General features: G+C 72.3%; 58 protein-coding genes (1 of these 58 cut by a window edge). 26 read left to right on the forward strand and 32 right to left on the reverse strand.

The annotated features are described in order from the left end of the window. Positions 1-106 precede the first annotated feature (106 nt). From ABZZ38_RS19970 to ABZZ38_RS19995, 6 genes are all read right to left on the reverse strand, one after another. On the reverse strand, positions 107-1,747 hold the full coding sequence (locus ABZZ38_RS19970; RefSeq protein ID WP_356741532.1) for a DoxX family protein: 1,641 nt from the start codon (positions 1,745-1,747) through the stop codon (positions 107-109). Positions 1,748-1,842: 95 nt separating this feature from the next. Continuing rightward, positions 1,843-2,793 (reverse strand): 23S rRNA (guanosine(2251)-2'-O)-methyltransferase RlmB, encoded by a 951-nt coding sequence (rlmB, locus tag ABZZ38_RS19975; protein ID WP_356741534.1) that lies wholly within the window; start codon positions 2,791-2,793, stop codon positions 1,843-1,845. 81 nt (positions 2,794-2,874) lie between these two features. Further along, positions 2,875-4,272 (reverse strand): cysteine--tRNA ligase, encoded by a 1,398-nt coding sequence (gene cysS, locus ABZZ38_RS19980; RefSeq protein ID WP_356741536.1) that lies wholly within the window; start codon positions 4,270-4,272, stop codon positions 2,875-2,877. A gap of 99 nt (positions 4,273-4,371) precedes the next feature. Continuing rightward, positions 4,372-4,869 carry a 2-C-methyl-D-erythritol 2,4-cyclodiphosphate synthase gene (ispF, locus tag ABZZ38_RS19985; RefSeq protein ID WP_356741538.1) on the reverse strand — a complete coding sequence of 166 codons (498 nt, stop codon included), beginning with the start codon at positions 4,867-4,869 and terminating at the stop codon, positions 4,372-4,374. Further along, entirely contained in the window at positions 4,859-5,617 is a 759-nt protein-coding gene (ispD, locus tag ABZZ38_RS19990; protein ID WP_356741540.1) for a 2-C-methyl-D-erythritol 4-phosphate cytidylyltransferase, read from the reverse strand. The genes ispF and ispD overlap by 11 nt, the downstream gene beginning before the upstream one ends. 328 nt (positions 5,618-5,945) lie before the next feature. Further along, a complete protein-coding gene (locus ABZZ38_RS19995) occupies positions 5,946-6,428 on the reverse strand; it encodes a CarD family transcriptional regulator (RefSeq protein WP_003953493.1) in 483 nt (160 codons plus the stop codon). A gap of 565 nt (positions 6,429-6,993) precedes the next feature. On the opposite strand from ABZZ38_RS19995, the gene ABZZ38_RS20000 reads away from it, so the two are divergent. Further along, complete coding sequence (locus tag ABZZ38_RS20000) at positions 6,994-7,644, forward strand: DUF461 domain-containing protein (RefSeq protein WP_356741542.1); 651 nt, start codon at positions 6,994-6,996, stop codon at positions 7,642-7,644. Between the two features lie 183 nt (positions 7,645-7,827). On the opposite strand, the gene ABZZ38_RS20005 is transcribed toward ABZZ38_RS20000, so the two are convergent. Both ABZZ38_RS20005 and ABZZ38_RS20010 read right to left on the reverse strand, forming a co-directional pair. Further along, positions 7,828-8,508: a response regulator transcription factor gene (locus ABZZ38_RS20005; RefSeq protein ID WP_064067557.1), complete on the reverse strand. Its 681-nt coding sequence runs from the start codon at positions 8,506-8,508 to the stop codon at positions 7,828-7,830. Further along, positions 8,505-9,746, reverse strand: a complete 1,242-nt coding sequence (locus tag ABZZ38_RS20010) for an ATP-binding protein (RefSeq protein WP_356741545.1) — start codon at positions 9,744-9,746, stop codon at positions 8,505-8,507. Before ABZZ38_RS20010 ends, ABZZ38_RS20005 begins: the two co-directional genes overlap by 4 nt. A 201-nt stretch (positions 9,747-9,947) precedes the next feature. Here ABZZ38_RS20010 and phoU point away from each other — a divergent pair, with 201 nt between their 5' ends. After that, positions 9,948-10,628, forward strand: coding sequence for a phosphate signaling complex protein PhoU (gene phoU / locus ABZZ38_RS20015; protein ID WP_356741549.1), 681 nt, complete (start codon positions 9,948-9,950; stop codon positions 10,626-10,628). A 118-nt stretch (positions 10,629-10,746) separates the two neighbouring features. Continuing rightward, complete coding sequence (locus tag ABZZ38_RS20020) at positions 10,747-10,899, forward strand: hypothetical protein (protein WP_356741552.1); 153 nt, start codon at positions 10,747-10,749, stop codon at positions 10,897-10,899. Between the two features lie 594 nt (positions 10,900-11,493). Here the strand turns inward: ABZZ38_RS20020 and ABZZ38_RS20025 are convergent. Together ABZZ38_RS20025 and ABZZ38_RS20030 are read right to left on the reverse strand one after the other, a co-directional pair. Then, entirely contained in the window at positions 11,494-12,000 is a 507-nt protein-coding gene (locus tag ABZZ38_RS20025; protein ID WP_356741555.1) for a DUF6584 family protein, read from the reverse strand. Positions 12,001-12,317: 317 nt separating this feature from the next. Then, entirely contained in the window at positions 12,318-13,079 is a 762-nt protein-coding gene (locus tag ABZZ38_RS20030) for a phosphoglyceromutase (protein ID WP_356741557.1), read from the reverse strand. Positions 13,080-13,200: 121 nt separating this feature from the next. Between ABZZ38_RS20030 and ABZZ38_RS20035 the strand changes: the two genes are divergently transcribed. Next, positions 13,201-14,469, forward strand: coding sequence for an MFS transporter (locus ABZZ38_RS20035; protein WP_356741560.1), 1,269 nt, complete (start codon positions 13,201-13,203; stop codon positions 14,467-14,469). Between the two features lie 347 nt (positions 14,470-14,816). On the opposite strand, the gene ABZZ38_RS20040 is transcribed toward ABZZ38_RS20035, so the two are convergent. Together ABZZ38_RS20040 and mshA are read right to left on the reverse strand one after the other, a co-directional pair. Further along, positions 14,817-15,311: a YbjN domain-containing protein gene (locus ABZZ38_RS20040; protein ID WP_356741562.1), complete on the reverse strand. Its 495-nt coding sequence runs from the start codon at positions 15,309-15,311 to the stop codon at positions 14,817-14,819. Beyond that, positions 15,304-16,650: a D-inositol-3-phosphate glycosyltransferase gene (gene mshA, locus ABZZ38_RS20045; protein ID WP_356741565.1), complete on the reverse strand. Its 1,347-nt coding sequence runs from the start codon at positions 16,648-16,650 to the stop codon at positions 15,304-15,306. The genes ABZZ38_RS20040 and mshA overlap by 8 nt, the downstream gene beginning before the upstream one ends. 126 nt (positions 16,651-16,776) lie before the next feature. Here mshA and ABZZ38_RS20050 point away from each other — a divergent pair, with 126 nt between their 5' ends. The 3 genes from ABZZ38_RS20050 to ABZZ38_RS20060 all read left to right on the forward strand — a co-directional run bounded on the left by ABZZ38_RS20050 (position 16,777) and on the right by ABZZ38_RS20060 (position 20,406). Next, a complete protein-coding gene (locus ABZZ38_RS20050; protein WP_356741567.1) occupies positions 16,777-17,574 on the forward strand; it encodes a class I SAM-dependent methyltransferase in 798 nt (265 codons plus the stop codon). 224 nt (positions 17,575-17,798) lie between these two features. After that, positions 17,799-18,875 (forward strand): NlpC/P60 family protein, encoded by a 1,077-nt coding sequence (locus ABZZ38_RS20055; RefSeq protein ID WP_356741569.1) that lies wholly within the window; start codon positions 17,799-17,801, stop codon positions 18,873-18,875. 250 nt (positions 18,876-19,125) lie between these two features. Then, a complete protein-coding gene (locus tag ABZZ38_RS20060) occupies positions 19,126-20,406 on the forward strand; it encodes a SpoIIE family protein phosphatase (protein ID WP_356741571.1) in 1,281 nt (426 codons plus the stop codon). Positions 20,407-20,426: 20 nt separating this feature from the next. On the opposite strand, the gene ABZZ38_RS20065 is transcribed toward ABZZ38_RS20060, so the two are convergent. From ABZZ38_RS20065 to ABZZ38_RS20075, 3 genes are all read right to left on the reverse strand, one after another. Beyond that, positions 20,427-20,762 (reverse strand): DUF2516 family protein, encoded by a 336-nt coding sequence (locus tag ABZZ38_RS20065; RefSeq protein WP_356741573.1) that lies wholly within the window; start codon positions 20,760-20,762, stop codon positions 20,427-20,429. A 261-nt stretch (positions 20,763-21,023) separates the two neighbouring features. Beyond that, complete coding sequence (locus ABZZ38_RS20070) at positions 21,024-21,584, reverse strand: hypothetical protein (RefSeq protein ID WP_356741575.1); 561 nt, start codon at positions 21,582-21,584, stop codon at positions 21,024-21,026. Positions 21,585-21,608: 24 nt separating this feature from the next. Further along, positions 21,609-22,013, reverse strand: coding sequence for a helix-turn-helix transcriptional regulator (locus ABZZ38_RS20075; RefSeq protein WP_356741577.1), 405 nt, complete (start codon positions 22,011-22,013; stop codon positions 21,609-21,611). A gap of 182 nt (positions 22,014-22,195) precedes the next feature. Here ABZZ38_RS20075 and ABZZ38_RS20080 point away from each other — a divergent pair, with 182 nt between their 5' ends. The 7 genes from ABZZ38_RS20080 to ABZZ38_RS20110 all read left to right on the forward strand — a co-directional run bounded on the left by ABZZ38_RS20080 (position 22,196) and on the right by ABZZ38_RS20110 (position 29,365). After that, entirely contained in the window at positions 22,196-22,648 is a 453-nt protein-coding gene (locus ABZZ38_RS20080) for a helix-turn-helix transcriptional regulator (protein ID WP_356741711.1), read from the forward strand. 10 nt (positions 22,649-22,658) lie between these two features. Then, a complete protein-coding gene (locus ABZZ38_RS20085) occupies positions 22,659-23,075 on the forward strand; it encodes a VOC family protein (protein ID WP_356741580.1) in 417 nt (138 codons plus the stop codon). 118 nt (positions 23,076-23,193) lie between these two features. Beyond that, positions 23,194-25,614: an excinuclease ABC subunit UvrA gene (locus tag ABZZ38_RS20090; RefSeq protein ID WP_356741584.1), complete on the forward strand. Its 2,421-nt coding sequence runs from the start codon at positions 23,194-23,196 to the stop codon at positions 25,612-25,614. A 739-nt stretch (positions 25,615-26,353) separates the two neighbouring features. Next, positions 26,354-26,761 (forward strand): PPOX class F420-dependent oxidoreductase, encoded by a 408-nt coding sequence (locus ABZZ38_RS20095; RefSeq protein ID WP_356741586.1) that lies wholly within the window; start codon positions 26,354-26,356, stop codon positions 26,759-26,761. A gap of 229 nt (positions 26,762-26,990) precedes the next feature. After that, the gene (locus ABZZ38_RS20100; protein ID WP_356741588.1) at positions 26,991-27,251 is read left to right on the forward strand and encodes a hypothetical protein; all 261 of its coding nucleotides are present in this window, start codon (positions 26,991-26,993) and stop codon (positions 27,249-27,251) included. Between the two features lie 169 nt (positions 27,252-27,420). Next, positions 27,421-28,179, forward strand: a complete 759-nt coding sequence (locus ABZZ38_RS20105) for a tRNA-dependent cyclodipeptide synthase (RefSeq protein WP_356741590.1) — start codon at positions 27,421-27,423, stop codon at positions 28,177-28,179. Further along, entirely contained in the window at positions 28,169-29,365 is a 1,197-nt protein-coding gene (locus ABZZ38_RS20110) for a cytochrome P450 (protein WP_356741592.1), read from the forward strand. Before ABZZ38_RS20105 ends, ABZZ38_RS20110 begins: the two co-directional genes overlap by 11 nt. Before the next feature lie 123 nt (positions 29,366-29,488). Here ABZZ38_RS20110 and ABZZ38_RS20115 read toward each other — a convergent pair whose 3' ends face one another. After that, positions 29,489-30,148, reverse strand: a complete 660-nt coding sequence (locus tag ABZZ38_RS20115) for a TetR family transcriptional regulator (RefSeq protein ID WP_356741595.1) — start codon at positions 30,146-30,148, stop codon at positions 29,489-29,491. A 152-nt stretch (positions 30,149-30,300) separates the two neighbouring features. Here ABZZ38_RS20115 and ABZZ38_RS20120 point away from each other — a divergent pair, with 152 nt between their 5' ends. Continuing rightward, positions 30,301-31,272 (forward strand): zinc-binding dehydrogenase, encoded by a 972-nt coding sequence (locus ABZZ38_RS20120; protein ID WP_356741598.1) that lies wholly within the window; start codon positions 30,301-30,303, stop codon positions 31,270-31,272. A gap of 18 nt (positions 31,273-31,290) precedes the next feature. Here ABZZ38_RS20120 and ABZZ38_RS20125 read toward each other — a convergent pair whose 3' ends face one another. The 3 genes from ABZZ38_RS20125 to ABZZ38_RS20135 all read right to left on the reverse strand — a co-directional run bounded on the left by ABZZ38_RS20125 (position 31,291) and on the right by ABZZ38_RS20135 (position 34,360). Further along, entirely contained in the window at positions 31,291-32,535 is a 1,245-nt protein-coding gene (locus ABZZ38_RS20125; protein WP_356741603.1) for a GNAT family N-acetyltransferase, read from the reverse strand. Between the two features lie 188 nt (positions 32,536-32,723). Next, positions 32,724-33,695 carry an asparaginase gene (locus ABZZ38_RS20130; RefSeq protein ID WP_356741605.1) on the reverse strand — a complete coding sequence of 324 codons (972 nt, stop codon included), beginning with the start codon at positions 33,693-33,695 and terminating at the stop codon, positions 32,724-32,726. A 62-nt stretch (positions 33,696-33,757) separates the two neighbouring features. Then, the gene (locus ABZZ38_RS20135) at positions 33,758-34,360 is read right to left on the reverse strand and encodes an ABC transporter substrate-binding protein (RefSeq protein ID WP_356741608.1); all 603 of its coding nucleotides are present in this window, start codon (positions 34,358-34,360) and stop codon (positions 33,758-33,760) included. 115 nt (positions 34,361-34,475) lie between these two features. Here ABZZ38_RS20135 and dtd point away from each other — a divergent pair, with 115 nt between their 5' ends. Further along, positions 34,476-34,901 (forward strand): D-aminoacyl-tRNA deacylase, encoded by a 426-nt coding sequence (dtd, locus tag ABZZ38_RS20140; RefSeq protein WP_356741611.1) that lies wholly within the window; start codon positions 34,476-34,478, stop codon positions 34,899-34,901. 112 nt (positions 34,902-35,013) lie between these two features. Here dtd and ABZZ38_RS20145 read toward each other — a convergent pair whose 3' ends face one another. The 3 genes from ABZZ38_RS20145 to ABZZ38_RS20155 form a co-directional block, all read right to left on the reverse strand. Then, a complete protein-coding gene (locus tag ABZZ38_RS20145; protein WP_356741613.1) occupies positions 35,014-35,979 on the reverse strand; it encodes a folate-binding protein in 966 nt (321 codons plus the stop codon). 10 nt (positions 35,980-35,989) lie between these two features. After that, the gene (locus tag ABZZ38_RS20150) at positions 35,990-36,427 is read right to left on the reverse strand and encodes a transcriptional repressor (RefSeq protein ID WP_356741615.1); all 438 of its coding nucleotides are present in this window, start codon (positions 36,425-36,427) and stop codon (positions 35,990-35,992) included. An 89-nt stretch (positions 36,428-36,516) separates the two neighbouring features. Next, positions 36,517-37,089, reverse strand: coding sequence for an FABP family protein (locus ABZZ38_RS20155; protein WP_356741617.1), 573 nt, complete (start codon positions 37,087-37,089; stop codon positions 36,517-36,519). 414 nt (positions 37,090-37,503) lie between these two features. On the opposite strand from ABZZ38_RS20155, the gene ABZZ38_RS20160 reads away from it, so the two are divergent. Next, on the forward strand, positions 37,504-37,866 hold the full coding sequence (locus tag ABZZ38_RS20160) for a DsrE family protein (protein ID WP_356741619.1): 363 nt from the start codon (positions 37,504-37,506) through the stop codon (positions 37,864-37,866). 38 nt (positions 37,867-37,904) lie between these two features. Here ABZZ38_RS20160 and ABZZ38_RS20165 read toward each other — a convergent pair whose 3' ends face one another. The 8 genes from ABZZ38_RS20165 to ABZZ38_RS20200 form a co-directional block, all read right to left on the reverse strand. Beyond that, positions 37,905-38,213 (reverse strand): DUF3099 domain-containing protein, encoded by a 309-nt coding sequence (locus ABZZ38_RS20165; protein ID WP_356741622.1) that lies wholly within the window; start codon positions 38,211-38,213, stop codon positions 37,905-37,907. Between the two features lie 102 nt (positions 38,214-38,315). Then, positions 38,316-38,603 (reverse strand): DUF1416 domain-containing protein, encoded by a 288-nt coding sequence (locus tag ABZZ38_RS20170; RefSeq protein WP_064067594.1) that lies wholly within the window; start codon positions 38,601-38,603, stop codon positions 38,316-38,318. 41 nt (positions 38,604-38,644) lie between these two features. Continuing rightward, positions 38,645-39,490, reverse strand: a complete 846-nt coding sequence (locus tag ABZZ38_RS20175; protein WP_356741627.1) for a sulfurtransferase — start codon at positions 39,488-39,490, stop codon at positions 38,645-38,647. Positions 39,491-39,652: 162 nt separating this feature from the next. After that, positions 39,653-39,733: an Ms5788A family Cys-rich leader peptide gene (locus ABZZ38_RS20180; RefSeq protein WP_352021666.1), complete on the reverse strand. Its 81-nt coding sequence runs from the start codon at positions 39,731-39,733 to the stop codon at positions 39,653-39,655. Positions 39,734-40,026: 293 nt separating this feature from the next. Further along, positions 40,027-40,719, reverse strand: coding sequence for a DUF2993 domain-containing protein (locus ABZZ38_RS20185; RefSeq protein ID WP_356741629.1), 693 nt, complete (start codon positions 40,717-40,719; stop codon positions 40,027-40,029). Between the two features lie 86 nt (positions 40,720-40,805). Further along, positions 40,806-42,155, reverse strand: coding sequence for a hypothetical protein (locus tag ABZZ38_RS20190; RefSeq protein WP_356741631.1), 1,350 nt, complete (start codon positions 42,153-42,155; stop codon positions 40,806-40,808). A gap of 10 nt (positions 42,156-42,165) precedes the next feature. After that, entirely contained in the window at positions 42,166-42,420 is a 255-nt protein-coding gene (locus tag ABZZ38_RS20195; RefSeq protein ID WP_356741633.1) for a MoaD/ThiS family protein, read from the reverse strand. Positions 42,421-43,059: 639 nt separating this feature from the next. Continuing rightward, a complete protein-coding gene (locus ABZZ38_RS20200) occupies positions 43,060-43,311 on the reverse strand; it encodes a hypothetical protein (RefSeq protein ID WP_356741635.1) in 252 nt (83 codons plus the stop codon). 236 nt (positions 43,312-43,547) lie between these two features. On the opposite strand from ABZZ38_RS20200, the gene ABZZ38_RS20205 reads away from it, so the two are divergent. From ABZZ38_RS20205 to ABZZ38_RS20225, 5 genes are all read left to right on the forward strand, one after another. Further along, on the forward strand, positions 43,548-44,342 hold the full coding sequence (locus tag ABZZ38_RS20205) for a response regulator transcription factor (protein WP_356741638.1): 795 nt from the start codon (positions 43,548-43,550) through the stop codon (positions 44,340-44,342). A 24-nt stretch (positions 44,343-44,366) separates the two neighbouring features. Further along, entirely contained in the window at positions 44,367-45,395 is a 1,029-nt protein-coding gene (locus ABZZ38_RS20210) for a LacI family DNA-binding transcriptional regulator (protein WP_356741640.1), read from the forward strand. Between the two features lie 132 nt (positions 45,396-45,527). Next, positions 45,528-46,478: a trypsin-like peptidase domain-containing protein gene (locus tag ABZZ38_RS20215; RefSeq protein WP_356741642.1), complete on the forward strand. Its 951-nt coding sequence runs from the start codon at positions 45,528-45,530 to the stop codon at positions 46,476-46,478. A gap of 19 nt (positions 46,479-46,497) precedes the next feature. Further along, positions 46,498-47,214 (forward strand): response regulator transcription factor, encoded by a 717-nt coding sequence (locus ABZZ38_RS20220; protein WP_356741644.1) that lies wholly within the window; start codon positions 46,498-46,500, stop codon positions 47,212-47,214. Beyond that, the gene (locus ABZZ38_RS20225) at positions 47,211-48,680 is read left to right on the forward strand and encodes a HAMP domain-containing sensor histidine kinase (RefSeq protein WP_356741645.1); all 1,470 of its coding nucleotides are present in this window, start codon (positions 47,211-47,213) and stop codon (positions 48,678-48,680) included. Before ABZZ38_RS20220 ends, ABZZ38_RS20225 begins: the two co-directional genes overlap by 4 nt. Here the strand turns inward: ABZZ38_RS20225 and ABZZ38_RS20230 are convergent. Beyond that, complete coding sequence (locus ABZZ38_RS20230) at positions 48,660-49,523, reverse strand: phosphatidylinositol-specific phospholipase C (protein WP_356741650.1); 864 nt, start codon at positions 49,521-49,523, stop codon at positions 48,660-48,662. The genes ABZZ38_RS20225 and ABZZ38_RS20230 overlap by 21 nt on opposite strands. A gap of 109 nt (positions 49,524-49,632) precedes the next feature. Beyond that, a complete protein-coding gene (locus ABZZ38_RS20235) occupies positions 49,633-51,441 on the reverse strand; it encodes a bifunctional metallophosphatase/5'-nucleotidase (protein ID WP_356741652.1) in 1,809 nt (602 codons plus the stop codon). Between the two features lie 135 nt (positions 51,442-51,576). Between ABZZ38_RS20235 and mshD the strand changes: the two genes are divergently transcribed. The 4 genes from mshD to ABZZ38_RS20255 all read left to right on the forward strand — a co-directional run. Then, positions 51,577-52,512: a mycothiol synthase gene (mshD, locus tag ABZZ38_RS20240; RefSeq protein WP_356741654.1), complete on the forward strand. Its 936-nt coding sequence runs from the start codon at positions 51,577-51,579 to the stop codon at positions 52,510-52,512. Positions 52,513-52,603: 91 nt separating this feature from the next. Beyond that, on the forward strand, positions 52,604-52,990 hold the full coding sequence (locus ABZZ38_RS20245) for a GntR family transcriptional regulator (RefSeq protein ID WP_356741713.1): 387 nt from the start codon (positions 52,604-52,606) through the stop codon (positions 52,988-52,990). Further along, positions 52,987-53,877: an ABC transporter ATP-binding protein gene (locus ABZZ38_RS20250; protein WP_356741656.1), complete on the forward strand. Its 891-nt coding sequence runs from the start codon at positions 52,987-52,989 to the stop codon at positions 53,875-53,877. The genes ABZZ38_RS20245 and ABZZ38_RS20250 overlap by 4 nt, the downstream gene beginning before the upstream one ends. Then, positions 53,874-53,908 carry the beginning of an ABC transporter permease gene (locus ABZZ38_RS20255; RefSeq protein WP_356741658.1) on the forward strand. Its footprint extends 931 nt past the window's final position, so 35 of the gene's 966 nt are visible here — the first part of the coding sequence; it begins with the start codon at positions 53,874-53,876; the stop codon falls past the right edge of the window. Before ABZZ38_RS20250 ends, ABZZ38_RS20255 begins: the two co-directional genes overlap by 4 nt.

Raw genomic sequence — 53,908 nt, forward strand, 5'->3', positions numbered from 1 at the left:
CATGGAAGGGGTGTAGAGAGGTGGCAACGCCCAAGCGCGCCCGACGGCGGGGGGGCCCCCCGCGCCCCCCGTCCCCCCGCCCCTTCGGGTGGGAGAGCGGTGCCGGTCAGCCGAGCAGGCCGCCGATCGGGTTCCGGTTGCCGCCGGAGCCGCCGTCACCGGAACCGCCCGAGCTGCCGGAGCCGCCGGAGCTCCCGGAGCCGCCCGAGCCGCCGCCGCCGTCGTCGGATCCTCCGCCGCTCGCGCTGCCGCTGGAGGACGGGCCCGCGCTGCTCGTCGGCGGACCCGGGTCGACGGGCTCGGACTGCTGCGGGGGTCGCTGCCCGGTGCCCTGGGTGGCGGTCGGCCGCTGGTCCTCGACACGCTCGCTCTCGCGGGCCTCCTCCTCCGGTGATGACGCGTCGGCCGTCGGGGGCTCGGAGGTGGACGCGGAGGGCTTGGGCTCCTGGGAGTTCTCGCCACGGGAGGACGGCGAGCGCTCGCCCGGCTCCTGCGGGAGGGGCCGGCCGGGCAGGTGGTTGGTCGGGTCGTCGTTGGGACCGGGCACGGTGACCATCTCGGTGGAGCGTACGGCTCCGCCGAGCACGGACCCGATGAGGAGCGTCAGGCCGACCACGAGGGCCGCCACGAGGGCGCCGCGCCGCATGACGCGGCGGCGGAGGTCCCACAGGGCGGAGCGGGGGCCGAGCGTGCGCCAGGCCTCGCCCGCGAGGCGGCCGTCGATCGAGTAGACGGGCGCGCCGGCGATGATCAGCGGCGACCAGGCGGCGAGGTAGACGATGTCGGGCGCGTCGTACACCGGTACGGTGCGCCAGCTGACGGTCAGGATCAGGGCGGCGGAGAGCAGCGCGCCGAAGACGGCGGCCACCCGCTGCCAGAGCCCGAGGACGGTGAGGACGCCCACGATGACCTGGGCGAAGGCGACGGAGAGGCCGGCGCCGACCGGGTGGGCGAGTGCGAAGTCGCGCAGCGGTTCCGCGGCGGGCCAGGGGTGCAGGGAGGTGAGCCACGCGACCATGGAGCCGCGTTCGCCGCCGTCGAAGTAGACGGGGTCGCAGAGCTTGCCCATGCCCGCGTAGATGGAGATGAAGCCGAGGAAGACGCGCAGGGGCAGGAGGACGACGCCGAGGTTCATGCGGCGCCCGGGGTAGTACGCGTGCCGCTGGGTGGCGGTGTCGGCGTCACGGCCCCGGTCACCGTGCCGGATGACGGCGGTGGCGCCGGTGCCGTTGGTGCCGGCCGTACGGGTGTCGGACCGGCCATGCCCGCGTCCGCGCCCTCGCCCGTACGCCTGCTCGTGCTCGGCGTGTGCGCGCGGGTCGTGGTGGTATTCGTCGTAGGCGCTCTCCGCGCGCCGCATGGGCGGCAGGAGCGGCGTCGGCATGGTGTCTTCGCTGACGTCGACGCGGGGGATGACCTGGGTGGAGCCCGCGTCGCGCGACGGGTCGAGGGTGTCCACGGCGGCGGAGTCGCGTACGGCCTGGAGCAGGCCGGTCGCTCCGGGGTCCCCGGGCGAGGACTTCCCGCTCCACACGACCGGCGCCCGCCGGCGTCCCGCCGTGGCACCCGCCCCCATGGCGGGTACACGGGTGGTTTCGGCGAACCGAGGCTTCTTCACCGGGGCGAGCTGCACCCGGAAACTGGCGTGGTTCACGATGACCTGCGCGGGATCGCAATCCACCTTGACCATGCTCAACGCAGGCTGATCGTCGAACCCGGGCCGGGGCGTTCTGGTGTCCACACTCATCTAACCGAGTGACGCGCGGTTAGGACACTGCCTTGACGGCGAGGAAATGTCCGAGGCCCGTCAAGATCATGGCGGGCCCCGGACGCGGGCGACCGTCAGGCGCGGCGGCGGGCCGCCTCGTAGAGGACGACACCGGCCGCGACGCCGGCGTTGAGGGACTCGGCGCCGCCCGGCATCGGGATGCGCACGAGGTGGTCGCACGTCTCGCCGACGAGGCGGGACAGGCCCTTGCCCTCGCTGCCGACGACGATGACGACCGGGCCGCCGAGCGCCTCCAGTTCGCCGACCTCGGTGTCGCCGTCGGCGGCGAGGCCGACGACCGTGATGCCGGCCTTCTGGTACGCCTCCAGGGCGCGGGTGAGGTTGGTGGCGCGGGCGACCGGGGTGCGGGCGGCGGTGCCCGCGGACGTCTTCCAGGCGCCGGCGGTCATGCCGGCCGCGCGGCGCTCGGGGACGACCACGCCGTGGCCGCCGAACGCGGAGACGGAGCGGACGACCGCGCCGAGGTTGCGCGGGTCGGTGACACCGTCGAGGGCGACGATCAGCGGGTCCTCGCCGTCGTCGAGGGCGGCCGCGGCGAGGTCCTCGGGGTGGGCGTACTCGTACGGCGGGACCTGGAGGACGAGGCCCTGGTGGTTGAGGCCGTTCGTCATGCGGTCGAGCTCGGCGCGCGGGGCCTCCATGAGGTGGATCCCGCCGCGGTCGGCCGCCAGCTTGAGCGCGTCGCGCACGCGCTCGTCGTTGTCGATGAACTGCTGGACGTACAGCGTGGTCGCCGGTACGCCGTCGCGCAGCGCCTCGAAGACCGGGTTGCGGCCGACGACCATCTCGGAGGAGCCCTTGCCGCCGCGGCGGGCGATGGGGCGGCGCTGGGCCTTCTTGGCCTGGGCGTTGGCGATCCGGTTCTTCTTGTGGCCCTTGCGCGCGGACGCGGGCGGCGTCGGGCCCTTGCCCTCCAGGCCCCGGCGTCGCTGGCCACCGCTGCCGACCGTCGCGCCCTTCTTGTTGGACGTGCGGCGGTTCCTGCGCTGGCTGTTCCCGGCCATGAGCTACCTACTTAGTGGATCCAGTGATGCGTACGTATATATGAAGTGTGCCGCGTCGACGTGCGCCGCGTCGGGTGGTGCTCAGCGCGCGCCGAGCGTCCAGCGCGGGCCGTCGGGGCTGTCCTCGATGACGAGCCCGGACTGCCCCAGCTGGTCGCGGAGCGCGTCCGCCGTCGCCCAGTCCTTGCGCGCCCGCGCCGCCTGGCGCTGGTCCAGGACCATGCGGACGAGGCTGTCGACGACGCCGTGGAGGTCCTCGCCGCGGTCGGTCTCGCCCGCCCAGCGCGGGTCGAGCGGGTCCAGGCCGAGGACGCCGAGCATGGCGCGGACCTCGGCGAGGCGGGCGACGGCGGCTTCCTTGTCGTCGGCGCCCAGTGCGCTGTTGCCCTGCCGGACGGTGGTGTGGATGACCGCCAGTGCCTGCGGGACGCCGAGGTCGTCGTCCATCGCGTCGGCGAAGGCGGACGGCACCTCGGCGGCGGGCTCGACCGGCCCGGCCTTCTCGACCACCCGCTGGATGAAGCCCTCGATGCGCCCGAAGGCGGCCTCGGCCTCGCGCAGGGCCTCCTCGCTGTACTCGATCATCGACCGGTAGTGCGGGGTGCCGAGGTAGTAGCGCAGGACGATCGGGCGCCACTGCTTGACCATCTCGGAGACGAGGACGGAGTTGCCGAGCGACTTCGACATCTTCTCGCCGCTCATGGTGACCCAGGCGTTGTGCACCCAGTACTGGGCGAAGTCGTCGCCGTACGCCTTGGCCTGCGCGATCTCGTTTTCGTGGTGCGGGAAGACGAGGTCCAGGCCGCCGCCGTGGATGTCGAAGGCGGAGCCGAGGTACTTGTGGGCCATGGCGGAGCACTCCAGGTGCCAGCCGGGCCGGCCGCGTCCCCAGGGCGTCTCCCAGTCGGGCTCGCCCGGCTTGGACGCCTTCCACATGGCGAAGTCACGCGGGTCGCGCTTGCCGGTGATGCCTTCCTCGGCGGGCTGGCGCAGGTCATCGATGTCCTGCCTGGACAGCGCGAGGTAGCCGGGGAAGGACCGCACGTCGAAGTACACGCTGCCGTCGGCCTCGTAGGCGTGGCCGCGCTCGATGAGGCCGCGCATCATCTCGACCATCTCGGTGATGTGGCCGGTGGCGCGCGGCTCGTAGGTGGGCGGGAGGCAGCCGAGGGCGGCGTAGCCGTCGTTGAAGGCGCACTCGTTCTCGTAGCCGATGGACCACCAGGGGCGTCCCTGGTCGGCCGACTTGGCGATGATCTTGTCGTCGATGTCGGTGACGTTGCGGATGAAGGTGACGTCGTAGCCGCGGTACTCGAACCAGCGGCGCATGATGTCGAAGTTCAGTCCGGACCTGATGTGCCCGATGTGCGGGGCGGCCTGCACGGTGGCACCACACAGGTAGATCGAGACGCAGCCCGGCGTGAGCGGGGTGAAGTCGCGAATCTGCCGGGCGCTGGTGTCGTACAGACGAATAGTCACCACTCCAGGGTAGTGGGCGCGTGCCAGTGCCCCGCGCCCGTCCACCGGACCCGCGCCCGCCCCCGCGTCCGTACCCCCGCCCGCGACCGCGCCCACGCGTCAGGCCGCGCGGATCAGGAGCGCGGTGGCGATGGCGGCCAGGCCCTCGGCGCGGCCGGTCAGCCCGAGGCCGTCCGTCGTCGTCCCGGACACCGACACGGGAGCCCCGGCCGCCGCGCCGAGCGCCTTCTGGGCCTCCTCGCGCCGCTTGCCGATCTTCGGGCGCACGCCGATGACCTGGACGGCGATGTTGCCGATCTCGAAGCCCTCGGCGCGCACGATGCGGGCGGCCTCCGCGAGCAGGGCGACGCCCGAGGCGCCGGACCACTCGGGGCGCGAGGTCCCGAAGTGGGCGCCGAGGTCACCGACGCCGGCAGCGGAGAACAGCGCGTCGCAGGCGGCGTGGGCGGCGACGTCACCGTCGGAGTGGCCGGCCAGGCCGTAGCCGTCGGAGTCCTCCCAGAGCAGGCCCGCGCACCACAGCTCGCGGCCCTTCTCGAAGGCGTGGACGTCCGTGCCGATGCCCACGAGGGGGATGCGCGGGGCGTCAGAAGCCATCGTTGGCCCTCCTGCGGGCGAGTACCGCCTCGGCGAGGACGAGGTCGAGGGGGCGCGTCACCTTGAACGCCTCCTCGTGGCCGGGGACGACCACGACCGGCTCGCCGAGCTGCTCGACCATGCTCGCGTCGTCGGTGACGTTGCCGGTGACCGTCGCGTGGGCGCGGACGAGCGTGTCGCGGGCGAAGCCCTGCGGGGTCTGCACGGCGCGGAGCCCGGCCCGGTCGGGGGTGGCGACGACCGGCTCGGGCTCGCCCTTCTCGCGCGGCTCGACCTGCTTGACGGTGTCGGCGAGCGGAAGGGCCGGTACGACGGCGACGGCGCCGTCACGTACGGCCTCGATGACCGCGTCGACGGTGTCGACGGGCACGAGCGGGCGGGCCGCGTCGTGGACGAGGACGGTGGTGACGTCGGCGGGCAGCGCGTCCAGGCCGAGGCGGACGGACTGCTGGCGGGACTCGCCCCCGGGCACGACGAGGTAGTCCGTGCGCTCGGGCAGCGCGTGCGCGTCGAGGAGGTTCTTCACCTCGGGCGCGCCGTCGGGCGGGGCGACCACGACGACGAGGGAGACCGCGCGGGAGGCCGCCATGGCGCGTACCGCGTGGATGAGCATGGGGGTGCCGCTCAGCTGGCGCAGCGCCTTGGGCGCGCCCGGGCCGAGCCGTACGCCCCGGCCGGCGGCCGGGATGACCACGGCGGTGCGGGTGGCGGGGCGTGGGGAGGGCGCGGGGGGTGCTTCGTCTGACATCGGGTGCACTCCGGCAGGTTTGTTGACTCGGCCGACATGGGTATGGCCTTGGGGGCACCCCCGGCCGAACAGTGGGGGAGCGCCGGGCGCGACGCCTTGACCGGGACCCTTCCGTGACACCGGTCGAGCGAGGAGACCGGTCGGGCGAGCGGGCCGCACCGCGGTCTCATGACCGACCGGGGCGGTCTTCGGGGTTCACCGGCGCCCGGTACGGGCAGGTACGCCTCGCACCCGCGCCGCGTACGACATGGATCGCAACATGCCGCAGCGCCCGGCGACGAAGCTGTGGATCACAGCTGGTCAGCGGGCACCGCGGCATCGCTTCGCGTCAGGACGCGAGGACCTCGTCGAGCAGGGCCTCGGCCTTGTCCTCGTTGGTGTTCTCGGCGAGAGCGAGCTCGCTCACCAGGATCTGGCGCGCCTTGGCGAGCATGCGCTTCTCTCCCGCGGAGAGACCGCGCTCACGCTCCCGGCGCCACAGGTCACGCACCACTTCGGCGACCTTGATGACGTCGCCGGAGGCGAGCTTCTCGAGATTTGCCTTGTAGCGACGGGACCAGTTCGTCGGCTCCTCGGCGTACGGCGCGCGCAGCACCTCGAAGACCCGGTCCAGCCCGTCCTGACCGACCACATCGCGCACGCCGACGAACTCCGCGTTGTCCGCTGGCACACGAACCGTCAAGTCGCCCTGGGCGACCTTGAGCACCAAGTAGGTCTTGTCCACGCCTTTGATCTGGCGAGTTTCGATGGCCTCGATCAGCGCGGCCCCGTGATGGGGATAGACCACGGTGTCGCCAACCTTGAACGTCATGTGACAGGTACCCCTTCCGTGGCTATCCAGGGTAACACGAGAACAGCTTCTTCTGAATGGCGTTTTCGCAGGTCAGGGCATATCTCGGGGCTTGACAACACGGACAGGAACGTGCTGCGGAGGGCTTGCGGAAGGGGGTATTCGCAGGTCGGAGCGGCTGCGCGGGCGGAGGGAAACGGGCCGGGTACACGCATCCGACGACGGCGCGGCGCGGCCGAAAGGCCCGTTTTGCCGGGTTCGAAACGGTGAAGTTCCCGTACTCCGTTCGGACGCCGGTCACCCGCTCGGACGCCGGCCCCGGCGTTTCCGGAAATGCTCCCGATGATCACCGGTCGCTTTTTCCGTAAGGAATGTGCGACGACCTGGAATTGATCAAGGCCGCTTATGTGAACGCGGAACGGACCCCGTGCGGGGATCCGGTGTACCGGTGCCGACATCTCCCCGGGGGCGGGTCGGGTGCGGGAGGGGGAGGAGGGGTCGGTAACCTGAGCCCGCTGACTGACCCTTGGCTCAGCCGTAGTCGTCCCGTCCGTCTTGTCCGTACGTCCTAGGAGTTGCCGCCGCCGTGAGCCGCAGCCTTCGACGCGGCGTCCTCGCCGCCTCCGCCATCGTGTTCTCGATCGCCTCGCTCTCCGCCTGCGGCGCCGGCAATGACGCCCAGACGCTCCAGATCCGGCCGGACAACGCCGCCACCACGGTCGGCGACATCCGGATCCAGAACGCCGCGGTGATCACCCAGGAAAAGCCCGGCGGCGAGGGGCCCGCGGTCGTCTCCGCGATGATCTTCAACAACGGGAACAAGGCCCAGACCCTCGAGGGCATCCAGCTGCCGGGCTCGGACGCCACGGTGAAGCTGAGCCCCGCCAAGGGCTCCGGGCCGATCACCGTCCCGGCGAACGGCTCGGTCCTCCTCGGCGGCGAGGGCAACCCCTCCGCGTTCATCGAGAAGGGCGCCGCCGCCGGCAACGGCGACGTCCGCGAGGTGGTCTTCCAGCTCAGCGAGACCGGCGACGTGAAGCTGGGCGCGCTCGTCCACCCGGCGAGCGGTTACTACGCCGGGTACGGCCCGAGCGTGGGCCCGGGCGCCACGAAGCCGTCCGCCACGCCGTCGCCGACCGTCGCGTCGCCGACGAACACCCCGACTCCCCCGGTGCAGGAGGAGACGACCGAGCCCGCGGCGCCGGGCGGCGAGCAGTCGCACGCCGAGGGCCACTGACCCGTACGCGCGTGTGAGGGCGCCCCGCCGGAGCGGTTCCGGCGGGGCGCCCTCATGTCGGCGTCGGGTTCGGGCGGCTGTCGGCGTCAGGCTCGGGTGGCCCATGGGGACACCGGTGTACGGCTCGAACGTGGCGCCCCTTTCTTTGCCGGGCTCCGTACGGCGGGCCCGGGCCGGGCCGGCCTACGGCTCGAACTTGTAGCCCAGGCCGCGCACCGTCACCAGGTAGCGCGGGGCGCCCGGGTCGGGCTCGATCTTGGCCCGCAGGCGCTTGACGTGGACGTCGAGGGTCTTGGTGTCGCCCACGTAGTCCGCGCCCCACACCCGGTCGATCAGCTGCATGCGGGTGAGCACGCGGCCCGCGTTGCGCAGGAGCATCTCCAGCAGGTCGAACTCCTTCAGCGGCAGGTCGACCTTGCCGCCCGCGACGGTGACGACGTGGCGGTCCACGTCCATCCGCACCGGACCGGCCTCCAGGGCCGCCGGGGCGACCTCCTCCGGCTCGCCGCGGCGGCGCAGCACCGCGCGGATGCGGGCGACCAGCTCCCGCGACGAGAAGGGCTTGGTGACGTAGTCGTCGGCTCCTATCTCCAGACCGACGACCTTGTCGATCTCGCTGTCCTTCGCGGTCACCATGATGACCGGGACGTTCGAACGGCCGCGCAGCTGACGGCAGACCTCCGTGCCGGGCAGGCCGGGCAGCATCAGGTCGAGCAGGACGAGGTCGGCGCCGTTGCGCTCGAACTCGTCGAGACCCTCGGGCCCGGTGGTCGCGACAGCGACCTCGAAGCCCTCCTTGCGGAGCATGTAGGACAGGGCGTCGCTGAAGGATTCCTCATCCTCGACGACAAGCACTCGGGTCACGGAAGGACCTCCGGGGCAGGGAGCGGTTCGTTCTCGGGGTGGTCGTGGGGGTGGTCGTGCTCGGGGCGGCCCGGGGACCGGTCCCGTACGGCGCCGGCTTCGGGCAGCCGGAGGGTGAACGTGGAGCCCTGACCCTCGGTGCTCCACACGGTGACCTCGCCGCCGTGCGAGGCGGCCACGTGCTTGACGATGGCCAGGCCCAGGCCCGTGCCGCCGGTGGCGCGGGAGCGGGCCGGGTCGACGCGGTAGAAGCGCTCGAAGATGCGCTCCTTGTCCTTGTCGGGGATGCCGATGCCCTGGTCGGTGACGGCTATCTCGATCAGATCGCCGCCGGGCGCGGCGACGCGGCGGGCGGCGATACCGACGCGGGTGTGGGCGGGTGAGTAGTTGACGGCGTTCTCGACGAGATTGCCGAGGGCGGCGGCGAGCTGGCCGCGGTGGCCCCAGACGTACAGGCCTCCGGTGCCTCCGGCGGCCATGGTGATCTGCTTGGTGGTGGCGGTGTGCCGGGAGCGGTCGATGGCCTCGGCGACGAGTTCGTCGACCCGTACGGGCTCGGCGTCGTCCAGCGGGTCGTCGTTCTGGACGCGGGAGAGGTCGATGAGCTCCTGGACGAGGTTGGTGAGCCGGGTCGCCTCGATCTGCATGCGGCCGGCGAAGCGCGTGACCGCCTCGGGGTCGTCGGAGGCGTCCATGACGGCTTCGGAGAGGAGGGAGAGCGCGCCGACGGGGGTCTTGAGCTCGTGGCTGACGTTGGCGACGAAGTCGCGTCGTACGGCCTCTATGCGGCGGGCCTCGGTGAGGTCCTCGACCAGGAGGAGGACGAGGCGGGAGCCGAGGGGGGCGACGCGGGCGGAGACGGCGAGGGCCTCGCCGCGGCCCGTGCCGCGCCGGGGCAGGTCCAGCTCGACCTGGCGTATCTCGCCGTCGCGGCGGGTGTCGCGGGCCATGTGGAGCATCGGCTCGACGGCCAGCTTGCCGCCGCGGACCAGCCCGAGGGCGTACGCCGCGGAGCTGGCCTTGACGACGGAGTCGCTCTCGTCGAGGACGACGGCGGAGGAGCGCAGCACGGACAGGACCGTGTCCACGCCGGGGGGCAGTACCGCGTCCGTGTGAAGGGAGCTGCGGGTGGGCCTGGCCTGGTCGCGCTCGCTCCAGCGGAACGCCAGCATGGCGATCACGCCGGTGCACACCCCGGCGATCGCGGCCACTGCGGCGACCGCCGCGTTCACGTCCATGCACCCAGGTTATGCGGGGCCACGGACACTCTCCCAGCCATCCGAGTGGGTGCTCGAACAGTCGTCGCCCAGAGTTCACCGTGGGGAAAGTGACGGTTCACTTGGGAGGGAGGCCCCGGACTTTTTGGACTCGGACCGTGGGAGCGTGGGGGTCCGAGCCCCACCCGGACCCCTGTAAGCCGTACTGAGAGAGGGACATCCATGCGGGACGCGTACCACGAGGAACTGGACTCGATCGGCGAGGGCCTGGTCGAAATGGCCCGGCTGGTCGGGTCGGCGGTCGGGCGCGCCACGACGGCGATGCTCGACGCGGACCTGAAGCTGGCGGAGGCCGTGATCGCGGCCGACCAGAAGGTCGACGACCTTCAGCACGACCTGGAGGCGCGGGCGATAGCCCTGCTGGCGCGCCAGCAGCCCGTCGCCACGGACCTGCGGATCGTGGTGACCTCGCTGCGGATGAGCGCGGACCTCGAGCGCTCCGGCGACCTGGCGCAGCACGTGGCGAAGCTGGCGCGGCTGCGGTTCCCGGACAGGGCGGTGCCGCGGGACCTGCACGCGACGATCCTGGAGATGGGGCAGCTCGCGCAGCGCCTGATGGCGAAGGCGGCGGAGGTCATCATCACCAAGGACGTGGATCTGGCGCTGCAGCTGGAGCACGACGACGACGAGATGGACCGGCTGCACCGGACGCTGTTCCAGCACCTGATGGACGACCGGTGGAAGCACGGCATCGAGACGGCGGTCGACGTGACGCTGCTGGGCCGCTACTACGAGCGGTTCGCCGACCACGCGGTGTCGGTGGCGAAGCGCGTGGTGTACCTGGTGACGGGTGAGCACGCCGATGAGCTCCAGCAGTCGGAGGCCCCGGTCGAGGGCGCGTAACGCCGGGGGTCGGTCCGCGGCCCGGACCTCCGTGCGCCGTTGATGCGCCCTGTCGGGTGGGCGTGCAATGGGGAGAGGTGACGTACGCCTCGCACGTACGCCTTTGAGGAGGAACCCCATGGCAGATTCCCCCGTGACCGGCGCCCCGCAGGAAACGGCTTCCGTCGAAGTGGTCCACCTGCCCGTCCTCGGCGCCTGCGGCTGCGGCTCGGGCTGCGGCTGCGGCTGCCAGTCGGGCGCACCCTGCCAGTGCGGCGGCTGCTCCGGTTGACCGGTTGACCGGCTGTCGGTTGACCGGCTGTCGGTTGACCGGCTGCTCGCGCGCGGCAGGCCGCGTGCACGCTGAAGGGCCCCGTCCGTGCGTGCGGACGGGGCCTCGCCGATGCGGCCTCTCCCAGGGGCCGGGGCGGGCGGGCCGGTGCCAGGATGGCCCGATGCGAACTGTGGAAGCGCGGCGGAGTCCGCGGCTCCTGCTGAACGAGCGGGACCCGATCGGCGTCGCCGACCCGGTCGCGGACGAGTACGACTGCCTCATCGGGCCGCTCCTGAGCCGCTCGCACCACGGCGCGGGCCGCGCGGAGATCAGGGAGTTCCTCGGGCACGAGTTGGACGACCACTTCGGCCTCACGCCCACCCCCGCCTACGTGGATCCGATGGCGGACCGCCTGGTGGCCTGGTGGGCCGGGGTGAGCGACCGCGACGCCCGAAAGCCGCCCGGCCACGGCCGGTGCCAGGGCCCCGCCGGGACACGGCGGGCAGCGCGTGCCCGTGCCCGGGGCCCACTCGTGCCGGGGCCCACTCGTGCCCGGGGTCCTGCCGAGGATCTTGGTCGAGCCGGGTTTTCGCGGGCCTGCCGGCGGATGGGTCAGTCGAGGAGGGCGATCAGTCCGTACACCCAGATCCCCAGCATCGCGAGGGCCACCACCAGGCATCCGGCTCCCGCGAGGAAGCCGACGAGCTTCCCTTCTTCGGGTTCCGGGGCGAAGGACGCCGAGTCCCAGTCCCAGTCCACTGGGCGCCCGAGAGCGTCCGAGCAGGCGGTTCGTACCGCTGCCAGCTGCTCCGCGGCGAACCTGGACCCGGCAAGCGACTCGGGACCGTGCCACGCGAGTGCCCTCATGCGCTCCTGAGGTGTCCGGTACCTCGCTTCGAAGGCGGCGGTCTCGTCCGCGTCGCGGTCCTCCTCGAGGTACATCCAGCGCCCGGCTTCCGCGGGCTCGCCGTACAGCCGGTACACCTCGGCCAGGCGACGGCGGAGCCCCAGGTCGTCGGGGAAGGAGGAGACCAGCCCGCGCAGACGCTGGCGCGCCATGGGCACGCGACCGGCTGCCAGGTCCGCGTCGACTCGGGCGAGGGTGGCTATCAGGGACATATGCGCATGATCGCTTAGGACGAGGCGACGTCTCGACTCCTTTTCGTCACTCGACCGGTCAACCCCGGCCGCGCACGCCCTTCACCACTTCGACGCCTCGGTGCTCCAGCCGAGTACCTCGACCACTCGGACCCGGGCCTGACGCTCCGCGTGTACGCGCACCTGATGCCGCCCAGCCAGGGAGCGCACCCGCGAGGCGGTGGCCCGCCGTCTTCGACACGGCCCGGTCGGCCCCGACCAGCACCTGACGGCCCAGAGGCAGCGAAAAGCCCCCCGCTCGCGCTGACTTCGCACGCAGGGGGCTTACTGGCGTCGCGTTACTTCTTCTTGCCCTGGTTCTTGACCGCCTCGATGGCCGCCTTGGCCGCCTCCGGGTCCAGGTAGGTGCCGCCCTTGACGAGGGGCTTGAAGTCGGCGTCCAGTTCGTAGGCGAGCGGGATGCCCGTCGGGATGTTCAGGCCCGCGATGTCCTCGTCCGAGATGCCGTCCAGGTGCTTGACCAGGGCCCGCAGGCTGTTGCCGTGGGCGGCGATCAGGACCGTGCGGCCGGCGAGGAGGTCCGGGACGATGCCGTCGTACCAGTACGGCAGCATGCGGACGACGACGTCCTTGAGGCACTCGGTGCGGGGGCGCAGCTCCGGCGGGATCGTGGCGTAGCGCGCGTCGCCGGCCTGCGAGAACTCATCGTCGTCGGCGAGGACCGGCGGCGGGGTGTCGTAGGAGCGGCGCCACAGCATGAACTGCTCCTCGCCGAACTCGGCGAGCGTCTGGGCCTTGTCCTTGCCCTGCAGGGCGCCGTAGTGGCGCTCGTTCAGGCGCCAGGAGCGGTGGACGGGGATCCAGTGGCGGTCGGCGGCCTCCAGGGCCAGCTGCGCGGTGCGGATGGCGCGCTTCTGGAGGGAGGTGTGCAGGACGTCGGGGAGCAGGCCGGCGTCCTTGAGCAGCTCACCGCCGCGGACCGCCTCCTTCTCGCCCTTCTCCGTGAGGTTGACGTCCACCCAGCCGGTGAACAGGTTCTTCGCGTTCCATTCGCTCTCGCCGTGGCGGAGGAGGATCAGCTTGTACGGTGCGTCGGCCATGCGTACGAGATTAATGGACGTGGATGACGGTTGACGGCTCCCGTCAATTGACTGGCCCCCGACAGGAAACCGCTTGTAAGTTGCGGTAGCTGGTTCAGCCGCTTACAGGGGGATGGGGTCCATGTCGATAGCCGCACTCAGACGTGCCGCGAAGGAGAGCGTGTCGGGGCTTCCCCGGGAGTTCTGGTGGCTGTGGGCGAGCACCCTGGTGAACCGGCTGGGGGCCTTCGTCGCCACCTTCATGGCGCTGTACCTGACCCTGGACCGGGGCTACTCGGCGTCGTACGCCGGTCTCGTCGCCTCCCTGTACGGGCTCGGCGGTGTCGTCTCGTCGCTCGGCGCCGGCGTGATGACCGACCGGCTGGGGCGGCGGCCGACGATGCTGATCGCCCAGGTGTCGACGGCCGTCTCGGTCGCCGTCCTGGGCTTCATGGAGCACCCCGTGACCATCGCCGCGGTGGCGCTGGTGGTCGGCGCCGCGTCGAACGCCTCACGGCCGGCCGTGCAGGCGATGATGGCCGACATCGTGCGCCCGGAGGACCGGGTGCGGGCCTTCTCGCTCAACTACTGGGCGATCAACCTCGGGTTCGCGATCTCCGCGGCCGGCGCGGGTTTCCTCGCCGAGTACAGCTACCTCGCCGGCTTTCTCGGTGAGGCGGCCATGACCCTGGCCTGCGCGGTGCTGATCTTCGTCAAGATCCCCGAGTCGCGGCCCGAACGGGCCCCCGTCGCCGCCGGGAAGACCGCCGACCCCGAGGTCGGACTCGGGACCGTCCTGCGCGACGGGCGGTTCATGGGCGTGGTAGGGCTGTCCTTCGTGATCTCGCTGATCTTCCAGCAGGGGTACGTGGGCCTGCCGGTCGCCATGGGCACCGACGGCTTCACCAGCGCGGACTTCGGTGTCGCGCTCGCCGTGAACGGCGTCCTGATCGTGGCCCTCCAGATCCCGCTGACGCGGTACATCGAGCACCGCGACCCCCGCATGCTGCTCATCGTCTCCTCGCTGCTCGCCGGGTACGGCTTCGGGCTCACCGCCTTCGCCGGTTCGGTCGCCGTCTACGCGCTGACCGTCTGCGTCTGGACGGTCGGCGAGATGATCAACGCGCCGACGCAGACGGGCCTGGTCGTCCGGCTGTCCCCGGTGCACGGGCGCGGGCGGTACCAGGGCGTCTACACGACCTCCTGGTCGGTCGCCGCGCTCGTCGCCCCCCTGATGTCGGGGTGGATGATCGACCGGTACGGCGCCGAGTGGCTGTGGGGCGCGTGCGCGGCGCTGGGGACGGTCGCGGCGCTGGGCTACTGGCTGCTGATGCGGGGACTGCCCGCCGAGGAGAAGGACACCGCCCCCGTGGCCGCGCCCGTCTCCCCGGAACCGGTCACCGCCGCCTGAGAGCGCGCTGCGCCTCGCAGAGGTTCCGGGGGTGTACGGACACGGGGGTGCCGTAGGCCTCCAGGCGCGTGTGAAGGGGGCCGGTGAGGTCCGGACGTCGATCCGGTCGAACGCGCGGACCGCTCGCTGATGCGCGGCCCTGTACGGGCGACCTGGTCAAGTTTGACCAGCGCGGCGCACCTGTTGGTGACGGGGACGTTCCAGTGGGTGGACCGTGAACGTCGTTCAGGTCTGCGTCGGCGGTGAGCATGCCCGGGTACGCGCGGGTGGCAGGCCCGGACGCGAAAGCGCGCGGTGGACCGGTCCACCCGCGCGCCTCGCCGGTGCGGCTGCGGCTGCGGCTGCGGCTACTTCTGCGGCTTGGTCAGGTTGGCGAACGCCGCCAGGTTCTTCGTCGACTCGCCCCGCGCGACGCGCCACGCGTACTCCTTGCGGATGGCCGTCGCGAAACCCATCTCCAGCAGCGTGTTGAACGCGCCGTCCGCCGCCTCGAGAACCGAGCCCAGCAGCCGGTCCAGCTCCTCCGGCGTCACCGCCGAGAGCGGCAGCTTGCCGGTGAGGTAGATGTCGCCGAGGGCGTCGACCGCGTAGCCCACGCCGTACAGCTTGAGGTTGCGCTCCAGCAGCCAGCGGTGGACGCCCGACTCGTTCTCGTCGGGGTGACGGATCACGAAGGCGTTGAGGGAGAGGGAGTGGTTGCCGACCCGCAGGGAGACCGTGGTGGAGAGCTTGCGGGTGCCCGGGAGCGTGACGACGTACGTGCCGGGGTTCGGGGACTCCCAGGTCAGTTCGGCGTCGTCCAGCGCGCTTTCGATGATGTGCCGTGCGTCCTCGTCAGCCATGGTGGGAGCGTACGTGACGGCGCCGCTCGTACATGGCGGCCGTGTAGACGTCCGCCGTCGCCGACGCCGCCGTGTCCCAGCCGAAGGAACCGGCGTGCCGCGCCGCCGCCTCGCCCAGGCGGGCGGTGAGCGACGGGTCCGCGGCGAAGCGGTGCAGCACGCGCGCGTACGCGGCCGGTTCGTGGCCGGGTATCAGGAACCCGGTCTCGCCGTCGCGCACCGCCACCGGCAGCCCTCCGACCGCCGCCGCGACCACCGGTGTCCCGGCCGCCTGCGCCTCGATGGCGACGAGCCCGAAGGACTCGCTGTACGACGGCATGACCAGAACCGACGCCGCCCGGAACCAGTCGGCGAGCTGCTCCTGCCCCACGGGCGGGTGGAAGCGTACGACGTCGGCGATACCGAGCCGCGCGGCGAGCTTCTGCAGGCCTTCCGGCTTGGCCAGACCGCTGCCGCTGGGCCCGCCGACGACCGGGACGATCATGCGGGAGCGCAGCGACGGGTCGTCGTCGAGCATCCGGGCGGCGGCGCGCAGCAGGATGTCCGGGGCCTTCAGGGGCTGTATCCGCCCCGCGAAGACCGGGATGAACGCGTCCCGGGGCAGCCCGAGCCGGGCGCGGGCTGCGGCGCGCCCGTCGGCGGGCCGGAACCGGTCCAGGTTCACGCCGGGATGCACGACGGCGACCTTGGCCGGGTCGGCGTCGTAGAACCGGGCGAGCTCGTCGGCCTCCTCCGCGGTGTTGGCGATCAGCCGGTCGGCGGCGCGGACGATCTGCGTCTCGCCGATCACCCGGGCCGCGGGCTCGGGGGTGTCGCCCTGGGCGAGAGAGGCGTTCTTGACCTTGGCCATGGTGTGCATGGCGTGGACGAGCGGGACGCCCCACCGCTCGGCGGCGAGCCAGCCGACGTGGCCGGACAGCCAGTAGTGCGAGTGGACCAGGTCGTAGTGGCCGGGCCGGTGGCGGGCCCACGCCTGCATCACGCCGTGCGTAAAGGCGCACAGCTGCGCGGGCAGCTCCTCCTTGGCGAGCCCTTCGTACGGGCCGGCGTCCACGTGCCGTACGAGGACGCCGGGCGCGAGCTCCACGGCGGAGGGCAGGCCACCCGCCGTGGCCCGTGTGAAGATCTCCACCTCGATGTTGATCGCGGCGAGGCGCTTGGCGAGCTCGACGATGTAGACGTTCATGCCGCCGGCGTCGCCGGTGCCGGGCTGGTGGAGCGGGGAGGTGTGGACGCTGAGCATGGCGATCCTGCGCGGCCCCCGGTGCCGGCCGGGGAGCCGGAGCCGGGACGGCGAGGCCGCCAGAGTGCCGGCGAACCGGGACACGTACTGGCTCACGTCGGCGTCCTTCCGCAGTCCTCGTTGGCATGACAGAGGGAGGATGCTCGTGACCCTCTCCACGGCCCACAACAGCGGAATACGGCCTTTCATTTCCGTTTTGCCAAATCATTTACCCTCAATCGCATGGCCCCGCGCATCACCCGCCCCGTGGGCACCACCACGCGCGGGACCACCAACCCCAACCGGCTGCGCCGCATGGACCGTTGGATCACCGCTGTCCACGGCCCCGCCCTGCTCCGCGCCGCCACGGCCCCGGTCGCGGTGGACCTCGGCTACGGCGCGGCTCCCTGGACGGCCGTCGAACTGCTCGCCCGGCTGCGTACCGCCGACCCGCGCGCCCGCGTCGTCGGCGTCGAGATCGAGCCCGCCCGGGTGGCCGCCGCCCAGCCGTACGCCCGCGAGGGCCTCGCCTTCGTCCACGGCGGCTTCGAGGTCCCGGTGGCGGGCGCCCCGGCGCTGATCCGGGCGGCCAACGTGCTGCGCCAGTACGACGAGGCCGAGGTCGTCGCCGTCTGGGAGCGGCTGTGCGCGCGACTCGCGCCCGGAGGGCTGCTGGTGGAGGGGACGTGCGACGAGATCGGGCGGCGGCACGTGTGGGTGGCGCTGGGGCCTGAGGGGCCGCGCACCGTGACGTTCGCCACCCGGCTCGGGTCGCTGGAGCGGCCCTCGGACCTGGCCGAACGGCTGCCGAAGGCGCTGATCCACCGCAATGTGCCCGGTGAGCCGGTGCACGCCTTCCTGCGGGACTTCGACCGGGCGTGGGCGGCGGCGTCGCCGTACGCCTCGCTGGGCGCCCGGCAGCGGTGGATCGCCGCCGTGCGGGCGCTGGCGGGCGACTGGCCGCTGGTGGACGGGGTGCGGCGGTGGCGGCAGGGCGAGGTGACCGTGGCGTGGCCGGCGCTCGCGCCGCATACCCGCTGACCGGGCTCGCCGGTGCCCGGCCCGCCCCGTACACGCGTACCGACCGAACCCGCCGGTGCACGGCCCGCCCCGTACACGCGTACCGACCGGGCCCGTCCGCGCCCGCGCACGCCCTGACCGGGCACTTCCACCGGCACCCCCTCTGTTGGTTTGGGGGGCGGCATGGCACCATCTCGTCAGTCGAGTCGAAGTTACTGACGGTAAATCAGATCGAGGGGGACTCTGTGAACCGACGCCGTTGCGCCGCTGCCGCGATCACGGTGGTCGGCGCCCTGGCGGTGCTCGCCTCACCGGCGTACGCGGCACCCACGCCCCCGCCCCCCTCCCCCGCCGCGCCCTCGTCCCCCTCCGCCTCCCCGCTCCCCGACCAGCGCCTCGAAGAGGTGCGCCGGCGGATCGACGGCCTCTACCGGCAGGCCGCCTCCGCCACCGACGCCTACAACCTCGCCGAGGAGCGGGCCACCAAGCAGTCCGCCGAGATCGTGCGGCTGGCCCAGGCGATCGTCGACGGCCGCGCCCGGATCGACGACCTGAAGAAGCGGGCGGGCGCGGCGGCCCGCGCCCAGTACCGCACCGGCGGTGTACCCGACGAGGCCGCGTTCGTCCTCACCGACGACCCCGCGCGCTTCATCGACGGCGCCGGCCGCCTCCAGCAGGGCCAGAAGGCCACCCGGGACCTCCTCGGCGAACTGAGCCGCACCCAGGAGGACTTGGAGGCGTACACCCAGGACGCCAGCACCGAGTGGACCCGGCTGGAGGCCAGCCGGGTACGCCAGGCGAAGGCCAAGAAGGAGATTGAGACGAAGATCGCCGCGGCCGAGGAGCTGGAGTCGCGGCTGGAGACCGCCGAGCGGGAACGGCTGCTGAGACTGGAGCAGCAGGAGCAGCACCGGGCACAGACGACCTGGCTCGGCTCCGGCGTCCTGAAGGAGATCGGCGGCAGCGCGAGCGAGCGGGGCAGGAAGGCGATCGAGTTCGCCACCGCCCAGATCGGCAAGCCGTACGTGTGGGGCGCGGAGGGCCCGGGGTCGTACGACTGCTCGGGGCTGACCCAGCGGGCGTGGGGCGCGGCCGGGAAGGCCATCCCGCGCACCTCGCAGGAGCAGTGGCGGCTGCTGCCCCGCATCGACGTCAGGGACATGCGGCCGGGCGACCTGATCATCTACCACGCGGACGCCAGCCACGTCGGGATGTACCTCGGCGACGGGACGATCGTGCACGCGCCGCGGCCGGGACGGAACGTGACGGTGGCAGGCGCCGGCTCGATGCGGATCCTCGGGGTCGTACGCCCGGACAAGTAGGACATCCCGTCCCGTACCGGCGCCCCTCGGCCGTCACCCGGGAGCCGTCGGCCGTGTGACCCGCCCAACAAACGGCGCGTGACGTTCGTCATGGGCGGATGCCCAACTACCTCCCACACCGCGGCATATGCCATCGGCTGTTCACCGATCACCATTCCGCAGGGCCGCCGAGGACCGCTATGGTCCCGGTCTGGTGGTGCGTCGACCGACGCGCCACCGCGCCCTCGGGGGGAGGGAAGGAACAGAATCGATGCCCGTACCCGTACCGCGACAGAGGGTGACCCCTGCCGGTTCCACCGCCGTCGCGGAGACCGCCGGCGGCACGGACCTCACCCTTCTCCTGATCGAGGACGACCCGGCGGGCACCTTCACCGCCCCGGAGCTGGTGGACGCCTCCGGCAGCCGGGTCCGCATCCGTACCGCCCGTAACCTCACCGAGGCCGAGCGGCTGCTCACCGACGACGTCCACTGCGTCCTTCTCGACCTCGCCCTGCCCTCACCGCGCCAGAGCGACGACCGGCTGGAGGCGCTGCGCCACGTGCTGAGCCTCGCGCCGCGCCACGCCGTCCTGGCGCTCACCACGTCCGCCGAGACGGAGCTCGCCGCCGAAGCGGTACGCGCGGGGGCCCAGGACCATCTCTTCCGCGAGGAGCTCGACGGGCCGCTGCTCAGCCGCGCCATCCGGTACGCCGTCGAGCGCAAGCGCGCCGACTCGGTCCAGGTGAAGCTGGCCGAGTCCCGGCTGCGCGCGCAGGAGAACGCCCGTCTGGAGCGGGGCCTGCTGCCGACACCGCTGCTCCAGGGGTCCGACCTGCGGTTCGCCGCCCGGTACCGGCCGGGGCGCTCCCGCGCGCTGCTGGGCGGCGACTTCTACGACACGGTCCGCACACCGGACGGCACCGTCCACGCGATGATCGGCGACGTGTGCGGCCACGGGCCGGACGAGGCGGCGCTGGGCGTGGAGCTGCGGATCGCGTGGCGGGCGCTGACGTTCGCGGGGCTGTGCGGCGACGAACTGCTCTCCACGCTCCAGCAGGTGCTGGAGCACGAGCGTGAGAACGACGAGATCTTCGCGACCCTGTGCACCGTGGACATCGCGCCGGACGGGCGGCGGGCCGGGCTGTGCCTGGCGGGCCACCCCTCACCCCTGATCGCCCGCGACGGCCGGGCGGCGCAGCTCCTGCCGTACGAGGACGGCGGCCCGGCGCTGGGCCTGCTGCCGCGCGCCCGCTGGCCGCGGCGCCAGGTGGAGCTGGGCGGCTCGTGGAGCCTGATGATGTACACCGACGGGCTGATCGAGGGCCGCTCGGCCGGGCCCGGTTCGCCGCGGCTCGGCCAGGACGGCATGGTCGAGATGATCAACCGTCAGCTGGAGCAGGGCCTGGGCGGCGAGGAGCTCCTGGACGCCGCGGTGACGCAGGTGCGGGAGCTGAACGGCGGCGAGCTCACGGACGACGTGGCGGTGCTGCTCCTGGACCGCGACCGGCGCCGAAGCCGGGGCCCGGGCACCCCGCGGGAAGCCCGGACCTGACGACCGCCGTTGTACCGGACCTAACGACCGCCGTTGTAGGGGCCGTACGGCCCGTCGCTGCTGGACCCGCCGCCGCGCCGGCCACCGCCGGACACCTGCTGGAGGGCGGGCCGTACGTCGACCATGAACACGATCGACGCGACGAGCCCGGCGAGTTGCAGGAACAGCATGGGCACGAGCAGGTTCACCGCGACGGTGACGCCCAGGATGATCAGCCAGAACATCTTGGTCTGCTTGTCGGCGGCGCGGTAGGCGTCCTCGCGCGCGATCGCGGCGAAGACGAAGGCGACCACGGCGATCACGAGGATGGCCAGGTAGATCAGGGCGAGGAACGAGCCGAATCCCGTGAGCAACATGGTGAGCACCGCCTAGTCAGTGATGATGAGCCCCTCGCGGCCAAGGTACCCGTACAACGCCCTCCCCACCCCGAACGTGCCCGGTGGGGGGAGCGGGACAGGTGCCCGCCGCGGGCACGCGGGGGCCGCGCGCGGTCCGGCGCCCGGGGCCCGTGCCCAGGGCCCTGCGGTGCCGCCCGGCCCGGGCGCGGCGGGGGGCGGCGCCGGTGGCGCACGCCGGGCCGGGCATGGAGCGCGCGGCCCCATGCCCGGCCCCGGGCGTCAGCTCTCGGCGGGGGTGGCGGGCTTCTTCGCCGCCGGCTTGCGGGCCGCCGGGGTCTTCGTCGTGGGGGCGGTGGTCTTGTTCCCGGCCGGCTCCGGCCGGGGCTCCGGCCGCGTCTTCGGCGCGTCCGGCTCGACGGCCACGGCGATCTCGGTGAGCTCCTCGGCCGCCTCGCCGCGCCACTGCCTCACGGCCTGCTCGCCGTGCTCGGCGACCCGCTCGTACGCCTCGCGGGCCTTGACCGCGTACTCGGCGGCCACGCCGACACCCCGCATCGCCAGGTCCTGGGCGTTCTCGCCCAGCTTCTTCAGGTCCGTGTCGAGGGACCCGACCACCTCGGTGATCCTCGCCTGGACGGTGGCCTGCGCCTCCTTGGCCTGGGCCGCCACCTTCTCCTGCACGGTCTTGGGGTCGGTGTTGCGCACCGCGTCGATCCGCGCCGGCGCCTCCGCGGCGATCTGCTCGATCAGGCCAGGCACCTTCCTGGCCTGCCGCACGGCGAGGTCCGCCGTACCGGCGGCGAAGTAGAGGGGCGTACGCAGTTCTTCGATGATGGCCACTATGGGTCCTCCGGTATCGCGGGTTCAGTCTTCGGGTGAGGTGCCGTCCTCGGTCGTGTCATCGGCACTTCTGGTCTCCGTATCGAGCCCGTTCTCCTTGCGGAAGGAGTCGTAGATCTGGAGCAGCACCTGCTTCTGCCGCTCGTTGATCGAGGGATCGGCGAGTATCACGGCGCGCGTCTCCACGTCCTCGCGCTCACGCTCGTCGAGGATCCCGGCGCGTACGTACAGCGTCTCGGCGGAGATCCGCAGCGCCTTGGCGACCTGCTGCAGCACCTCCGCGCTCGGCTTGCGCAGCCCGCGCTCGATCTGGCTCAGATACGGATTGGACACCCCGGCGGCATCGGCGAGCTGCCGCAGCGACAGTTGCGCGTTGCGCCGCTGCTCGCGCAGGTACTCACCGAGATTGCCGACGTTGAGCGATGCCATGCGTTGATGGTGCACCCCTGCGCTAACTATTGCAAGCGAGTGCTTGCAAGTGTGTCGCGCATCGCCCCGGCCGAAGGTGGTGAGCAGGGCGCCACAGCGGCCGCCGCGCCCTGCGGCGACCGTGCGATGCTGGTCCGGTGACGCTGGGGGACCTGGTCCGGCTCCGCCGGGCGCGCGACCTGATGGACCGCGACTACGCGGAGCCGCTCGACGTCCCCGCGCTGGCCCGCGCGGCCCACATGTCGACCGGCCACTTCTCCCGCAGCTTCCGCGCCGCGTTCGGGGAGACGCCGTACAGCTACCTGATGACCCGCCGGATCGAGCGGGCCAAGGCCCTGCTGCGGCGCGGCGACCTGTCGGTGACGGAGGTCTGCTTCGCGGTCGGGTGCACGTCGCTGGGGTCGTTCAGCTCGCGGTTCACCGAGCTGGTGGGCGAGAGCCCGAGTGCGTACCGGGCACGCCGGCACGAGGACGGCGCGGCCATCCCCGCCTGCGTCGCCAAGATCTTCACGCGACCGGTCAGGAACGCCGGACTCAGGAACGCGGAACCCAAGTACGCCGGACCCGGCAACGCCGGACTCAGGAACGCGGAACCGGTCAGGAACGGAGAAGCCAACCCGGCGGCTCATCCGTAGCGTGGAGCGCATGGACATCAGACTTTCGCAGTGCTTCATCGCCGTCGACGACCACGACGAGGCGCTCGCCTTCTACCGCGACGTGCTCGGGCTCGAGGTGCGCAACGACGTCGGGTTCGAGGGGATGCGCTGGGTGACGGTCGGCTCGCCGTCGCAGCCCGACGTGGAGATCGTGCTGGAACCGCCCCTCGCGGACCCGAACGCCTCGCCCGCCGACCGGCAGGCCATGGCGGAGCTCCTGGCCAAGGGCATGCTGCGCGGCGTGATCTTCTCGACCGACGACTGCGACGCCACGTTCGAGCGCATCAGCGCCGCGGGGGGCGAGGTGCTCCAGGAGCCGGTCGACCAGCCGTACGGGGTCCGCGACTGCGCCTTCCGCGACCCCGCGGGCAACATGCTGCGCTTCGCCCAGCGCCGCGACAGGTGAGACCGGTGCCGGCCGGTCACCGCACCGGCCGGCGTCGGCCCGCGGCTCGGGCCGGATGGAGCCGGGTGACGCCTACGGGGACCGCGAACGCGGCCCCGCCTCACAGTGGGAGACAACGATGAGCACGGCCAAGAGGGCGGACACGCGGGCAGCCGCGCCGCACATCGCCGACAGCCACGATCTGATCCGCGTGCGGGGCGCGCGCGTGAACAACCTCAAGGACGTCAGCGTCGAGATCCCGAAGCGGCGCCTGACGGTGTTCACCGGCGTCTCCGGCTCGGGCAAGAGCTCCCTGGTGTTCGGCACGATCGCAGCCGAGTCACAGCGGATGATCAACGAGACGTACAGCGCCTTCGTGCAGGGCTTCATGCCGGCGCCGGCGCGGCCCGAGGTCGACGTACTCGAAGGGCTGACCACCGCGATCATCGTCGACCAGGAGCGGATGGGCGCCAACCCCCGCTCCACGGTGGGCACCGCCACCGACGCCAACGCGCTGCTGCGCATCCTCTTCAGCCGCGTCGGGCAGCCGCACATCGGCTCGCCCAACGCGTTCTCCTTCAACGTCCCCTCCGTCCGGGCGAGCGGTGCGATCACGGTCGAACGCGGCGCCGGCAGGACCAGGACCGAGAAGGCGACCTTCACCCGCACCGGTGGCATGTGTACGCGCTGCGAAGGCCGGGGCGCGGTCTCCGACATCGACCTCAGCCAGCTCTACGACGACTCCAAGTCGATCGCCGAGGGCGCGTTCACCATCCCCGGCTGGAAGTCGGACAGCTGGTGGACCGTGCGGATCTACGCCGAGTCAGGCTTCCTCGACCCGAACAAACCGATCCGCGAGTTCACCGAGAAGGAGATGCACGACTTCCTCCACCGGGAGCCGACCAAGGTGAAGGTCGAGGGCGCCAACCTCACCTACGAGGGGCTGATCCCGAAGATCCAGAAATCGTTCCTGTCGAAGGACAGGGAGGCGATGCAGCCGCACATCCGGGCGTTCGTGGACCGGGCGGTCACCTTCACCACCTGCCCCGAGTGCGACGGCACCCGGCTCAGTGAGGCGGCCCGCTCGTCGCGGATCGCCGGGCTCAACATCGCCGACGTGTGCGCGATGCAGATCAGCGACCTGGCCGAATGGGTCCGCGACCTCGATGAGCGCTCGGTGGCACCGCTGCTCGCCGCACTGCGGCAGATCCTCGACTCGTTCGTCGAGATCGGCCTCGGCTACCTCTCGCTGGACCGGTCGTCGGGCACGCTGTCGGGCGGCGAGGCACAGCGCGTCAAGATGATCCGCCACCTCGGCTCCTCGCTCACCGACACCACCTACGTCTTCGACGAGCCCACCACGGGCCTGCACCCCCATGACATCCAGCGCGTGAACGACCTGCTGCTGCGCCTGCGGGACAAGGGCAACACGGTGCTCGTGGTGGAGCACAAGCCGGAGACGATCGCGATCGCCGACCACGTCGTCGACCTCGGCCCCGGCGCCGGTACGGCCGGTGGCACCGTCTGCTTCGAGGGCACCGTCGAAGAGCTGCGGACCGCCGGCACCCTCACCGGCCGCCACCTCGACGACCGCGCCGCCCTCAAGGAGACGGTGCGCAAGCCCACCGGCGCGCTGGAGATCCGCGGCGCCACCCGCAACAACCTCCGGAACGTCGACGTCGACATCCCGCTCGGGGTGCTCTGCGTCGTCACCGGCGTCGCGGGCTCCGGCAAGAGCTCGCTGATCCACGGATCACTGCGCCGGCAGTCGGCGGCCGGCGGGGCGGGGATCGTCCCGGTGGACCAGGGAGCGATCAAGGGCTCGCGACGGAGCAACCCGGCGACGTACACCGGACTGCTCGACCCGATCCGCAAGGCGTTCGCGAAGGCCAACGGCGTGAAGCCGGCGCTGTTCAGCGCCAACTCCGAGGGCGCGTGCCCCACCTGCAACGGCGCCGGCGTCATCTACACCGACCTGGCGATGATGGCCGGCGTCGCCACCCCCTGCGAGGAGTGCGAGGGCAAACGGTTCCAGGCATCGGTGCTGGAATACCGCCTCGGCGGCAAGGACATCAGCGAGGTGCTCGCGATGTCGGTGGCCGAGGCCGAGGAGTTCTTCGGCGCGGGCGAGGCGCGCACCCCGGCCGCACACCGCATCCTCGACCGGCTCGCCGACGTCGGGCTCGGCTACCTCACCCTCGGCCAGCCGCTCACCACGCTGTCCGGTGGCGAGCGGCAGCGGCTCAAGCTGGCCACCCACATCGTCGAGAAGGGCGGCGACCGGCTCGTCTACGTCCTCGACGAGCCGACCACCGGCCTCCACCTGGCCGACGTCGAGCAACTGCTCGGCCTGCTCGACCGGCTCGTCGACGCCGGCACGTCCGTCATCGTCATCGCGCACCACCAGGCGGTCATGGCGCACGCCGACTGGATCATCGACCTCGGCCCCGGTGCCGGCCACGACGGCGGGCGGATCGTCTTCGAGGGCACACCCGCCGACCTCGTCGCCGCCCGCTCCACCCTCACCGGCGAGCACCTCGCGGCCTACGTAGGCGCCTGACCGAGGCCCGACCCGCGCACGATCGTCCGCCGTGACGTCACCGGACCGCCTCCACGCCACTCGGACGGCCTACGCCACCGTCGCCGCCTCCTACATTCCGCCGGCCGCACACAAGTTGGCCGCCGAGCCGCTGGACCGGGCGATGCTCGCGGCCTTCGCCGACCTCGTACGGGACGGGGCCACCACCGGGCCGGTCGCCGATCCGGGGCGCGGGCGCCCCCGGCCGGGTGACGGCGCATCTGCACGGCCTCGGGGTGAAGAGCGCGTACGGCGCCGACTCGTCACCGGAGATGGTGGCCGCGGCGCGCGCCGCGCCTACCCGGAACTGCGGTTCGAGGTGGGGTCGATGACGGCCCCGGACCTACCCGGAACTGCGGTTCGAGGTGGGGTCGATGACGGCCCCGGACCTGGCCGACGGCGCGCTCGGCGGCAGCGTCGCCCGGTGCTCGACCCTCCACACGCCGCCGAGGCAACTGCCCGGTGTCTTCGGGGGGTTTCACCGCGCCCTGACTCCCGGGCGGCCATCTGCTGCTCGCCCGCCACCAGCCCGTCACCGTGAGCCCGTCGCCGCCGTGAGGCCGTGAGTTTCTGCGCCCGTGAGTCACTGCGCCCGTAAGCCACGGTTGACCTCGCCCTTGGTCGACGTCGGCCGCCTCGCGCCGGCGTCCTGGAATTCGCTCGCCGGGCAAGGGCGTTGACACCTGCGGACACCCGCCCGCTCCGAACAGAGGACCCGACCGTGGCAGTCAGCCTTTCGGACGACCTGAAGACGTACATCGACGAATCCAAGGCCTTCGCGACCGTGGCGACGATACTGCCCGACGGGCAGCCGCACCTGACGGTCGTCTGGATCAAGCGCGACGGTGACGACCTGATCTTCTCGACGACCGTGGACCGTGTGCAGGGCAGGAACCTCGCCCGCGACCCGCGCGTCACCGTGATGATCAACCCGCCGGAGACGCCGTACGTGTACGCGGCGATCCGGGGGACCGCGACCGTCACGCCGGACCCCTCCGCGGAGATCGTGGACGAGCTGTCGCTCAAGTACACGGGTCAGAAGTACGCCACCTTCAATCCGGCGTCGAAGAACGACGGCGACCGGGTCCTGGTGCGGGTGACGCCCGTCAGGATCACCGGGCGGTTCTGAGCGCGACCGCGCGGCGACGGTCTTTTTCCGGATGATCCGGTACGGATCGAATTGTCGCCGCACCCGCCCTCACCCTGCCCGCCGACCGCGGACCAGGCGGCCTCGGCGTCGAAGCCGGGGCCCCATCCAGCACGGCTGAACATCCGCGCCCACGCTCGGCTTCGGCGCCCCCACCCTCGCACTGCTCACGGGGTTCGTCGCACGCCAGGCCACCGCCACCAACCCGCTCATGCCGCTGCGGATCCCGCGCTCACACAGCGCCTCCGGCGCCAACCCGGTCCAAGCCCTCATCCCCGCCGCCGGGTTCGGGCCGGCCCTGCCGCCCTACCACCAGCGCCTACCGCCTGACCTTCACCTCGGGGCCGGTCTGCTCACCGCCGCCTTCGCCGCCGTCCTCGCGGTGCCGCGCCGCGGCGGGACGCCGGAAGCCGCCGCCGCGGAACAGCCGTCGGCCGCACTCGCGGGCCCCGAGCTCCGGACCGGAACATGAACATCACCTGTCACTCAGGTGGCATGGAAGGAAACAATCCGTGTACGGAAGCCACCCACACCGTCCGTCGTTGACACTCTCCGTGTCCGGAAGCTAACTTCACGGCGTCGTCGCCACACCAGGAGCACGAGGCTCCTCCGGGACTAGCGACACAAAGGACGCTTTCCAGTTGTCAACTGAGACCGTCTTCGAAATCCAGCCCTTCACTCCCCCGGCCACAGCGGCCGGCCTGTTCCACGTCCAGCCCTACACCGCCCACTGCCAGGTCATATGCGCCGAAGGCGCGCACGCCGTGATCGGCGTGTCACCCGGCAACAGCTACTTCTCCGCCCAACGCGTCATCGACCTGGCCCGGTGGGGCACCGCCCACTTCGACCAGGTTGATTTCGTCTATACCGACCTCCACGTCGCCGAGATGTACGAGGCGTCCGGGTATCCCGCCGACGACGCCCGGCGCAAAGCAGTGAAGAACCTGCGCGGCGTACGCGCCAAGGTGACGAACGCGGTGCGGACGGTCGACCCCGACGGAAAACGGCTCCGCGCCCACCCCATGTCGGAGTTCACGGCCAACCCGGCGTACCGGGACATCCATGACCACCTCCAGAACCGGCTGAGGACGGACGCGGAGTTCCGCGCGACCTGCGAGGCGCTCGTCGACGCCTTCCTGTCCTCCAAGGTCCTGGACGGCAGGACCGCCACCGAGCGACAGCGCCGGGTGTGCATGGAGTACGTCTGCGCCGAGGCCCCGCTCTTCCTGGACACCCCCGCCATCCTGGGCGTCCCGTCCTCCCTCAACTGCTACCACCAGCTCCTGCCGATGGCCGAGCTGCTGTACTCGCGCGGCTCCGGGCTGCGCGCGTCCCGCAACCAGGGCCACGCCATCGTCACCCCCGCCCGGCTCGCCGAAGGAGACCCCGATGTCCGTTGAGACGCTGCCCGACGAGCTGCTCGCCTTCCCCTTCTCCTGGCGCGGCGACCAACTCCCGGATGAAATAGACCTGTTGCGCGAGGAGCCCGTGAAGCGGGTGCGGACGATCGCCGGTGACGAGGCGTGGCTCGTGTCGTCCCACGCCCTGTGCAAGCAGGTCCTGGAGGACCGGCGGTTCAGCCTGAAGGACACCTCGGCGCCCGGTGTTCCAAGGCAGTACGCCCTGACGATCCCGCCGGAGGTCGTCAACAACATGGGCAACATCACCGGGGCAGGGCTGCGCAAGGCGGTGCTCAAGGCGCTCAACCCCAAGGCCCCGGGCCTGGTGGAGTGGATGCGGTCCACCGCGGCCGGCCTGGTCGACCGGCTGATGGCCGAGGGGGCACCGGCCGACCTGCGCGGACAGTTCGCCGACCCGTACTCCGCGGCCATGCACTGCCACATCCTCGGCATCCCGGAGGCGGACGCGCCGCGCCTGATGCGCAGCCTGGACATCGCGTTCATGAACTCGGCCTGCCCCGTCACCGGCGCGAAGCTGAACTGGGACCGCGACATGGCGTACATGGTCGAGCGACTGGACGACCCGGCGACCACCGGGCTGATGGCCGAGCTCGCGGCGCTGCGCGACGACCCGGAGTACGACCACCTCACCGACGAGATGCTGGCGACGGTCGGTGTCACCATGTTCGGCGCGGGCGTGATCTCCACCGCGGGCTTCCTCACCATGGCACTCTTCTCACTCATCCAGCACCCCGAGCTGAAGGCCGAACTGCTCGCCGACCGCGCGAAGATCCCGGCGGGCGTCGACGAGCTGCTGAGGATCAACCTGTCGATCGGCGACGGTCTGCCGCGCCTCGCCCTGCAGGACGTCATCCTCGGGGACGTGGAGGTGAAGAAGGGAGAACTGGTCCTGGTCCTGGTCGAGGGCGCCAACTTCGACCCCGAGGTGTTCGCCGACCCGCACACCGTGGACCTCACCCGGGAGAACAACACCGCCCACCTGTCCTTCGGCGGCGGTCAGCACTACTGCCCCGCCACCGCGCTGGGCAAGAAGCACGCGGAGATCGCCCTGGAGACGCTGCTGGACCGGATGCCGGATCTCCAGCTCGCCGTCCCCGTCGCCCAGTTGGTCTGGCGGACCGGATTCATGAAGCGCATCCCGGAGCGGCTGCCCGTGATGTGGTGACCGCTCCGGCGCCCCCGGCCCCGGCATGACCCGTCTTCACCGCCGCCCCTCCATGTGTCCAGGGGAGGGGCGGCGGCCCCCCTGGCGTCGGCCCTACCCGGAGCGGCAACCCGCGTCACGCGGTCACGCGCGAAGCCGTAGCCCCTCCCCCAACTGCCGGAAAGCCAGGTCCGCCGCGGCCATCGCGTCCGGCTCGACCGCGCCGGCGGTCTCCCCCGCCGAGATCCGCCGCCAGTTCTCCTCGGCCAGGATCCGCAGTACGGCGACGATCTGGCCCGCCGCGAGCCGCGCCGCCACACCGCCGGCCACCACCCCGTCGGCGGCCGGTCCCACCGCCTCGCCCCCGAACACCTCCCCCAGCGCCTCCGCGAGCACGCGTTCGGACGTGCCCTGGTACGCGTACAGCCGCGCGACCAGGCTGGGCGTCCCGTACAGCAGCCGGTGGAAGGCGAGCACCGACGGCTCGTCGCTCAGCCCGGTCACCGGGTCGCGGCGCGCGAGCCCGTCGAGGAAGTGGCGGTGCAGCGCGTCGAGCGGGCCGGTGTGCGCGGGCCGGGCGCGCACGACGCGCGCCGCCTCGTCCTGGTGGTCGGCGAACCGGTGCAGGACCAGGTCCTCCTTGGCCGGGAAGTACCGGAACAGCGTGGGTTTCGACACGTCGGCCGCCGCCGCGACCTCCGCGACCGAGACCCGGTCGAAGCCCTTCTCCAGGAAGAGCGCGATCGCCGCCTCCGAGATCGCCTCGTACGTCAGCCGCTTCTTCCGCTCGCGCAACCCGCTCATGGGAGGAGAGCGTACGCACCACTTGACCCCCATCACCCCACCCCCACCACCTCGCCCCCACCACTTGACCTCAACCAAACGTGAGGTTCCAGACTCGTGCCGGTGGGCGCCGGACGGACCGGACACCGCCCACACGGGAGGGGTGTGGACTCATGCGCGTGACACAGGCGGTGGCGTTCGGCGGTCCGGAGGTACTGGTCCCGGCCGAGGTCCCCGCACCGGTGGCGGGAACCGGGCAGGTGCTCGTGGCGGTCGCCGCGGTGGACACGATCTTCGTGGAGACCCAGGTGCGATCCGGCTGGGGCACGGACTACTTCCCCGTCGAGCCGCCCTACGTCCCGGGCGGCGGGATCGCCGGCACGGTACGGGCCGTCGGCCCGGGCGTCGACGGGGCGTGGGTGGGCCGCCGGGTGGTCGCTTCGCTCGGCTTCACCGGCGGGTACGCCGAACTCGCCGCCGCCCCCGTCGAGTCGGTGACGCCCATCCCGGACGGCGTGCCGTTCACCGACGCCGCCGCGCTCGTCCACGACGGCGTCACGGCGACCGCCCTGCTGGAGGCGACGGAGGTGAAGCCCGGCGAGACGGTGCTGATCGTCGGCGCGTCCGGCGGCATGGGCACCGTGCTGGTCCAGTTGGCGAAGGCGGCCGGCGCCCGTGTCCTCGGCACCGCGCGCGGCGCGCGGAAGGCCGCGTTCGTCCGGGACCTGGGCGCCGACGCGGTCGTCGACGCGGGCGCCCCGGACTGGGTGGAGGCGGCCCGCGAGGCGCTCGGGAACGGCGGCGCCGATGTCGTGCTGGACGGGGTGGGCGGTCAGGTGGGCCTGGCGGCGTTCGGCCTGGTCGCGCCGGGCGGGCGGTTCTCGGCGCACGGGGCGCCCACGGGCGGCTTCGCGCCGGTGGACCCGGAGCAGGCGCGGGCCAGGGGCGTGCGGCTTCTCGGCATTGAGGACGTCCGCCTGCCGGACGCGGAGCACGCCCTCAGGGCGGCGCGGGCGCTGGCGGAGGCGGCGGCCGGGCGGCTGCGGCCGGTGATCGGCGCCACCTTCCCACTGGAGCGCGCGGCGGACGCCCACGCCGCGATCGAGGGCCGCGGCCTGCTCGGCAAGGTGGTGCTCACCGTGTGACGCGGATGGCCCAGGGCGTCAGAAGACGTCCGGGCACCACGGCCGCCGCGGCGTGCGCAGCAGCAGCTCCGCCCGCGCCGCCGCGCCCGGCGTGGACTCCTCCACGCGGCCCAGCGCCGCCAGCCGCACCGCCGACTCGTCGCCCAGGCAGAGCGCGCCGAGCTCCCCGATGTCCATGGTCAGGTCCGCCGAGGCGGTCGTCGGGGCGCACGCCGCTCCCTCGGGCGAGGCGTCCAGCCGGAAACGGCCGCCCGCGAGGCCCGCCGGGTCGCGCAGGTCCAGCACGAGGGTGCCGGATGTCGCGTACGTACGGGACCGCAGCACCCGTACGACGTCGAGGACCCGCACCCACATGAGGTCCGCGTGCGTCGTGACGCGCGCCGCCCGCGGGTCCGGCAGCACCAGGGGCAGCAGGTCGTCCGGGGCGCGGTGGCCGCTCCTGACGAAGGTCACCCAGTCGATGGAGCAGAGGAACCGCCACAGCGCCCGCTCGGCGGCCGGGGTGACCGCGATCAGATCCCGCACGGTCACGGTGTTCAGCGGCTGCTTGCCGTCGTCCCAGGTGTCGTCGGCGGAGTACGAGACGTACCCCTCGGCCTCGCCGGAGGGCGCGCGGTACAGCGCGTAGAAGGGTTCCGTCCAGGGCCGGCCCGGCAGTGGGTCGACGCCGGTGAGGACCTCCCAGTCGTGCTGGTCGCGGCTGACCACGCCGTGCAGGGCGGCGCGCAGCCGGTCGTGCAGGAGCGGGCCGGCCTTGCGTATGTCGGAGGCGTCCACCATGTCGACCCGGCCGCCGTCCTCCGGGCCCGGCCGGCGCGGGTCCAGGCCGGCGCGCCGCACGTCGACGGTCCAGTCGGTGGTCCAGGTGGCCGGGCCGTAGCCGTACCGCCCGTAGATCGGGTACTCGGCGGAGATCAGCGTGGAGACGGCGTCCCCGCGCTCCCCGGCCGCCGCGAGGTCGGCGGCCATCATGCGGCTGAGCAGCCCGCGCCGCCGGTGCGTGGGTGAGACGGTCACGTTGGTCACCGCGCTCGCGGGCACGGAGGCGCCGCCCGGCAGGGTGAGCTCCTGCGCGAACGACCGGAACGTGGCGACGCAGCGGCCCGCGTCGAAGGCGCCCCGGGTGCGGTCGAGGTCCGTGTGCGCGAGCCTCCGGCGGACCTCCTCGTCCGGAACCGCCGGCGGCTTGAGGAACCCGGTGCGCAGGGCGCGCAGCCAGTCGGGGTACTCGGACTCGGTGACGGTGCGGACGTCGACGCTCATGCCCGCCACGCTAGGCGCCCGCCCCGCCGCCACGCACAGGGTTTTCCCGGGCCCAGCACCGCGGGCATCCCGCACCGGGTTTGTCCGGGCCGCCCCGTCCCGGGACGCGAGCCTCGAACCCCGGCCGCCCCGTCCTGGGACGCGACTTTCAAACCCGGGCCGCACCCCGGGGACACTGCCCGGAAAGGCTAGAACGCGGCCCGTATCTCGCCGACCCGCTCGCCGCCGCCCAGCAGGGGCGCGTCCGCGATGCGGGCCAGGACCGGAGCATCGGCGTCCAGGCCCAGCAGGCGCAGTCCGCGCGCCAGGACCGGGCCCAGCGCCCGCCCGCCACCGTCGTCGATCTTGAAGGCCAGCGCGCGACCGTCCTCCAGCGCCACCGCCTGCACGGCCTCCGCGCCCATCTTGGACAGCGCCCCGGGCACCTCGCGCATCAGCCAGGTGTCCGGCCGCCGCGTCCCCGCCACGTACTCGGGGTGCGCGCGCATCGCGTCCGCGACCCGCCGCTGCGGCGTGCCCGGCTCGGCCAGGACGTACGAGCGGAACGCGCGGGCCAGCCCCACCAGGCTGATCGCCATCAGCGGGGCGCCGCACCCGTCGGTGCCGACCGTGTCGACGGTCTCGCCGGACGCCGCCTGGACCTCGTCGAGGATCAGCCGCTGGAGCGGGTGGCACGGGTCCAGGTAGGAGGCCGGGTCCCAGCCGTTCAGCGCGCAGGCGGCGAGCATCGCGGTGTGCTTGCCGGAGCAGTTCATGGTGACCCGGTCGCGGACCTTCCCGGAGGCGAGGTACGTCTCGGCCTCCACCGGGTCCAGCGGCAGGTCGGGCGGGGTCTGCAGGGCCGAATCGGACAGCTTGTGCTCGGCGAGCATCTTGCGTACGAGGTCGAGGTGAAACGATTCGCCTGAGTGGCTCGCGGCGGCCAGCGCCAGCCGCTCGCCCGACAGGTCGAGCCCGGCGCGCAGCAGCGCCGCGGCCTGCATGGGCTTGTTGCACGAGCGGGGGAAGACGGGCGCCGTGGCGTTCCCGGCCGTCGTCTCGACGCTGCCGTCCTCGGCCAGCACGACCAGCGATCCCCGATGGTGGCCCTCGACGAACCCCGACCGGACGACCTCGGCGAGGACCGGGGGTATGGCTGCGGTGGCGGAGGTGGAGGTCATGACGGTGGCCTTCCGGGACACGCGACCCGCGCCCGGAAAGACCGGAAAAGAGATCCGGGGACTCAGGTGAGCAGGTCGTCTACTTGAGCTTCTCCCTCACGGTACCTGCGGGCGATCTCGGCGCTGCAATCGTCGGCTGTCCGCTGGAGCTGCTGCCGGCGCCGGGACACCTGCTGTTCACAGCGTGCCAGGCGTCCCATCGCGGCGCTCAGCTCTTCGTCCGTTCGGGCGGTGAGGTCCGACAGCTCGATGTCGCCCAGCATCTCCGCGGCCAGCCGCCGGTACGTCTCGCCGCGCGGTGTGGACAGCGTGACGTGGCGGGCGGAGGAGCGGTGCTGGGACGGGGTGTCGGCGAGGATCTCCGAGAGCCGGTCCATCACCACCGGGACCTGCGCCCCGCCGCGGCGGGCCAGCTCGGCCCGGAGGATGTCGATACGGCCCTGGAGCAGCCGCCGTACGTAGCTGAGGTCCGCCTCGTCGCCGTGGGCGTCGCGCCGCAGGGCGCGCAGCTCCGGCAGCCGCAGCGTCGTGAGGTCGGGCTGCCGCACCTCCGGCAGGACGGACTCGATCGGCGTGCGCTGCACCGGTGGCCGTACGGCGGCACCGGTGCCGGTACGGGCCGGCTGTGCGGGATGTGGCGTCTGCCCGGCGCCAGGTGTGCTCATGGTGGATCCGTCCCCTCGACCGGTGCGGAGCCGCACCGCCTGACAGGCATGGTGCCACTCCCTCATGGTCGGTGCGGGTGCTCTGCACCCGTTCGGCCCCGGTTAGGTTTGAGCCATGCGTGCAGTGGTGCAGAGGGTCGAGGGCGCGAAGGTCGTCGTGGCGGGGGAGACCGTCGGCGAGATCGTCGGCGAAGGGTTGTGTGTGCTGGTGGGGGTCACCCACGAGGACACCGTGGAGAAAGCGGCGCAGCTGGCCCGCAAGCTGTGGTCGGTGCGGATCCTGGAAGGGGAGAAGTCCTGCTCGGACGTGAACGCCCCGTTGCTGGTGATCTCGCAGTTCACCCTCTACGGGGACGCCCGCAAGGGCCGCCGCCCCACCTGGAACGCGGCGGCGCCCGGCGAGGTCGCCGAGCCGCTGGTGGACGAGGTGGTGGCCCGGCTGCGGGAGTTGGGGGCGCGCGTGGAGACGGGCCGGTTCGGGGCGGACATGCGTGTCTCGCTCACGAATCACGGCCCGTTCACGATCGTCGTCGACGTCTGAGGCCCGACGTCCGGGACCGGGCCCCGGACCCGGCCGGGACCGGCGGGGAGCCGCAGTTCCGGACCCGGCTACGGGCTACGGGCTACGGCTACGGCTACGGCTACGGCTACGGCTACGGCTCGACGATCGTCTCCTGCGCCGCGGCGGTGTTGCCGGCGATCAGCTCGGCGTCCACCGGCACGTTCCGCTTGACCAGCGCGAGCGCGATCGGGCCCAGCTCGTGGTGGCGTACGGCGGTGGTGACGAACCCGAGCTGCCGCCCCTCCTCGCCCTCGGCCTTCAGCCGGATCGGCGTGCCGGGGGCGGGCAGGTGGACCTCGCTGCCGTCCAGGTGCAGGAAGACCAGCCGGCGCGGCGGCTTCCCCAGGTTGTGGACGCGCGCCACCGTCTCCTGGCCCCGGTAGCAGCCCTTCTGGAGGTGGACGGCGCTGCCGATCCAGCCCAGCTCGTGCGGGATGGTGCGGTGGTCGGTCTCGAAGCCCAGCCGCGGGCGGTGCCCCTCGACGCGCAGCGCCTCGTACGCCAGGATCCCGGCGAGCGGCCCGTGGTCGGTGGCGTACGGCTCCAGGTCGGCGCGCGGCAGGAACAGGTCGCGGCCGTACGAGGTCTCCCGTACGACGACACCCTCCGGGACCTCGGCGATGGAGCCGGCCGGGAGGTGCACGACGGCGATGTCGTCGCTGCGGTCGGCGACCTCGACCCGGTAGAAGAACTTCATCGACTCCAGGTAGCCGATCAGCGCCTCCTGCGTGCCGGGCTCGACGTGCGCCCAGACCGTCTCACCGTCGTCGACGAGGTACAGGGCGTGCTCGATGTGCCCGTTCGCGGAGAGGATCAGCGCCTCGGTGGCCCGGCCGGCCGGCAGCTCGCTGACGTGCTGGGTGAGCAGCAGGTGCAGCCAGCCGAGCCGGTCCTCGCCGGTGACGGTGACGACACCGCGGTGGCTGAGGTCCACCAGGCCCTTGCCGGCGGCCAGGGCGCGCTGTTCGCGGAAAAGGTCGCCGTAGTGCGCGGCGACACCTTCGTCGCGTCCCTCGGCGGGCACCGCGCCGGGCTGGGACAGGAGAGGGCTCTTCATGGCGTTAAGCCTACGACCCGTTGGTCATACGCTTCTCGGTGCAGTCCGCGCACCGGCCGAAGATCGCGAAGTGCTTCATGTCGGTGTCGAACCCGAACGTCTCGCGCAGCTTCCCGGTGAAGTCCGCGGCCACCTCCACATCCGCCTCGATGACGTTCGTACAGTCACGGCAGACCAGGTGCAGGTGGTGGTGGCGGTCGGCGAGGTGGTACGTCGGCGCGCCGTGCCCCAGGTGGGCGTGGCTGACCAGACCCAGCTCCTCCAGCAGCTCCAGCGTCCGGTAGACGGTGGAGATGTTCACGCCGGAGGCCGTCTTGCGCACCTCGGTGAGGATGTCGTCGGGCGTCGCGTGCCCCAGGACGTCCACCGCCTCCAGGACAAGCTGGCGCTGGGGAGTCAGTCGGTAGCCGCGCTGCCGCAGGTCGCTCTTCCAGTCGGTGCTCACCACGCCGTCCAGTGTAGGAGCACCGACCCTCGTTTCCCCCGGCCGCGAAGGACCGGGACCGTGTGAAGAACCGGCCCGCTCGACGAACCGGCCTACTTGAAGAAGGCGATGCCGTCGTCCGGCAGGTCGCCGAGGTCCTTGGCCCAGGCCTCGACCTGCTCGGGCGTGACGACCTTCTTGAGGTGCGCCGACATGTACGGGCGCAGCGGCACCTCGGGCGTCGACTTCTCGCCGACCCACATCAGGTCGCCCTTCACATAGCCGTACAGCCGCTTGCCGCCGCTGTACGGGCCCGAGGCGGCGGTGCGCGCGACGGCGTCCGTGACCAGGTCGATCTGCGGCTTCTGGTCGGCGAGCTCGCCGTACCAGACCTCGACGATGCCCTGGTCGCGCACCATGACGATCTCGACCTTGCGGTCGCCGTCGATGCGCCAGTAGCCGCTCTCGCTCTCCAGCGGGCGCACCTTGTTGCCCTCCGAGTCCAGGACCCACGTGCGGGACGTGTACTCGATGAAGTCCCGGCCGTCGTGGCTGAAGGTGACGGACTGGCCGAAGTTGCACTTCTCCGCGCCGGGGAAGTCGGACACACCCGCGCCCTCCCACGTACCGAGGAGGAACGCGAGGGGGACGAGGCCGGGGTTGAGGTCGGACGGGATCTCGATCATGAGCAGCTCTGTCGGTCAGTGGTGCCTGTACGGGTGGTCAGCGCTGGCCCTGGTACAGCTTCTTCACGGTCAGGGCGGCGAAGGCGATGACGCCGACACAGACCAGGACCAGCAGGGCGGAGAAGAAAGCCTCAAGCACGGGTTGCTCCTCGTGAGCGTGGTGGGCGAAGAAGGGGCCGGGTACCAGCCTAATGCTTGGTCCCCGGCCGCTTCGTGTGAGGTTCGGCCCAGGAGCCGGGTCGGGAGGATCACCGTCCGGTGGAACGGCACGGCGGCGGCGCCGCCCTTGGCGCCGGACCGGACCGGGTCGTAGCCGAACCCTCCCGGCGCCGTCCAGGGACTCCCCGCCGGACGCGCCGACGTGACACGTGCGGGTCGAACGGGGTTGTGCCGGCGCGCATTACAGTTCCGTACATGGCGAAGAAGCTCGTGATCAAGGTGACCGCAGGGGCCGACGCCCCCGAGCGCTGCTCGCAGGCCTTCACGGTGGCGGCGGTCGCCGTCGCCAGCGGGGTGGAGGTCTCGCTCTGGCTGACCGGCGAGTCGTCGTGGTTCGCGCTGCCGGGCCGCGCGGCCGAGTTCGCACTGCCGCACGCCGCGCCCCTGCCGGACCTCGTCGACTCGATCCTGGCGGGCGGCCGGATCACCCTGTGCACCCAGTGCGCGGCGCGCCGCGAGATCACCGAGAAGGACGTCCTGGAGGGCGTACGGATCGCGGGCGCGCAGGTCTTCGTCAGCGAGGCGATGGCCGACGACGCGCAGGCGCTCGTCTACTGACGCACCCGGCGACGCTCACCGGCGCCTGCCGGCGTCCCCTACCCGCTCCGCTTGCCGTCGAGCTCGTCCCACCAGGCGTCGGACGTGGGGTCGCCGGTGGGGGCACCTCCCCGGGGGAGCTCGGGGGGAGCCCGGCGGAGCTCGGGGGGAGGGTCGTCCCACCAGCGGTCCTCGGGACCGCGCCGGTTGGCGACCACCGCGGCGACCGGCGGGATGACCATGGCGACGAAGCACATCGCGACGGCGGCGGGCGTGGACCACAGGCGGACGACGGCCCAGGCGCCCACGAAGAGCACCAGGCAGGCCGTCATCATCCCGAGGTACAGGTGCCGACGCCGGGCGTACATACCTCCAGCGTAGGCCGGGAACGACCGAAGGGCCGCACCTCGGTCCCGGTAAGCGTCCAACCCCCAGGAGGTGCGGCCCCACGGCCGGTACAGCGGTCGCCGTCAGACGGCGATGGCGACCTCGGCCAGGCCGCCCTGCTGGGCGACGACCGTGCGGTCGGCCGTGCCGCCCGGGACGAGGGCGCGGACGGTCCACGTGCCCTCGGCCGCGTAGAAGCGGAACTGGCCGGTCGCGGAGGTCGGGACCTCGGCGGTGAACTCGCCGGTCGAGTCCAGCAGGCGGACGTAGCCGACGACGGGCTCGCCGTCCTTCGTCACCTGGCCCTGGATCGTGGTCTCACCGGGCTTGATCGTCGAAGCGTCCGGGCCGCCGGCCTGTGCTCCACACATGGGGTACTCCTGAGGGGTCGAGGGGGACGGGAGGTCCGGGATTACTTGTTGGCGCCGAGCTCGATCGGCACGCCGACCAGGGAGCCGTACTCGGTCCACGAGCCGTCGTAGTTCTTGACGTTCTGCTGGCCGAGCAGCTCGTGCAGGACGAACCAGGTCAGGGCCGAGCGCTCACCGATGCGGCAGTAGGCGATGGTGTCCTTCTCCAGGTCGACCCGCTCGTCGGCGTACAGCGCCTTGAGCTCCTCGTCCGACTTGAAGGTGCCGTCGTCGTTGGCGTTCTTCGACCACGGGATGTTGCGGGCGCTCGGCACGTGGCCGGGGCGCTGCGACTGCTCCTGCGGGAGGTGTGCCGGGGCGAGCAGCTTGCCGCTGAACTCGTCGGGGGAGCGCACGTCGACCAGGTTGAGGTTGCCGATGGCGGCGACGACGTCGTCGCGGAAGGCGCGGATCGAGGTGTCCTGGGCCTTGGCCTTGTACTGGGTGGCCGGGCGGCTGGGGACCTCGGAGCCGTCGACCAGGTCGCGGGAGTCGAGCTCCCACTTCTTGCGGCCGCCGTCGAGGAGCTTGACGCTCTCGTGGCCGTACAGCTTGAAGTACCAGTAGGCGTACGAGGCGAACCAGTTGTTGTTGCCGCCGTAGAGGACGACGGTGTCGTCGTTGGAGATGCCCTTCGCGGAAAGGAGCTTCTCGAAGCCCTCCTGGTCGACGAAGTCGCGGCGGACCGGGTCCTGGAGGTCCTGCTTCCAGTCGATCCGGACGGCGTTCTTGATGTGGTTCTTGTCGTACGCCGAGGTGTCCTCGTCCACCTCGACGATGACGACCTTCGGGTCGTCGATGTGGGCCTCGACCCAGTCGGCGTCTACCAGGACATCGCTGCGGCTCATGCGTTTCTCCTCCGGGGCAGTGTGCGGCGGGGTGTGACAGGGTGTGCCGCGCGCTCTTCGCGTACGGGGGTACGAGCGGCGAGCGCGTGCGTGGCTGCGTGCGGCACGGGGGATGGGCCCGAGGTGCTCGAGGGCCCGGGAACGCGGGAGGCGGGCTCCCGCTCAGACGGAGCGACAGAGCATGGCGGCGACGCGGCACAGGTCTACTGCCCGCCGCTTCGTGAGTTCCGCCTGTCGCTTCATGCGTCCGATCGTAGGGACGGACAGGTGGCCGTGTCACCGGCGTGTCGGATGGTGAGACGGGATCGTCCGCGATGCGAGATGGAGTGGCCGCCCGGCAGTGGCCCCGGCCGCCCGCCGCGACGGCGTCCTCCCTGGTGGTTACGGAGCGGACGCCCCCGTCTCACCATGTGGCCGCGCTCGCGGCGCCACCCGGGTCGGAGCCCGCGCCGTCAGCCCGTCGCCCCGCCGTCAGCCCGCCGTCAGCCCGTCGCCCCGCCGTGTCGCCGCCGTGTCGCGCCGTCCCCGGCTTCGCGTCAGCCCGCCAGGGAGACGTTGCTGCCGGTCAGCGTGATGACGACGCCCTCGGCGGTCGCCTCGACCTTCTGGAGCTTCAGGCCGACCGGGAGCCCCTCGATCTTCCGGTCGAAGTCGGTGCGCTCACGCACCAGTTCCTCCACGCCGGGGATGCCCTCGCCGGGGACCTCGTCGGCGCGCACGCGGATGGTGTCACCGTCGACGACGCTGACGGTGGACAGCACGCTGCGGGTGATGCTGCGGCCGAGGACCTCGACCGAGCCGGTCACCTTGACCTTGCCGTTGCCGCCGAAGCCGACGGTGACGTCCTCACCGGAGGCGCTGCCCAGATCGGCGTAGGAGAGGCGCGCACTGCCGGTGGCGGTCGCGGCGGTGGCCGTGGAGAAGCCGTCCCCCAGCCGCACGTCGTGGAGCGCCGCGGTCATCTCGGAGATGCGGACCGTGCGTCCGCCGGTCGACGCCTCGACCCCCCTGAGGGTGACGTCGACCTCGTCGAGCTCCTTGGCCAGCGCCTGGGTCAGGAACGGAAAGCCCTGTATGGACACGTCCGCCGGGCCCGCCGTCGCCCCCTGTTTCGCCCGTATCCGGTCGGCGACCTCGGATTCGGCGTAGTTCACCGCCAGCCGGTCCGCGATCACGAAGAGTCCACCGAGGATGACGGCGGTGATCAGCAGTATTCGCAGTGCACGCATGTCTCGGTGTTCCCCCACCCTGTTCGCGCCCGGTATCCCCCCGTCACGACAAGATCGACGTGCGGGGTTACTGATTGGTTCCCCGCTCAGACCAGGGCACGCCCCAGCAGGTGGACGGCGGGCGCCGCGGCGGCGAGCGGCAGCGCCACACCGGCCGTCATGTGGACGAAGCGGGACGGGTAGTCGTAGGCGGCGACCCGGTGCCCGATCAGGGCGCAGACCCCGGCGCCGAGCCCCAGCAGCGCGCCCGAGGAGCCCGTCCCGGTCAGCCCCCCGGCCGCGACACCCGCGCCCGCGGCGGCGATCAGGGCCACCACGAGGGACGCCGCACCCGGCAGGGGCAGCGCCCGGGCGAGGACCGTCACGGCGACCGCGAGCGAGCCGACGATCACCGCGTCGGGGACGGCCGCGAGGTGCCCGGTCGCCACGATGGTGAGCGCCGCCGACGCGACGGTGGCCATCAGGCCGTACTGCCGCTCGTCGGCGCTCGCACGGCTGCGCAGCTGAAGGACCAGCACCAGCAGCACCCACACCCCGAGGGTGCCGAGGATCGCGGCCGGGCCGTGCTCCCTGCCGGCGGCGAGCAGCACGATGTCGGCGGTGACGCCGCCAGCGAAGGCGAGCGCGATGCCCTGGCGGGCGGGCCACATGCCGTTGAGCCGGAACCATCCGGCGGCGGTGACGGCTTGGAGCAGGATCAGCGGGAGGAGCAGCCCGTACGTGCCGAGGGCGGCGCCCGCCGCGAGCAGGACACCCAGCAGCGCGGTCAGCGCGGCCGGCTGCAGGCCGGGGTCGATGATCGGTGACCGTCCCTCGGCGCGGGCGCGCTGGGCGTCGGTGAGCCGGGCGCTGCCCAGGGTGGTCGGCGCGCTGTACTCCGGCGCGGCGGTTCCGGGAGGGGCGGCCACGGAGGAGGCGGCCACGGGAGCGGGCCCGGGGCCCGGTTCCGGGGCGACCGGCCGGAGCACGGTCGTGGGGGTGTCGTACGGGACCTCGGGCGGCAGCGGGTACGAGACCGGCGCCGGCCCGGACCCCTGCGGCGGCGTCAGGTACGCGGTCCGCGCGGCGTCCTGCCGCGGTGCGGCCGGGGACGGCGGGACGGCCGGCTGGTGGTGCGTGTCCCAGGTCCGGCCGTCCCAGGCCTGGGCGACACCGGGGTCCTGGTACCCGTACGACGGGGCACCCTGGTCGGGGCTCCCGTACGTCCGGTTGCCGTAGGCCTGGCTGTCGTAGGCCTGGTTCCCGTACGCGGGGTTCCCGTACGCCTGGTTGTCGTACGACGCGTCGTGGGACGGGCTGTCGTAGGAAGGGTCTCCGTGGGACGCGTCGCCGTGAGAGGGGTCGTCGTGGGACGGGTTCTCGTACGGCCGGTTCCCGTGCGCGGGGGTGCCGTACGGCTGCTCCCCGTACGACGGGTACTGCTGATCGCTGCTCATGATGTGCGGTTCACCCTCCTGCGAACGGCGGGAGCACCTCGACCGTGCCGCCCTCGGCCAGCCGTACGGTCTCATGCTCGCGGGTGCCCACGGGAGCGCCGTCGACCAGGAAGGAGCATCGCCGCAGGACGCGGACCAGCTCGCCCGGGTGCCGCTCGCGCACGGTATCCAGCGCCTCGGCCAGGGTCTCCGCGGCGTACGGCTCCTCGGCGATCCCCGCGGCGGCCTTGGCCGCGGCCCAGTAGCGGATGGTCCCCGCTGCCATAGCGGCACTCCTTTCGTCGGCCTCGTCGGCATCCATCATGAGCTATGGCGCCGACGGCCAGTCCGCGATCCGGACGAGACGGCGTCGGCGGCGTCGTTCTCCGCGTGCCCATGCCCCGCTCCAGCCACGACTCCGTCTGACCCGCCTCCGCCGGCCTGTGCGGACGGTCCACCCGGAAGTACGGATGACTGTCCCCGCGCACGATCAGCGGCGGCACGGGATCGATCAGCGCCGCCTCCACGGGCGGCATCGGCACCGGGTCCCCGTCGCGGTGGTGGACGCGGGTGCGCCGCCCGTAGCGGCCGACCAGCCGGCCCGCGGGCCGGATGACCACCCGGTGCGGGCGGTGGCGCATCGGAGCCGTACCGCGGTGGTACCAGCGCGCGAGCGCGCTCACGGCGGCGGCGTCCGTGCTCGCGCCCCGGGGTCGTCCTTGCACGGCGCCGCGTGCCACGGCACCACCGACCCGCCGCCCCCCCACGGCCTTCGACGTGGAAGGTGCCCCCCGAACCCGACCGTCGCCACGCGCGCGTGCCCCGGCTCAGGCGCCCACGTCACCGCCGCCGCCAAGGTCCACCACCTCCCGGCCGCCGACCGTGGACCGGCCGCCGGAGCCGCCGTGCCCACGGAACGCGAAGGTCACGACCCGGGCACGCCGCCGGAACGCCCGTGCCGCGGGCCGCGCCGCGGGCCGACCGAACCGGTGAGGCCATGGGCGACAACGATGGCCGCCTCCGCGACACTGTCCTTATGTGCTGGATACGGCATATGCGGCTCGTGCACCGCTTCGACGCGGACACCATCGGACGTACGGAGGGTTGCGCCCACAAGGCCATGCGTGATCGAGGAAACATCCGCATGGTGAAACGCGCCCTCCGCGCCGGAAGCCATGTGGGCTATTGTGCTGGGGAGAGGATCCGGGCAACGCAGCCCCCGGGTCCTTTTGTGTTTTCCCGCCGTTGTTACAGGCAGGTGAACAAAGGCTCTCAGGGCGCGGGAGCCGACCGTGCGAACCGTACGAAGCAGTGCCGCCACGTCCTCGCAGGCAGGGACCGAGGAGGAACCGACGTTATGGGCGAGCGAACCGTGCACGACCGTGGAACGACGACCCGGGCAGGTGGGGCGCGATGAGCTCTCTGCTGCTCCTGACCAATGCCCTCCAGCCGTCGACGGAGGTGCTCCCCGCCCTCGGACTGCTGCTGCACAACGTGCGGGTGGCCCCCGCCGAAGGTCCCGCCCTGGTCGACACCCCCGGTGCCGACGTGATCCTCGTCGACGGCCGCCGCGACCTGCCGCAGGTCCGGTCGCTGTGCCAGCTGTTGCGCTCCACCGGGCCCGGCTGCCCGCTGCTCCTCGTCGTCACCGAGGGCGGCCTGGCCGCCGTCACCGCCGACTGGGGTATCGACGACGTCCTGCTGGACACCGCCGGACCGGCCGAGGTCGAGGCGCGGCTGCGGCTCGCGATGGGCCGCCAGCAGATCACCGCCGACGACTCCCCGATGGAGATCCGCAACGGCGATCTGTCGGTCGACGAGGCGACGTACAGCGCGAAGCTGAAGGGCCGGGTCCTGGACCTGACCTTCAAGGAGTTCGAGCTGCTCAAGTACCTCGCCCAGCACCCGGGGCGGGTCTTCACCCGCGCCCAGCTCCTCCAGGAGGTGTGGGGCTACGACTACTTCGGCGGTACGCGGACGGTCGACGTCCACGTACGGCGCCTGCGCGCCAAGCTGGGGCCCGAGCACGAGTCGCTGATCGGCACCGTCCGTAACGTCGGCTACCGCTTCGTGACGCCGGAGAAGGTGGAACGTGCGGCGGAGGAGGCCCGTGCGAAGGCCGCCACGTCGGCCAAGAAGGCGGCCGTCACCCGTTCGGAGGACAGCGAAGAGGTCGAGGAAGCCGCCGCCCGACCTGCCCAGAGGTAGGTCACCCCGCGTAGACTGCCGCGCGTGGCCAAGGTGACGCGGGACGATGTGGCGCGACTGGCGGGGACTTCGACCGCGGTCGTGAGCTACGTCATCAACAACGGACCCCGGCCGGTCGCCCCGGCCACGCGCGAGCGGGTACTCGCCGCGATCAAGGAGCTGGGCTACCGGCCCGACCGGGTCGCCCAGGCGATGGCCTCGCGGCGGACCGACCTCATAGGCATGATCGTCCCCGACGCCCGGCAGCCGTTCTTCGCCGAGATGGCGCACGCGGTCGAACGGGCCGCCGCCGACCGCGGGAAAATGGTCCTCGTCGGCAACTCCGACTACCGCGACGAGCGCGAGCTCCACTACCTGCGGGCCTTCCTCGGCATGCGGGTCGCCGGGCTGATCCTGGTCAGCCAGGGCCCCAGCGAGCGGGCCGCGCAGGAGATCGAGGCCTGGGACGCGCGCGTGGTGCTGCTGCACGAGCGGCCCGAGGCCATCGACGACGTCGCGGTGGTCACGGACGACATCGGCGGCGCCCAGCTCGCCGTCCGCCATCTGCTGGAGCACGGTCACCCGTACGTCGCCTGCCTCGGCGGCGTCGAGACGACCCCGGCGGTCGGCGACCCGGTGACCGACCACGTCGAGGGCTGGCGCCGCGCGATGCTGGAGTCCGGCCGCTCGGTCGAGGGCCGGCTGTTCCACGCCCCGTTCAACCGTTACGACGCCTACGAGCTGGCCCTGAAGATCCTGTCCGGCCCGGACCGGCCACCGGCCATCTTCTGCGCCACGGACGACCAGGCGATCGGCGTCCTGCGCGCGGCGCGCGAGCTGCGGCTGGACGTGCCGGGCGACCTGGCCGTGGCGGGCTTCGACGACGTGAAGGAGGCCGCGCTGACCGACCCGCCGCTCACGACGGTCTTCTCCGACCGCCCGGCGATGGCCCGCGCGGCGGTGGACCTGGTCCTGGACGACGGTCTGCGGGTGGCGGGGTCACGCCGGGAGCGCGTCAAGCAGTTCCCGTCGGCGCTGATCGTGCGCCGCTCCTGCGGCTGCGACGGCCAGTAACCCTTCCCACCCGGCAACCTCTGACATTTCCGGCATTCCGGTGACCCCTTTTATATAGGGCATACAAGACTTTGCCCGGACTCTCAGGGCGTCCTCAGGCTGCTCTCATCTTCAGCTCCGAGAGTCGTGGCCATGACGGACCACCAGGGTGACCAGCAGCAGTCATACGTGTATCCGCCTCCCCCGGCGTACGCGCCCCCGCCCCCGGCGCCGGCTCCCGGGCACCGGCGGGCCGGGCGGCCCGTCGCGCTCATCGCCGCGGTCGCCCTCGCCGCCGCCGCGATCGGTGGCGGCGCCTCGGCCCTGGTCCGGGAGCTGACCGGCCCCGAGGGCACCGGCGGCACGGGCGTGGCGGGCACCACGGTGTCCCAGTCCAGCAAGGGCACCGTCGCGGGGGTCGCCCAGGCCGTGTCACCGAGCATCGTCGAGATCAAGGCGGCGTCGGCCTCCGGGCAGTCCACCGGCTCGGGAGTGATCATCACGGCCGACGGCGAGATCATCACCAACAACCACGTCATCTCCGGCGCCTCACAGATCAAGGTCCGGCTCAGCGACGGCAGGACCTACACCGCCGAGGTCGTCGGCACCGACCCCGGCAAGGACCTGGCGCTGATCGAACTCCAGGGCGCCAAGGGACTGAAGGCCGCCGCGCTCGGCGACTCCGGCACGGTCCGGGTCGGCGACCAGGTCGTGGCGATCGGGTCCCCCGAGGGGCTGACCGGCACCGTGACGAGCGGCATCGTCTCCGCCCTCGACCGTGACGTGACCGTCTCGAAGGACGAGGGGCGGCAGCAGCCCGACCCCCGCCAGGGCCGGCCCTTCGAGTTCGGCGGGCAGCGGTTCAACGGCGACACCGGCGACTCGAAGACGACGTACAAGGCCATCCAGACCGACGCCTCGCTCAACCCCGGCAACTCCGGCGGCGCGCTGATCAACATGAACGGCGAGATCATCGGCATCAACTCCGCCATGTACGCGCCGAGCTCCGCCACCGGCTCCACGGCGGGCAGCGTCGGCCTCGGCTTCGCCATTCCGATCAACACCGTGAAGGCCGACCTGGACGACCTGAGGTCCGGATCGTGACGCGTGCGACGCTGGCCCCATGAACTCCGACGCCGACCGCATCCTGATCGTCGACGACGAACCCGCCGTCCGCGAGGCGCTCCAGCGCAGCCTCGCCTTCGAGGGGTACGGGACCGAGGTCGCCGTCGACGGCATCGACGCCCTCGCGAAGATCGACGCCCACGGGCCCGATCTGGTCGTCCTCGACGTCCAGATGCCGCGCATGGACGGCCTGACCGCCGCGCGCCGCGTCCGCGCCGCCGGATCCACCGTGCCGATCCTGATGCTGACCGCCCGTGACACGGTCGGCGACCGGGTGACCGGCCTGGACGCGGGCGCGGACGACTACCTGGTGAAGCCGTTCGAGCTGGACGAGCTGTTCGCCCGGATCCGGGCGCTGCTGCGGCGCAGCTCGTACGCGCGGACCGTGGGCGAGCAGCCCGGGGCGGAGGTGCTGAGCTTCGCGGACCTGCGGATGGACCTGGCGACGCGCGAGGTGACACGCGGCGGGCGGCTGGTGGAGCTGACCCGTACGGAGTTCACGCTCCTGGAGATGTTCCTGTCGCACCCCCGGCAGGTGCTGACGCGGGAGCAGATCCTCAAGTCGGTGTGGGGCTTCGACTTCGAGCCGAGCTCCAACTCCCTGGATGTGTATGTGATGTATCTGCGGCGCAAGACGGAAGCGGCGGGCGAGCCCCGCCTGGTGCACACGGTGCGGGGCGTCGGGTACGTACTGCGCGGCGGAGACCCCGAGTGACCGGTCCGGTCGCTCGCTTCCGCGCGCTGCCGCTGCGCTCGCGCCTGGCACTGCTGACGGCGACGGCGGTCGCGGTGGCGGTGGCGGCGGTGTCGGTGGCCTGCTGGTTCGTGGTGCGGGGCAAGCTGTACGACGAGGTCGACGCGAAGCTGCGCTCCGTCAGCGCCGGGGCGTCGCTGCGGACCATCGACGTGGCCACCGCGCTGCGCGACTGCCCCGGCGCCCCGGCCGCGCCGGGCGACTTCGGCGGGCCGAGGCCGGTCTACTACTTCCAGCTGGCCCGGGGCTCCGGTGAGCGGCCGTGTGTCTTCGCCAACTCGGCCGGAACGGTGGAGGTCCGGAGCACCGACCGGGAGGTGGCCCGGCGGGCCGACCCGGACGTCGAGGCGTACCGGGACGGCGTGGACGCCGGGGGCAACGCGGTACGCGTGCTCACCGTCGCCGCCGTCACCCGGGGTCCGGGCGGCGGGATCGTCGCGGACACCGCCGTGATGTACGCCTTCCCGCTCCGGGAGACCGAGCGGACCCTGAACGACCTGGCCCTCCTGCTGCTCGTCGTCTCCGGCATCGGCGTCGTCGGCGGCGGCGCCGCCGGGCTGTGGGTGGCCCGGACCGGCCTCAAGCCGGTCGACCGCCTCACCGGGGCGGTCGAGCACGTGGCCAGGACCGAGGACCTGACGGTCCGTATCCCGGTCGGGGGCGAGGACGAGATCGCCCGCCTGTCGCGGTCGTTCAACGCGATGACGGCGGCCCTGGCCTCCTCCCGCGACCGGCAGGCGCGGCTGATCGCCGACGCCGGGCACGAGCTGCGGACCCCGCTGACCTCGCTGCGTACCAACATCGAGCTGCTGGCGCGCAGTGACGAGACGGGGCGCGCGATCCCCCCGGAGGACCGGCGGGCCCTGATGGCCTCGGTCACGGCGCAGATGACGGAGCTGGCCGCCCTGATCGGTGACTTGCAGGAGCTGTCCCGCCCGGACGCGGCGGCTCCCGGCCGGCTGGAGGTGGTCGGGCTGCACGACGTCCTCGGGACGGCGCTGGAGCGGGCGCGGCTGCGCGGGCCCGAGCTGACGATCACGGCGGACGACGTCCGCCCCTGGTTCGTCCGGGGCGAGCCGGCGGGGCTTGAGCGGGCGCTGGTGAACGTCCTGGACAACGCGGTGAAGTTCTCCCCGCCGGGAGGGAGGGTGGAGGTGTCCCTGGCCGACGGTGAGCTGGTGGTCCGGGACCACGGGCCGGGCATCGCGGCGGACGAGCTGCCGCATGTCTTCGAGCGGTTCTGGCGTTCGCCGTCGGCGCGCGGCCTGCCCGGCTCGGGGCTCGGCCTGTCGATCGTGGCGCGCACGGTGCGGCAGGCGGGCGGCGAGATCGAGCTGACGGCGGCGGAGGGCGGCGGCACGCGCGCGGTGATCCGGTTGCCGGGCGCCCCCACTCCTCCGCCGGCCTCAGTTGTGCCGGATCAGTGACTCGATGAGCCCGGCGCGGGTGTTCGGGAAGTCCATCGGAACGATCCCGAGCCCTTTCCAGCCGCCGGCCTCGCCTCCGTTCACGAAGCCGTGGACGCGGGGGTTGAGCCGGTCGGCGTTCCAGCGCGGCGGCAGCAGCGCGGCGGTGGAGACGTGGTTGACGTACAGCTTCCCGGGCTGGGTGACGGCCTTGCGGAAGTGCGCCTCGATCTTGGGGTACTTGGCGCCGGGCTCCGCCATGTAGTCGTCCTGGATGTCGAAGAGCGCCGCGTCCCCGTACCGCACGCCGGGCAGCCCGCCGTTGTCGGCGAGGAGGACGACCCTGCCGCGCGCCTCGCCGAGCGACGGCAGCCCGTCGCCGATACGGAAGAGGGGCCGCCAGCCCTTGGCGTCCAGGTAGAGGTCGAAAATCCGCCGGAAGGTCGCGTCGGAGTCCTCGGAGTACTCCTGCTTGACGCGCATCAGCACGGTCTCGGAGGGATGGGCGGCGAGGAAGTCGCGGCAGGCGATGAGGACGTCGCCGAACATCCGGTTCTGGTAGTACGCGCCGTGGTGGATGGCGAAGGCGTCGCCGGTGACCCGGCAGCGGATGTCCAGGAAGCGGATGCCGCTGCTGAGCTGCTGGGCGACGCCGGTGTTCTGGCAGGCGACCCACAGCCCGCCCGCCGGTGCGCCGGAGTTGTGCGTTCCGGGGATGGTGAGCGCGCGCAGCGGGGTCGCGTCGCCGAGGCCGGCCATCCAGTCCTGGGTGGAGAGCGCCCGGGGGGCGGGGGCCGCCCCCAGGAGGGCGGTGGTGGATAGGGCGGCGGCACCCGCGAGGAAACTCCGTCGGCTCAGGTCCATGCGCGGGAGTATGACGCGAACACGTCAACGACGCCAGAGGGGAGCCGGATACGGAAACGGGGCGGCGGAACCGTGCACCGGCCCCGTCGCCCCGCTCCCGTACCGCGTCTTACTTGATGACCGTGATCCGGTCGGCCGCCGGGGGCGCGATCGGCGCGGACGCCGAGGAGTTCGCCGCCAGGTAGGCGTTGAAGACGTCCAGGTCGGACGCGCCCACCAGCTTGTTCCGGCCCTGCGCCAGCGCCGGGAAGCCGTCACCGCCGCCCGCGAGGAACTCGTTCATCGCGACGCGGTAGCTCTTCGCCGGGTCGATCGGCTCACCGTTCAGCTTCACCGAGCCGGCCACGACACGCGCCGCGCCCGTCTTCGTCATGTCCAGGGTGTAGGTGAAGCCCCTCGACACCTGGAGGATCTTCGGGGAGGCCTCGTTCGAGCCGCTGACCTGCTGCTGGAGCGCGGTGAGCAGCTGAGCGCCGGTCAGGTCGACCACGTTCATCATGTTGGTGAACGGCTGTACGGTGAACGCCTCGCCGTACGTCACCACCCCGTCGCCCTCACTGCCCGACGCCTTGTACACCAGGTCCGCCCGGATACCGCCCGGGTTCATCAGGGCCAGCTGCGCACCGCCCTTGTCGGCCGGGGAGAGGCCCGCGAGCTGCGCGTCCGCGATCAGGTCGCCGAGCGGCTTCTCGTACGCCGTCGAACCGCGGCCGTTGATGTCGGCGGTGATGAAACCCTGGGGCTTGTTGGCGATCGGCGCGGCGAGGGTGTTCCACCGCTCGATCAGCGACGTCATGTCCGCGGCCTTCGGCACGTCGCGCGACACGACGTGGTTGGCCGACTCGACCGCCGTACGGACGATGTCCTTGGTCCGCCGGTCGTAGGTGAGGGTCGTGTCCGTGTAGAGCTTGCCGTACGAGGACGCCGAGGTCACCATGCGCGGCTTGCCGGACGGGTCCGGGATGGTGCACACGTACGCCTGGTGGGTGTGGCCGGTGACCAGGGCGTCGACCTGCGGGTTCAGCTTCTTCGCGATGTCGACGACCGGGCCGGAGACCCCGTCGCCCGCACCCGGGCTGTCGCAGTCGTAGTTGTACGAGGCGGAGGCCGGAGCGCCGCCCTCGTGGATCAGGGCGACGATCGACTTGACGCCCTTGCGCTCCAGGACCTTGGTGTACTTGTCGATCGTCTCGACCTCGTCACCGAACTCCAGGCCCTTGACGCCCTCGGCGGTGACGATGTTCGGGGTGCCCTCCAGGGTCACGCCGATGAAACCGATCTTGACGCCCTTCCGCTCCCAGATGAAGTACGGGTCGAGGATGGGCCTGCCGGTCTTCTCGTCCGTCACATTGGCGGCGAGGTACGGGAAGTTCGCGCCGCGGAAGGTCTTGCCCTCCTCGTAACAGCCGCCGGTCGGGTGGCAGCCGCCGTTCTGCATGCGGGCCAGCTCGCGGGCCCCCTCGTCGAACTCGTGGTTGCCGACCGACGACACGTCCAGCTTCAGCTTGTTCAGCGCCTCGACGGTGGGCTCGTCGTGGAAGAGCCCGGACAGCATCGGCGAGCCGCCGATCATGTCGCCCGCGGCGGCGGTCACGGAGTACCCGTTGCCCTGGCGCGCGGTGCGCAGGTGCGTGGCGAGGTACTCGACGCCGCCCGCGTCGATCTTCTCGGTCCTGCCGTCCGGGTGCTGGTGGGTGACCTGCCCGGACGAGCCGGCCGGCGGCTCCAGGTTGCCGTGCAGGTCGTTGAAGGAGAGCAGCTGTACGTCGACGGTGCGGCCCGGGTGGTGGCCGGCGGGCCGCCCCCGGTCGTCGGCGCCCGCCGGCAGGGCGGCGACCATCGCGCCGACGGTGGCCAGCCCGGCGGCGCCGGCGAGTATCCGTCTCGCCGCGCGGTTCTTCTTCGGTGTCGCTGACATCTGTCCCCTCGTGACGTTCAACAAGGCGTGTATGACCCAGCGCAGCCTAGGGTCAACGCGCGTAGCGCAACAGGGGGTGGCGGGTTACGAGCTGGTTGCCCCGGCCTGTCGGCGGTCGGTCGTAGGCTCGTAGGCATGACGACTGACGCCCCCGTACCGGCCCTGGAGCCGGGCCGCCGTATCGAAACCGTCGACGAGCTCACCCCCGAGCAGGCCCAGGACGTCCTCGACCTCCTCGCCGAGGCGGCCCGCAGCGACGGGATGCAGGCCGTCTCCGAGCAGGGACGTCTCCAGCTGCGCCACGGCCGGCGCGAAGGCGTGTCGCACCTCCTGCTCACCGTCCACGGCGAACTCGTCGGCTACGCCCAGCTGGAGGACACCGACCCCGTCGAGGCCCCGGCCGCCGAGCTGGTCGTGCACCCCGCGCACCGCGGTCGCGGCCACGGCCGGGCCCTCGGCTCCGCCCTGCTCGCCGCGTCCGGCAAGCGGCTGCGCGTGTGGGCGCACGGCGGCAAGTCGGCCGCCCGCCACCTGTCCCAGGTCCTCGGGCTGACCCTCTTCCGCGAACTGCGGCAGATGCGGCGCCCGCTCGTGCCGCTGGACATCCCGGAGCCGGAGCTGCCGCCGGGCATCACGGTGCGCGCCTTCGTACCCGGGCAGGACGACGCGGCGTGGCTCGCGGTCAACGCCGCCGCGTTCGCGCACCACCCGGAGCAGGGGTCGCTGACGCAGCGGGACCTGGACGACCGCAAGGGGGAGCCGTGGTTCGACCCGAAGGGGTTCTTCCTCGCCGTACGGGAGTCGGACGGGGAGCTCATGGGCTTCCACTGGACCAAGGTGCACACCGAGGAGCGCTTGGGTGAGGTGTACGTGCTCGGCATCAACCCGCAGGCGCAGGGCGGCGGCCTCGGCAAGGCGCTGACCGCGATCGGCCTGCGGCACCTGGCGGCGCAGGGCCTGCCGACGGCGATGCTCTATGTGGACGCCGACAACACGGCGGCGGTGCGGGTGTACGAGCGGATGGGCTTCACGACGTACGAGGTGGACCTGATGTACCGCTCGGAGACCTGACGCGAGGAGCCCCGGAGGGCGAGGTGTTGACACCTCGCCCTCTCGTGCACCACCCTTTCACTACTTGATTAGTGAAAGGGTGGTTCACGACGTGGTCGCCTACCGCATCGACCGGCGCAGTGGAATCGCCACCTACCTCCAGATCGTCCAGCAGACCAAACAGGCCCTGCGCCTGGGCCTGCTGGAACCCGGCGACAAGCTGCCCACCGCACGCGAGGTCGTCGAAGCCACCGCCATCAACCCGAACACGGTGCTCAAGGCCTACCGCGAACTGGAGCGCGAGGGCCTCGTCGAGGCCCGCCGGGGCCTGGGCACCTTCGTACGGAAAACCCTGGGCGGCGCCCCGGCCGACTCACCGCTCCGCGGCGAACTGGCCGAGTGGGCCGGGCGCGCCCGCGCAGCCGGGCTGGACCGGGACGACGTGGCGGCGCTCTTCACTTCCGTACTGGAACAGGTTTACGAGGGGGACGACTCATGACGAGCACCGCACTGGAGGCGCGCGGCCTCGGCAAACGCTACGGACGGCGGCGCGCACCCGCCCTCCGGGACTGCTCGTTCCGGCTGCCCGCCGGCGCGGTCTGCGCGCTCGTCGGCCCGAACGGCGCCGGCAAGTCCACGCTCCTCGCGCTGGCCGCCGGGCTGACGCCGCCCACCGAGGGCACGGTCCGCGTGCTCGGCACCGACCCGGCCACCGCCCGGACCGGGGTCGCGTACGTCGCCCAGGACAAACCGCTCCACCCCCAGCTGACGGTCGCCGAAACCCTGCGCATGGGCCACGAGCTCAACCCGGACCGCTGGGACGCCGACGCCGCCGAGCGCGTCGTCGAGGGCGGCACACTGGACCCGGCGGCCCGCGTCCGCACCCTCTCGGGCGGCCAGCGCACCCGCGTCGCCCTCGCCCTCGCCCTCGGCAAGCGGCCCGAACTGCTCCTGCTCGACGAGCCGATGGCCGACCTCGACCCCCTCGCCCGCCACCAGCTGATGGGCACGCTCATGGCGGACGCCGCCGAGCGCGGCACGACCGTCGTGATGTCGTCGCACATCCTCAGCGAGCTGGAGGGCGCCTGCGACCACCTGCTGCTCGTCGACGGCGGCCGGGTCCGCCTCGGCGGCGACATCGACGACATCCTCGCCGCCCACACCCTGGTGACCGGCCCCGTCGCCGGCCTCGCCCCGCACACGGTCGTCGAGTCCCGCACGACCGGCCGCCAGCTCACCGCGCTCGTCCGCCACGACGGCCCGGTCGACCCCACGACCTGGCACACCATGGTCCCCTCCCTGGAGGAACTCCTGCTCGCCCATCTCCGCTCCCCCGAGGCCCCCGCCCTCCTCACCCCCAGCGCGGACGGGACGGTCACCGCATGAGCCTCCTCCCCCTGACCGGTCCGCGCTGGGT

The organism is Streptomyces sp. NPDC006368 (genome assembly GCF_040612535.1).
Classification (GTDB): Bacteria; Actinomycetota; Actinomycetes; order Streptomycetales; family Streptomycetaceae; genus Streptomyces.

Coding starts and splice junctions, on each gene's coding strand:
- ABZZ38_RS19970 (WP_356741532.1), bottom strand. CDS start 1,747: ATGAGTGTGGACACCAGAACGCCCCGGCCCGGGTTCGACGATCAGCCT.
- rlmB (WP_356741534.1), bottom strand. CDS start 2,793: ATGGCCGGGAACAGCCAGCGCAGGAACCGCCGCACGTCCAACAAGAAG.
- ispF (WP_356741538.1), bottom strand. CDS start 4,869: ATGGCTTCTGACGCCCCGCGCATCCCCCTCGTGGGCATCGGCACGGAC.
- ispD (WP_356741540.1), bottom strand. CDS start 5,617: ATGTCAGACGAAGCACCCCCCGCGCCCTCCCCACGCCCCGCCACCCGC.
- ABZZ38_RS19995 (WP_003953493.1), bottom strand. CDS start 6,428: ATGACGTTCAAGGTTGGCGACACCGTGGTCTATCCCCATCACGGGGCC.
- ABZZ38_RS20010 (WP_356741545.1), bottom strand. CDS start 9,746: ATGGACGTGAACGCGGCGGTCGCCGCAGTGGCCGCGATCGCCGGGGTG.
- phoU (WP_356741549.1), top strand. CDS start 9,948: ATGCGGGACGCGTACCACGAGGAACTGGACTCGATCGGCGAGGGCCTG.
- ABZZ38_RS20020 (WP_356741552.1), top strand. CDS start 10,747: ATGGCAGATTCCCCCGTGACCGGCGCCCCGCAGGAAACGGCTTCCGTC.
- ABZZ38_RS20025 (WP_356741555.1), bottom strand. CDS start 12,000: ATGTCCCTGATAGCCACCCTCGCCCGAGTCGACGCGGACCTGGCAGCC.
- ABZZ38_RS20030 (WP_356741557.1), bottom strand. CDS start 13,079: ATGGCCGACGCACCGTACAAGCTGATCCTCCTCCGCCACGGCGAGAGC.
- ABZZ38_RS20035 (WP_356741560.1), top strand. CDS start 13,201: ATGTCGATAGCCGCACTCAGACGTGCCGCGAAGGAGAGCGTGTCGGGG.
- ABZZ38_RS20040 (WP_356741562.1), bottom strand. CDS start 15,311: ATGGCTGACGAGGACGCACGGCACATCATCGAAAGCGCGCTGGACGAC.
- ABZZ38_RS20050 (WP_356741567.1), top strand. CDS start 16,777: ATGGCCCCGCGCATCACCCGCCCCGTGGGCACCACCACGCGCGGGACC.
- ABZZ38_RS20060 (WP_356741571.1), top strand. CDS start 19,126: ATGCCCGTACCCGTACCGCGACAGAGGGTGACCCCTGCCGGTTCCACC.
- ABZZ38_RS20065 (WP_356741573.1), bottom strand. CDS start 20,762: ATGTTGCTCACGGGATTCGGCTCGTTCCTCGCCCTGATCTACCTGGCC.
- ABZZ38_RS20075 (WP_356741577.1), bottom strand. CDS start 22,013: ATGGCATCGCTCAACGTCGGCAATCTCGGTGAGTACCTGCGCGAGCAG.
- ABZZ38_RS20080 (WP_356741711.1), top strand. CDS start 22,196: ATGGACCGCGACTACGCGGAGCCGCTCGACGTCCCCGCGCTGGCCCGC.
- ABZZ38_RS20085 (WP_356741580.1), top strand. CDS start 22,659: ATGGACATCAGACTTTCGCAGTGCTTCATCGCCGTCGACGACCACGAC.
- ABZZ38_RS20090 (WP_356741584.1), top strand. CDS start 23,194: ATGAGCACGGCCAAGAGGGCGGACACGCGGGCAGCCGCGCCGCACATC.
- ABZZ38_RS20100 (WP_356741588.1), top strand. CDS start 26,991: ATGCCGCTGCGGATCCCGCGCTCACACAGCGCCTCCGGCGCCAACCCG.
- ABZZ38_RS20110 (WP_356741592.1), top strand. CDS start 28,169: ATGTCCGTTGAGACGCTGCCCGACGAGCTGCTCGCCTTCCCCTTCTCC.
- ABZZ38_RS20115 (WP_356741595.1), bottom strand. CDS start 30,148: ATGAGCGGGTTGCGCGAGCGGAAGAAGCGGCTGACGTACGAGGCGATC.
- ABZZ38_RS20120 (WP_356741598.1), top strand. CDS start 30,301: ATGCGCGTGACACAGGCGGTGGCGTTCGGCGGTCCGGAGGTACTGGTC.
- ABZZ38_RS20125 (WP_356741603.1), bottom strand. CDS start 32,535: ATGAGCGTCGACGTCCGCACCGTCACCGAGTCCGAGTACCCCGACTGG.
- ABZZ38_RS20130 (WP_356741605.1), bottom strand. CDS start 33,695: ATGACCTCCACCTCCGCCACCGCAGCCATACCCCCGGTCCTCGCCGAG.
- ABZZ38_RS20135 (WP_356741608.1), bottom strand. CDS start 34,360: ATGAGCACACCTGGCGCCGGGCAGACGCCACATCCCGCACAGCCGGCC.
- dtd (WP_356741611.1), top strand. CDS start 34,476: ATGCGTGCAGTGGTGCAGAGGGTCGAGGGCGCGAAGGTCGTCGTGGCG.
- ABZZ38_RS20145 (WP_356741613.1), bottom strand. CDS start 35,979: ATGAAGAGCCCTCTCCTGTCCCAGCCCGGCGCGGTGCCCGCCGAGGGA.
- ABZZ38_RS20155 (WP_356741617.1), bottom strand. CDS start 37,089: ATGATCGAGATCCCGTCCGACCTCAACCCCGGCCTCGTCCCCCTCGCG.
- ABZZ38_RS20160 (WP_356741619.1), top strand. CDS start 37,504: ATGGCGAAGAAGCTCGTGATCAAGGTGACCGCAGGGGCCGACGCCCCC.
- ABZZ38_RS20165 (WP_356741622.1), bottom strand. CDS start 38,213: ATGTACGCCCGGCGTCGGCACCTGTACCTCGGGATGATGACGGCCTGC.
- ABZZ38_RS20170 (WP_064067594.1), bottom strand. CDS start 38,603: ATGTGTGGAGCACAGGCCGGCGGCCCGGACGCTTCGACGATCAAGCCC.
- ABZZ38_RS20175 (WP_356741627.1), bottom strand. CDS start 39,490: ATGAGCCGCAGCGATGTCCTGGTAGACGCCGACTGGGTCGAGGCCCAC.
- ABZZ38_RS20180 (WP_352021666.1), bottom strand. CDS start 39,733: ATGAAGCGACAGGCGGAACTCACGAAGCGGCGGGCAGTAGACCTGTGC.
- ABZZ38_RS20185 (WP_356741629.1), bottom strand. CDS start 40,719: ATGCGTGCACTGCGAATACTGCTGATCACCGCCGTCATCCTCGGTGGA.
- ABZZ38_RS20190 (WP_356741631.1), bottom strand. CDS start 42,155: ATGAGCAGCGATCAGCAGTACCCGTCGTACGGGGAGCAGCCGTACGGC.
- ABZZ38_RS20195 (WP_356741633.1), bottom strand. CDS start 42,420: ATGGCAGCGGGGACCATCCGCTACTGGGCCGCGGCCAAGGCCGCCGCG.
- ABZZ38_RS20200 (WP_356741635.1), bottom strand. CDS start 43,311: ATGGCTTCCGGCGCGGAGGGCGCGTTTCACCATGCGGATGTTTCCTCG.
- ABZZ38_RS20205 (WP_356741638.1), top strand. CDS start 43,548: ATGAGCTCTCTGCTGCTCCTGACCAATGCCCTCCAGCCGTCGACGGAG.
- ABZZ38_RS20215 (WP_356741642.1), top strand. CDS start 45,528: ATGACGGACCACCAGGGTGACCAGCAGCAGTCATACGTGTATCCGCCT.
- ABZZ38_RS20220 (WP_356741644.1), top strand. CDS start 46,498: ATGAACTCCGACGCCGACCGCATCCTGATCGTCGACGACGAACCCGCC.
- ABZZ38_RS20230 (WP_356741650.1), bottom strand. CDS start 49,523: ATGGACCTGAGCCGACGGAGTTTCCTCGCGGGTGCCGCCGCCCTATCC.
- ABZZ38_RS20235 (WP_356741652.1), bottom strand. CDS start 51,441: ATGTCAGCGACACCGAAGAAGAACCGCGCGGCGAGACGGATACTCGCC.
- mshD (WP_356741654.1), top strand. CDS start 51,577: ATGACGACTGACGCCCCCGTACCGGCCCTGGAGCCGGGCCGCCGTATC.
- ABZZ38_RS20250 (WP_356741656.1), top strand. CDS start 52,987: ATGACGAGCACCGCACTGGAGGCGCGCGGCCTCGGCAAACGCTACGGA.